We start from the raw sequence: 55,133 nt of genomic DNA, 5'->3' as shown, positions 1-55,133 counted from the left end.
CTGATGGCGGCGGGATGATACAGAACCCAAGCATTGGATCCAAGCTTCAAGGTGCAGTTGTTGGTTGCACGTGTGCAACAACTAGTTGCCGTTGTAGGAAATGTCCCGCACTTCTGAAATTTGAGCGCCTGTTTTCAATTTTCGGGCAGATGGTTGAAAAGCGGACCGGTGGCGACGATAGTCTTGAACTCTGCCTACGCACCATCAACAGGAGTTTTCCATGCTCGGCGTCACCGACTACGGCGCGTTCGTCATCGCCTTCATCATCGTCCTGGCCATCCCCGGGCCAGGCAACTTCGCCCTGATCACCGCCACCGGCAAGGGCGGGATCAAGGCAGGCATGGCCGCGACCTGTGGGGTTATCCTGGGTGACCAGGTGCTGCTGTGGCTGGCGGTGGCTGGTGTTGCCACCCTGCTGGCGGCCTACCCTGCCGCCTTCCACGTGGTGCAATGGGCCGGTGCTGCGTACCTGGCCTACCTGGGCCTGCGCATGCTGCTGAGCAAACCCGGTGGCGCGCCGCGGGCCAGCCGTATGGACAACGGCCAGTACCTGCGCCAGACCATGATGATCACCCTGCTCAACCCCAAGGCGATCATGTTCTACATGGCATTTTTCCCGTTGTTCGTCGACCCGGTGAAGCATCAGGGGCTGGTGACTTTCAGCTTCCTCGCGGCGACGGTGGCGGTGGTGACCTTCCTGTACGGGTTGATTGCGGTGGTGCTGACGCACCAGTTGGCCGAACGCATGCGCGCCAATCCGCGAGTTGCCAATATGTTCGAGCGGTTGGCGGGGGCTTGCCTGCTGGGGTTCGGCATCAAGCTGGCGGCAATGCGCTGAAGGCCCTGGGGGGGGCGCGGTGCGCCCCTTTCGCGACACAAGGCCGCTCCTACAAGCGATCGCACCAGGCTGGACCTGTGCGCAATCCCCTGTAGGAGCGGCCTTGTGTCGCAATGGGCCGCAAAGCGGCCCCCAGTCCTACAGCTGAAACTCAGAATTATCCCCTTCCCTGTAGGCCATTTCCCAAACATACTGCCAACCCGCTCAAACTGTTGCGACGGATTGGGTCGCGCTCTAGTCTCGGCTTGTCGTTGTCAACTCAACGACCGGCTTTGACAGGCCGACAACTTCTCCGTGCACGTACCCCCGTTATGGCGGCAGTACGTGGGGCACCTCGTGTGCGCCGAGTCTCCGGAGTCCTCGGTCTGTCAACCCGCGTACCGCTGCCACCCTCTTGTTTGACAGCAAGTCCGTAGCAGCTCGACTGACTCTGGAGCTAACTATGCGCAAGATGGTCCCCGATCCACCCCACTCCCTCGATTCCACCCAGGCTCTGCAAGACACCCTGGTCCAGTCCTCAGAGTACGTACTCTGCGCCCTGTTCGTGGCCCGCCAATCCATTCAACTCAAACCCACGGCCCCGAGTTCGATCGTGATGCAGGCCGTGATCCATGAAATGGAAGCGGTACAGGGCCTGGTCGAGTCGGCATTGATGCAATTGCAGATGCAGGCCCATTTACCGGCTGAGCCACGAACTTTGCACTAGCAGGCCTGGCCTCTTCGCGGGCACGCCCGCTCCCACAGGGGTAATCATTGCCCTCAAGCACTGCACAGTACCTGTGGGAGCGGGCGCGCCCGCGAAGAGGCCGGCACAGACACCCAAGATTCCAGGGAGAAAAACAATGCCCACCGACGACACAAAGCAACCCACCACAGTCGGCAAGACCTGCTTCTACCAAGGCGAAAACAACACCCACCCGCTGTTCCGCATCGAGCCCGGCATTCCCTGCCAGGACGCCCGCGAACAGGCATCCGAACTGATGGGCTACGTCCGCGACCTGATCATCACCGGTTTGATGGATGGCGACCAGAAGCTGATCTGGGCCTCGCATTACCTGAGTGCGATGGCCAAGGCGCTGCTGGATGATGCTGAACTGGGGATGATGAAAAAATAAGGCACAACGAAAAAGCCCCTGGAAACTTTCGTTCCCAGGGGCTTCATCTTGTATGGCGGAGAGATAGGGATTTGAACCCTAGGTACTGTTGCCAGTACAACGGATTTCGAATCCGTCCCGTTCGACCACTCCGGCATCTCTCCAATGCCGCGCATCATACCAGCGTTCTTTTAAAACGCAAACCTTTTTTTTAAAAAAATCGCGTGGTATCAGGCGCTTGCGTGAACGTGCCGCTTACAGCGGCACGCCCAGGCGCTTGGCAACTTCTTCGTAGGCTTCGATCACGTCGCCCAGGCCCTGGCGGAAGCGGTCCTTGTCCATCTTCTTGCGGGTCTCTTTGTCCCACAGGCGGCAGCCGTCCGGGCTGAACTCGTCGCCCAGCACGATCTGGCCGTGGAATACGCCGAATTCCAGCTTGAAGTCGACCAGCAGCAGGCCGGCGTCATCGAACAGCTTGCTCAGCACTTCGTTGACCTTCAGCGACAGCTTTTTCATTTCGGCCAGCTGCTCGGCGGTGCCCCAGCCGAACGCGACAACGTGAGATTCGTTGATGAAGGGGTCGCCCTTCTCGTCGTTCTTCAGGAACAGCTCGAAGGTGGACGGCTCCAGCTTGATGCCCTCCTCCACGCCCAGGCGCTTGACCAGGCTGCCGGCGGCGTAGTTGCGCACCACGCACTCGACCGGAATCATGTCCAGCTTCTTCACCAGGCACTCGTTGTCGCCCAGCAGCTTGTCGAACTGGGTCGGCACGCCGGCTTCTTCCAGTTTCTGCATGATGAAGGCGTTGAACTTGTTGTTCACCATGCCTTTGCGGTCGAGCTGTTCGATACGCTTGCCGTCGAACGCCGAAGTGTCGTTACGGAACAGCAGGATCAAGCGGTCGGCGTCGTCGGTCTTGTAAACCGATTTGGCCTTGCCGCGGTAGAGTTCGTCGCGTTTTTCCATGATTGGGCTCCGCTTGCTTGAGGTGTTGGGCTAGGCGATTTCGCGCCAGTCGAGCCCGTGTTCCTGATTCGCCACCTGGAGCCAGTCCGGGTCGCACCCAAGGGTGTCGACGAAGCACTGGCGAGCCAACTGTGGCAGGTTGTTCTTGCTGCTGAGGTGGGCCAGCACCAGGTGTTGCAAGTTGCTCCAGCCCAACTCGTGCACCAGGCGCGCGGCCTGGTGATTGTTCAAATGCCCTTGCATGCCACCCACCCGCTGCTTCAGGAAGGCCGGGTAGTGACCGCGTGCCAGCAGGTCGCGGCAGTGGTTGGCCTCGATCAACAGTGCATCCAGGCCCTGATAACGCTCCAGCAGCAGCGCGTCGTACGAGCCAAGGTCGGTCAGCATGCCGAAGCGCCGCTGGCCGTCGCTGACCACGTACTGCAGCGGCTCGTAGGCGTCGTGCTCGACCCGCGCCGCGGTCACTTCCAGGCTGCCGATACGCAGGCTTTCGCCACAAGCGAGAAAACCGGCCACCTCCACCGGCTTGCGCATGCCGCGCAAGGTCCCCTGGCTGAGGTAGACCGGTACATTGTAGCGCCGTGACAGCAAGCCGACCCCATGTACGTGGTCGGCATGTTCGTGGGTAACCAGTACCGCACTGAGCTGGGCCGCCGATACGCCGAGCAGCGCCAGGCGCCGCTCGGTCTCGCGCAGGGAAAACCCGCAATCGACCAGGATGAACGTGTCACCACTGGCGATCAGCGTGCCGTTTCCCTGGCTGCCGCTTCCGAGTACCGCGAAGCGCACTTAGCCCAGGTGGTCCTGAATGGCGCTCAGCACGCGGCGGGCGACATCGGCCGGGGCCACGGTGTTGATGTTCTTCTCGACCGTGACCTGCACGCTCTCACCTACCTTGCTCAGACGAACCTGGTAGCGTTCGGCACGGGCTTCACGCTCTTCCTTGGTCGGCTCGCTGCCGAACATGCGGCCAAAGAAGCCAGGCTGGTTCTGCTTGTCTTCAGGCTTTTCAGACAGGTTGATGTAGTACAGGCCCAGGCTGCGGTTGATGTCCTCGACACGCCACTCGCCACCCTGCTCCAGGGCACGGCCCACGCTGGACCAGGCGCGGTCCAGGTCGGCGCCCAGGTACAGCACCGGGTTGCCGCTGCCGTCTTCGCTCAGGCTGACGCGGCTTGGCGCGTCGAAATCGCGCGCGGCCAGCAGCGATACCGAACCGCCCTTCTCGGCGCTGCGGTTCATGCTGGCAAGCATTTCGTCGACCAGCAGGGCATCGGCACCGGTGTTGCTGGAGGTGGACGGGAAATCGGGTTCGGCAGTGCTGCCAGCCGGGCGCTCGACGCTGACCACATACACCTCGGAGGTGTTGCGCTGCACACCAGGCTCCATGCGCACACGCACGCGCACTTCGCTGTCAGCGCTGCTCGCAGTGCTGGCCAGGCGCTGGCCGAGCGAAGCCGAAAGTTCGTCGAAACGCTGCCAGGTGGTGTTGAATTCGCCGGTCTGCGGGCGCTCTTCGGCGATGCGGAAGCCGTTGTCTTCGAAGAACTGGCGAGCCACAGGCCATACTTCGGCCGGCGAATGCTGGGCCAGCACCCAACGGCTGCTGCCGCTGCGCTGCAGGCTGTAGTCGGTAACCTGGGCGGCGCCACCGGTCATCGGTTGCGGGCGCGGCACCTCGAACTCGCCGGTGGCGCTGTCGTCGGCGACGTTGCGCGGGATCGGTAGCAGCGGGTCAAGGCGCTTGACGTTGCTGGCGTCCGGCGGCAGCTGCATCGGCGCAGTCGGGCGCGCCTGCAGGTAATCGCTGCCGCGGTCGCGGAAATAGCCATCCTCGCCCCACAGCCAGCCACACCCACTGGTGCTGGAGATGATCAGGGCAAGGGCGGAAAGACCAGCCAGTCGCTTCATGCGGTGTACTTCCTCTTAAACCAGTACGCCGGACTGGCGCAAGGCAGTACGGACTTTTTCGTGGCAGCCTTCGCTCAGCCAGGTCAGCGGCAGGCGAATGCCTTTTTGCATCAGGCCCATCTCGACGAGCGCCCATTTCACCGGGATCGGGTTGGCTTCGCAGAACAGGTCCTTGTGCAGCGGCATGAGTTTTTCGTTGATTGCGCGGGCCTTCTCGGCATTGCCCTCAAGGGCGGCCTCGCACAGGTCGGCCATTTCGCGCGGGGCGACGTTGGCGGTGACGGAGATGTTGCCTTTGCCGCCCATCAGGATCAGCTCGACGGCGGTCGGGTCATCGCCGGACAGGACGATGAAGTCCTTGTCGACGCCATCCAGGATGGCCTTGGCACGGGCCAGGTCGCCGGTGGCTTCCTTGATGCCGATGATGTTCTTGACCTTCGACAGGCGGATCACGGTATCGGCCTGCATGTCGCAGGAGGTGCGGCCGGGTACGTTGTAGAGAATCTGCGGGATGTCGACGGCTTCGGCGATGTGCTTGAAGTGCTGGTACAGGCCTTCTTGCGTCGGCTTGTTGTAGTACGGTACCACCAGCAGGCAGGCGTCGGCGCCGGCATTCTTGGCGTTCTGGGTCAGGTGCACGGCTTCAGCAGTGGCGTTGGCACCGGTGCCGGCGATGACCGGGATCGGTTTGTTGCTGCGCTTGACGCGCTCGACCACGTGCTTGATGACCAGGATGTGTTCTTCGACATCCAACGTGGCGGACTCACCGGTTGTGCCGACAGCGACAATCGCGTGGGTGCCGTTTTCCAGGTGGAAGTCTACAAGTTTGTCGAGGCTGCCCCAGTCCACACGCCCTTGTGCATCCATGGGTGTGACCAATGCCACCATACTGCCCGCAATCATGTAACTGCTCCTGCCGGAAAAAGAGAGCGGTAATGGTACTGGGGGCATCGGCCTTGCACAAGCGAAGCAGGCGGGCGGAGCATTCCCCTCGGCGCCTTATTTCGCTACCCTTGATGCTTTGATCGGTGCAGCGCGGCCCGCCGGGCCGTCGACCTTGCTCCCCGCCAGCGTCCACGACCTCGCATGCGAGCCCCGGGCCCTGCCGACAGGAGGCTTTCGCCCGTCCTGTGCCGACCGCTCATCGCTTTAGGAATGCTGCATGTCCACCCCCACCGTCCGCGAACAATTCCTTGTCATCAGTGCCCTGGGCCCCAACCCCATGGAGCTGGCCAACGTCCTCAGCCGCGCTGCCTTCGAAAACCGCTGCGCGGTGGTCACCTCGCGCCTGAGCCGCCACGGCGAGACCAGCGCCCTGGTACTGCAGGTAGGCGGTAGCTGGGACGCCCTGGCGCGCCTCGAAGCCATGCTGCCTGGCCTGGGCAAGAAGCACGGCCTGACCCTGGACGTGGTGCGCAGCGCCGACCAGGAAGTGCGCCCGCAGGCCCTGCCCTACGTGGCCTACGTCAGCGCCGCCTACCGGCCGGACATCATCAACGAGCTGTGCCAGTTCTTCCTCGACCACCGCGTCGAGCTGGAAGCCATGACCTGCGATACCTACCTGGCGCCGCAGACCGGCAGCAGCATGCTCAATGCCCAGTTCACCGTGATTCTGCCGGCCGGCACCCAGATCAGCTGGCTGCGTGACCAGTTCCTGGACTTTGCCGATGCCCTGAACCTCGATGCGCTGATCGAGCCATGGCGTCCACAGAACCCAATGTAAGGAAACCGAACATGGCTGTAGCACTCGACCAACCCGTTGCCGACTTCCAGGCCCAGGCTACCAGCGGGCAGACCGTCAGCCTGGCCGAGCTCAAGGGCCGGCAGGTGGTGGTGTATTTCTACCCGAAGGACAGCACCCCGGGCTGCACCACCGAAGGCCAGGGCTTCCGTGACCAGCACGATGCCTTTGCCGCGGCCAACACCGTGGTGTTCGGCGTGTCGCGCGATGGCATCAAGTCGCACGAAAACTTCAAGGCCAAGCAAGGCTTCCCGTTCGAGCTGATCAGCGACAAGGACGAAGCCCTGTGTCAGCTGTTCGACGTGATCAAGCTGAAGAAGCTGTATGGCAAGGAATACATGGGCGTTGACCGCAGCACCTTCCTGATCGACAAGGACGGTGTACTGCGCCAGGAATGGCGCGGGGTGAAGGTGCCCGGGCATGTGGATGCAGTACTGGCTGCTGCCCAGGCCCTGAACAAGGCTTGAGATCGTTGGGGGGGCGCTTTGCGCCCCTTTCGCGACACAAGGCCGCTCCTACAGGAAATCGCGTATCCCTGCAGGAGCGGCCTTGTGTCGCGATGGGCGGCAAAGCAGCCCCAAAATTACAGCATCGGTGACACACTAGGCTCCTGCCGCGGCCAGGCATCCAGCACAGCCTTGATCAGCGTCGCCAGCGGGATGGCAAAGAAGATCCCCCAAAACCCCCACAACCCGCCAAACAGCAACACCGCGCAGATGATCGCCACCGGGTGCAGGCTCACCGCCTCGGAGAACAGCAGCGGCACCAGCACGTTGCCGTCCAGCGCCTGGATGATCGCGTACACCGTCATCAGGTAGATGAACTGGTCACCCCAGCCCCACTGGAACAGTGCGATCAACGTCACCGGCACGGTCACCACCACCGCGCCCACGTAAGGCACCACCACCGACAGCCCTACCAGCAGCGCCAGCAACGCGGCGTAGTTGAGCCCCAGGCTGATGAAGGCGATATAGGTGGCGATGCCGCAGATCAGGATCTCGATGCCCTTGCCGCGGATGTAGTTGGCGATCTGCCGGTTCATCTCGCTGCCAACCCGGTTCAGCAGGCTGCGCTGGCGTGGCAGGTAGCCGCTGACCCAACGGCCGATCAGTTCGCGGTCCTTGAGAAAGAAAAATACCAGGATCGGCACCAGTACCAGGTAGATCATGGCGTTGACCAGCAACGGCAGGCTCGATAGCGAGAAGGTGAGCGCCCACTGGCCGAACTTGCCGATCTCCCCGCGCACCGACTCGATGGCATGCAGCACCTGCTCGTCCGACACCAGGTGCGGGTAGCGCTCGGGCAACAGCAACAACAGCGACTGCCACTTGCCGAGCATGCCCGGCAGTTCGTTGAACAGGGTGATCAGCTGGTGCCACAGCAGCGGCACCAGCACCAGCATGAACACCGCCAGCGCGCCCATGAACAGGGCGAACACCAGCATCACCGCCAATCGGGAGGGTACCCGCAAGCGCTCCAGGGCATTGACCAACCCTTGCATCAGAAACGCCAGCACCATGCCCGCCAGCACCGGCGCAAGCATGCCACCCAGGGTGAGTACCGCGGTAAAAGCAAGGAACAGCAGGACCGCCAGCACCACCGCTTCCTCATCGGAGAAGTAGCGCTGCATCCAGTCGCGAAGCACTTTGAACATTGACGATCCTTGGAAAGACTCAGGCCTTGCGCAGCCAGTAAGTGTAGGTGCCGGCCTCGGCCGTTTCCCGCAGCAGGGTATGACCTGCCAACTGGGCGAAAGTGCGGAAGTCACGCTGGGAGCCGGCGTCGGTGGCGATTACCTTGAGCACCGCGCCGCTGGCCAGGCGGTTGAGCTCCATCTTGGCCTTCAGCAGCGGTAAAGGGCAATTCAGCCCGCTGGCGTCCAGTTCGGCGTCACAAGTCAGGGTTTCACTCATTGCGGGGCTCTCCAACGGTATTGCCAGGCGGTATCTGGATTTGGCCGGCTAGGATAGCGCCACTGGTCGCCAACGTGTGAGCCCGCTACAGTAGGTATCTTTGACCGACGCGAGCTTCATGCATGAATCTACTGCGCCCTACCCTGCTGACGCTGGCCTGCCTGTTGGCCCTTCCCGGCCATGCTGACGACCTGCCATCACTGGGCGACGCCAGTTCCGCGATCGTCTCGCCACAGCAGGAGCACCAGCTCGGCCGTGCCTGGCTGAGCCTGCTGCGCGGCCAGGTCAACCAGCTCAACGACCCGCAGCTGAAGGACTACGTCGAAACCAGCGTGTACCGCCTGGCCGAAACCAGCCAACTGCAGGACCGCCGCCTGGAATTCATCCTCATCGATAGCCGCGAGCTCAATGCCTTTGCCGCCCCGGGCGGTATCGTGGGGGTCAACGGCGGGCTGTTCCTCAACGCCCAGACCGAAGGCGAGTACGCCTCGGTACTGGCCCACGAACTGGCGCACTTGTCGCAGCGCCACTTCGCCCGCGGCGTCGAGGCCCAGCAGCGCATGCAGCTACCGATGATGGCGGCGCTGCTGGCCGGTATCGTGCTGGCGGCCGGTGGCGGCGGTGATGCCGGTATCGGTGTGATCGCCGGTACCCAGGCGGCAGCGATCCAGGAACAGCGGCGCTTCTCCCGGCAGAACGAACAGGAAGCCGACCGCATCGGCATCCAGAACCTGGAAAAGGCCGGCTACGACCCGCGCAACATGCCGACCATGTTCGAGCGCCTGGCCCGGCAGTACCGTTACGATGCAAAGCCGCCGGAATTCCTGCTGACCCACCCGGTAACCGAGTCGCGTATCGCCGACACCCGCAACCGCGCCGAGCAGGCTCCCAAGGGCGGCGTCGAGGACAGCATGCGCTACCAGCTGATCCGTGCCCGGGTGGCGCTGACCTACGAAGGCACCCCTGGGCTGGCGGCCAAACGCTTCCGCGCCCAGCTGGACGAAGACCCCAAGCTGGACGCCGCGCGTTACGGCCTGGCCCTGGCGCAGATCAAGGGCGGCCAGCTGAACGAGGCGCGCGAACTGCTCAAGCCGCTGCTGGCCAAGGCGCCCAACGACATTACCTACAACCTGGCGCAGATCGATCTGGACATCACCAACAACCGCCTGGCCGACGCGCAGCAGCGCGCCGAACGCATGCAGGGGTTGTACCCGGGCAACTACCCGCTGAAGCAGGTGCGTGCCGATCTGCTGGTGAAGCTGAACAAGCCCGCCGAGGCGGAAAAGGTGCTGAACGAACTGGTGAAGAGCCGGCCGGATGACCCGGACGTGTGGTACGACATGGCCGAAGTGCGGGGCCTTTCGGGCAATACCATTGGTTTGCACCGGGCGCGTGCCGAGTACTTCACACTGGTGGGCGATTTTGACCAGGCCATCCAGCAGCTGGATTACGCCAAGCGCCGTGCGGGCGGGAACTTCCCGCTGGCAGCACAGATTGACCAGCGCCAGCGCGAGGTCATGGAGCAGCAGCGCATGGTTCAGGAAATGATGGGGCGTTGAAGGCCCTTTCGCGGCTAAACCCGCTCCCACAGGGACCGCACCGCCCGTGAGCGCTGCGCTGTACCTGTGGGAGCGGGTTTACCCGCGAAGAAAGCGACGCGGTACAGCGTCAGGCGTTACCGGACAACTTCAGGCGCGCCGCCTGGGTAAAGTCCAGCATCCGGTTCAGCGGCTTGATCGCTTTCGGCACCAGCGCCGGGTCGACAAAAATCTCGTTAGACCCATTACGAAGGCAATCCAGCACACGCTCCAGGGTGTTCATCGCCATCCACGGGCAGTGCGCGCAGCTGCGGCATGCCGCGCCGTTACCGGCGGTCGGGGCTTCGACGAACTCCTTGTCCGGGCACAGCTGCTGCATCTTGTAGAAGATGCCGCGGTCGGTGGCGACGATGAAGGTCTTGTTCGGCAGGGTCTGGGCAGCCTTGATCAGCTGGCTGGTGGAACCCACCGCGTCGGCCAGTTCGATCACCGCTTCCGGCGACTCGGGGTGCACCAGAATCGCCGCATCCGGGTACAGCGCCTTCATGTCGGCCAACTGGCGCGACTTGAACTCTTCGTGAACGATGCAGGCACCGTCCCACAGCAGCATGTCGGCACCGGTTTGCTTCTGGATGTAACGCCCCAGGTGCTGGTCCGGGCCCCAGATGATGGTCTCGCCGTTGTCCATCAGGCTTTCGACGATTTCCAGCGCGCAGCTCGAGGTCACCACCCAGTCGGCACGGGCCTTCACGGCAGCGGAAGTGTTGGCGTAGACCACCACGGTACGTTCGGGATGCTGGTCGCAGAAGGCCGAAAACTCTTCTACCGGGCAACCCAGGTCGAGCGAGCAGGTAGCCTCCAGGGTCGGCATCAGCACGCGCTTTTCCGGGGTGAGGATTTTCGCCGTCTCGCCCATGAAGCGCACACCGGCGACGATCACGGTTTCGGCCGGGTGGTTCTTGCCGAAGCGGGCCATTTCCAGCGAGTCGGACACGCAGCCGCCGGTTTCTTCGGCCAGCGCCTGGATGACCGGGTCGCAGTAATAGTGGGCGACCAGCACGGCGTTCTGGGCCTTGAGCTCGGCAGCGATGGCCGCACGGTATTCGGCCTCCTGCTCGGCTGTCAGCGGGTTGGGCTGCTTGGCGTCGAGGTGGGCCTGAACCAACAGGCGTTCGGAAATCTGGGTCATGATCGCTGGACCTGCAGGCGCGTGCGCGCGTCGAATCGAGTGTATCACCCGGCCCTGACAGATCGGCTAAGGGTGCCGGACGGCACGAAGGCCGCCACGGCCCTCTGCGGGCGCGGATTATTATCGGAGGCCGAAGGCTACAGACAATCCAGCGAATTCTAAAGTGGTTTTTGTGTTGCCTGTGCTGGCCTCTTCGCGGGCACGCCCGCTCCCACCGTTACAGCGCTGCCCTCAGGGGCAAGGAGTAACCTGTGGAAGCGGACGCGCCCGCGAAAAGGCCGGAACAGGAGAAACGTCAGCCCTGCGGCGACAGGGCCGCCAGGTGCGAGGCCATGAGCATCGCGAACTCTTCCACGGTCATCTTCTTGCCGTTGAAGTCGACCATGCCATCGGCATAGTGCAGGCTGCTTACCACATCGTTGCCCTGCACGGTGGCCATGCCACTCTGCAGCGCCATCATGCCGACCATTTCCCCGGCCTGGCTCGATTGCATGGCAATGGCTTGGGCGTCGGTCTGGCCATCCAGCAGTGCCTGCAAGGTTGCCAGGTCGCCGATCATAGGCTTGGACAACGACAGCTTGCTCTTCACCTCGGTGATCAGTTGCTTGCTCAATTGATCAGGCGGCAGGTCGAAGCTGGCCGGGGCGGCGAAGCCCATCGACAGGTCAAAGCGGCTTTCGCCATTGGCGGTCCTGAACGACAGGTTTTCCACTGCCACCCGGGGCTTGGCAGCCAGCAACTTCTGCAGCTCGCCCTGGAACCTGGCCTTCTCATCATCGTCCATCTGGATTTCCGGTACCGGCTGGCCAGCGGCAGCTGCGGCCTCGAATTCCGGCAGGTGCGCCTGGTACCACGTCGACAGCGCCTGTAGCGCCGGCGCGTTGACCGACGTGATGCTCACTGCCATCTGCGCCTTGCCCACCGCACGGCCATCCCAGGTGATATCCCCGACCTTGTACTCCACGCGGCCACCCACGGTATCCGGGCCCTCAAGGGCTTGCAGGGCGTTCTGCTCCAGCCCCTTGACCACCAGCACCTGCTGTTTCGGCCCCAGAGTGACCTTGGTTTCGGCCAGCGCCAGGTCGACATTGCCTACATAGATGGCCTCGTGCGCGGTGGCCGCCAGCTGGCCGCCGACCTTAAGGCCGTTGAGCTCGAAAGTGGCAGGCGGCTGGTCATCGCGTACCAGTTTCATCACGAACCGATCGGCCTGGCCGTGGAAGCTCGAGGCCTTGCCTTCCTGGTCACCACTGACTTGCAGTTGCATGCCCGAGAAGTCGAGGCTGTTGCCGTCCGCTTCGTCGAGCTTGACTGGCGCCAGCTGGACCTGGCTGACAACATTGCCATCGTAGCCCAGGCTGGTCTGGGCACTGACCGGGGCCTGCTCGCCCGCTGCGGCAAACCACGGTGCGGTGGCGTCGTCCTTCTGCAGCGTGCTGTTGCTGACTGCCAGCACCGGCATCAGCTTAAGCGCCTTTACCCGCGACCAGGGGAACGGGCCGTGCTCGATCTGGTCGGTAACGCCCACGTCGAAATTCACAACTTCGCCTTCGCCCAGGTTGATATCGCGGGCCTTGAGCCGGTACTGGGCGGTACTGCTGAAGAAATGCTGCTCCAGCGACACCCGTTCGATGCTCATGCTGCCACCGGTACTCACCAGGGCCTTCTTGAGTTCTGCGTTGCTGCGGACCAGGGCGTTGTCCAGCTCCGCAGGCAGCTGCTTGCCGGTGTACCAGGCGCCAGCGGTGGTTACGACGGCAATGGCGATAGCCAGGCCGGAAAGGATGCCAACTGATTTCTTCATGAATAGAACCGATTGCTGTCCATATGGGCTTCGTAGGCGGCCAAGGGCCACACAGGACGCCAAGAGTACCACTGCAGCCCAGCCCTGGCGCTGGCCAGTCTCGAGAAATCCCGTTTTTGGGAAACGCCTGACATACCTTCCAAGTGCGACCGGCCTTCGTTAATTTTTGCGAACACCAAAATTGATCATAACCGCAAAAAAACGCGCAAAAACCGAACAAAACCCCACTTTAATCGATAAATATTTCAATCCAGCAACATCTTGTCATGTTTAACTTGACACCAAGCTACCCATCGTTTTTTATTTTCACCACTTTGCGCGCTCCCCCGCGTCCCCGCTGCTCCAACAATAAAGGTGAACAACATGGAGCCCACCCGCTCGCCCTTGCCGCATGCGCAGTACACCGTGCCCGCCGTTTACGCCCAGCCGCAGGAGCCATGCCAGCATGCAGCCTGATCACAGCGCTTCCGGCAACGGCCAACTCCGTAAAACCCTGCGCCTCTGGCACGTGATCATCATCGGCCTGGCCTACCTGACCCCGATGACCGTGTTCGACACCTTCGGCATCGTTTCCGGGATTACTGCCGGCCACGTACCCAGCGCCTACATCCTGGCGCTGGCCGGGATCCTGTTCACCGCCGTGAGCTACGGCACCCTGGTAAGGCGCTTCCCACAGTCGGGCTCGGCCTATACCTACACCCAGCGCGCGATCAACCCGCACGTCGGCTTCCTGGTCGGCTGGTCGTCGTTGCTCGACTACCTGCTGTTGCCAATGGTCAACGCCTTGCTGGCCAAGCTGTACCTTTCGGCCATGTTCCCGGAAGTACCGGAGTGGATGTGGGTAGCCGGCTTCGTCACCCTGATCAGCCTGATCAACATGCGCAGCGTGAACCTGGTGGCGCACTTCAACCTGCTGTTCGTGGCCGTGCAGGTGGCGATCATCGCCGTGTTCATCTACCTGTGCGTGCGTGGCCTGGACCAGGGTGAAGGGCTGGGTACCGCCTGGAGCCTGCTGCCGTTCGCCGACGACAAGACCCAGCTCAGCGCCCTGGCCGCCGGTGCGACCATCCTGTGCTTCTCGTTCCTCGGCTTCGACGCGGTCACCTGCCTGTCCGAAGAAACCCGCGACCCGGGCAAGACCATCCCTCGCGCGATCTTCCTCACCGCCCTGATTGGCGGCCTGGTGTTCATCACCGTGTCGTACTTCATCCAGGCTTACTTCCCGACCATGTCCCGCTTCCACGACCAGGAAGCGGCACTGCCGGAAATCGCCCTGTACGTCGGCGGCAAGCTGTTCCAGTCGATCTTCATCGCCTGCACCGTGATCAACACCATCGCCTCGGGCCTGGCCTCACAGACCAGCGTGTCGCGCCTGCTGTACGTGATGGGCCGCGATAACGTGATCCCGGCCAGCCTGTTCGCCCGGCTGCACTCGCGCTACAAGACGCCGGTGCTGAACATCGCGGTGGTGGGCCTGATTTCGCTGTCGGCGATCTTCTTCGACCTGGTCACCGCCACCTCGATCATCAACTTCGGTGCGCTGGTCGCGTTCAGCTTCGTCAACCTGTCGGTGATCAACCACTGCTACCTGCGCGAAGGCAAGCGCCAGGGCCTGGCCAACCAGCTGACGTACCTGGTGGCGCCCACCATCGGCTTCTGCATAATCGTCTCGCTGTGGCTGGACCTGAACGCCCACTCGCTGCTGTTCGGTGGTGTCTGGGCACTGCTCGGCCTGCTGTACCTGGCCTGGCTGACCAAAGCCTTCAGGGACTCCCCACCCAACTACATCGCTGAATGACCCATGCTGTCGACAACGCCCGCGCCTGATCGCGGGCGTTGCATTTGATCGAAAAGGAAAGCCCTCATGCCGCTGCGTCGCCTCTCCATCCAGTGGAAGATCACCCTGCTCGCCGGCCTGTGCCTGCTGGCCATCGTCGCCCTGCTGGTAACCACGTCGCTGGCCCAGGCGCGGCGCAGCGCAGCATTGGTCAACCAGGCCAACACCGAAATGCTCGACAGCAGCGCACGCCTGCGCCTGCAGGCCCATGCCGAAACCCAGGCCCTGCGCATCCAGCGCTATTTCATGGACGCCTACCAGTACGGCAATGGCTTTGCCCGCCTGGTGCAGGTGCTCAAGGCCCGTGGCGGCAACGACCTGCGCGCCGAACTGACGCGCCAGGCCCGCGCCAGCCTGGCCGGCAACCCGGATGTGATCGGCCTTTACCTGGTGTTCCAGCCCAACGCCCTGGACCCGGACAGCCAGTACCTCGGCCAGGATGCCATGGGCAGCAATGAGCGCGGGCGCTTCTCGCTGTACTGGTCACAACCCCGCCCCGGCACCCTGGAGCTTGAAGCCATGCCGGAATCGATGCTCGGTGACGCCAGCATCGGCAGCAACGGTGTGGCGAAGAACCGCTGGCTGACCTGTCCGCAGGACACCGCCAGAACCTGCATGCTCGAGCCATACCTCGACGAAGTGAATGGCCGCGAGGTGCTGATGACCAGCATCGCCCTGCCGCTGCTGGAGCACGGCAAGGTGGTCGGCGTGGTCGGCCTGGACATCGGCCTGGCCAACCTGCAGCAGCTCAGCCTGGACGGCCGCCGGGAACTGTTCGACGGCCAGGGCCAGGTCAGTATCGCCAGCGCGGCTGGCCTGCTGGCCGGCAACAGCCGCGACGACAGCAAACTCGGCGAGCCCATGGACAAGGCGGTAGCCGACGGCCTGCTGCGTGTTGCCCACCCGTTCACGCCAATCCCTGATGCCGCACCTTGGCAGGTATTGCTGGAACTGCCGGAAAGCGTGCTGCAGGCGCCTGCGGTCGCCCTCAACCAGCGCCTGGATGCGCACAACCACAGCGCCAACCTCACCAGCCTGCTGGTTGGCCTGGGCGCGGCGGTAGTCGGTTTGCTGCTTGTATGGCTGACCGCGCGCGGCGTGACCCGGCCAATCCTGGCCGTGGCCGCGCGCCTGGAAGACATCGCCAGCGGCGAAGGCGACCTGACCCGCCGCCTGGACTACGCCCGCCAGGACGAACTGGGCCAGCTTACCGGTTGGTTCAACCGCTTTCTCGACAAGCTGCAGCCGGTCATAGCCCAGGTCAAAGGCTCGCTGCAGGAAGCCCGAGGCACCGCCGACCAGTCGGCAGCCATCGCCAGCCAGACCAGCAGCGGCATGCAGCAACAGCACCGCGAAATCGAACAGGTGGCCACAGCCGCCAATGAAATGAGCGCCACCGCTCTTGATGTCGCCCATAACGCTTCGCAGGCGGCCCAGGCCGCACGCGCTGCCGACCAGGCCAGCCGCGAGGGCCTGCAACTGATCGACAGCACCCGCCAGGGCATCGACCGCCTGGCCGCCGGCATGAACAGCGCCATGGACGAAGCACGCGCACTGGAAGGCCGCAGTGGGCAGATCGGTTCGGTGCTGGAAGTGATCCGCACCATTGCCGAGCAAACCAACCTGCTGGCGCTCAACGCGGCCATCGAAGCCGCCCGTGCAGGCGAAGCCGGGCGTGGTTTTGCCGTGGTGGCCGATGAAGTGCGCGGTCTGGCCCAGCGTACCCAGGTGTCGGTGGAGGAAATTCGCCAGGTCATCGAAGGCTTGCAGCAAGGCACCCAGGATGTGGTGGGCGCCATGCACGAAGGCCAGCGCCAGGCCCAGGACAGCGCTGCGCGGATGGAACAGGCGCTGCCGGCGCTACAACGTATTGGCGAGGCAGTGGCGGTGATCAGCGACATGAACCTGCAGATTGCCTCGGCGGCTGAAGAGCAGAGCGCGGTGGCCGAGGAAGTAAACCGCAATGTTGCCGGCATTCGCGATGTGACCGAATCGCTGGCAGGCCAGGCCGATGAATCAGCGCGGATCAGCCAGGCCCTGAACCGGCTGGCCAACCAGCAGCAGGCGCTGATGGAGCAGTTCCGCGTCTAACCTGTCAGGGCCGTTGCGCCTTCTTCGCGGGTGAACCCGGCCCCACAGGGTTTTGCGCCGATCTCGAAGGCGACGCCAGCCTGTGGGAGCGCGTTCACCCGCGAAGAGGCCCTGACAGGCAATTCAGCATCACCGTTTCTTCTAGAGCACAATTTATGCAAAACCCAACCAGATCCACCTTCTTCGACATCACCAGCGAACAGGGCCTGTTACGCACCTCGATCGCCGTCACCCTGTTCATTGCCATCATCGGCATCGCCTTCGGCCTGGCCTCCGGCTCGTTCTCCATCGTGTTCGACGGCGTCTATTCGCTGGTCGATGCCAGCATGAGCGGGCTGTCGCTGGTAGTGGTCAGGCTGATTACCGCGCACACCACCAGCGTGCAGATGTCACGCAAGTTGCGAGAGCGCTTCACCATGGGCTTCTGGCACCTGGAGCCGATGGTGCTGGCGCTCAACGGCATCCTCCTCAGCGGCGTGGCCATCTATGCGCTGATCAACGCCGTCAGCAGCCTGCTGCAAGGCGGGCGTCACCTTGAGTTCGGCATCGCAATGGTCTACGCGGTGCTGACCGTGATCGCCTGCGTGACCATCGCGATTGTCGAGGCCCGCGCCAACCGCAAGCTGGGCTCGGATTTCGTGCGCATGGACGTCAAGGGCTGGGTGATGTCGGCCAGCATCACCGCCGCGCTGCTGATCGCTTTCTGCTTTGGCTATGCAGTGCAGGGTACATCGCTGGAGTGGGTGTCGCCGTATATCGACCCGGCGGTGCTGGCGCTGGTCTGCCTGGTGATCGTGCCATTGCCGATGTCGGTGGTGCGCCAGGCCCTTTCGGAAATTTTCCTGGTGACCCCTGGCGACCTCAAGCTGCACGTGGATGAAGTCGCCAAGGCCTTCGTTGCCCGCCACGGGCTGCAGTCATACCGCGCCTATGTGGCCAAGGTCGGGCGCTCGCGGGAGATCGAACTGTATTTCATCGTGCCGAAGGCCATGGCCGCGAAAACCATCGATGAATGGGATGCGTGGCGCAACGAGATCGGTGATGCCGTGGGCGGTGAAGGGCCGGACCGTTGGCTGACGGTGGTGTTTACAGGGGATCCGGAGTGGGCTGAATAAGGCAACTGGAGTCTGCACAGCCCCTGTAGGAGCGGCCTTGCGCAGCCCCATCGCGACGCAAGGCCGCTCCTACAGGCGATCGAGCAAACCGAGCAATAAAACTCGGCCAACGGAAAACGAAAAAGCCCGCCACCGTTGCCGGTAGCGGACTTTGACGTACTGCATATGGTGGGTCGTGTAGGATTCGAACCTACGACCAATTGGTTAAAAGCCAACTGCTCTACCAACTGAGCTAACGACCCGTTGGATGGCGCGTATAATACTGATTTCTAACGGGAAATCAACACCCCATCAAACTTTTTTCAAAAGTATCGCGTCGGGTCTTCGACTCCGGCGGCCTTGAAGCCGTCGGCACGCAGGCGGCAGCTGTCACATTTGCCGCAGGCACGGCCGTCATCATCGGCCTGGTAGCAGGAAACGGTCAGGCTGTAATCCACGCCGCGAGCCATACCGGCCTGCACGATCTGCGCCTTGCTCATGTTCTGCAGCGGTGCCTGTATACGGAAGCCCTGCCCTTCGACACCGGCCTTGGTCGCAAGATTGGCCATGCGCTCGAAGGCTTCGACGAACTCGGGGCGGCAATCGGGGTAGCCGGAGTAATCCACGGCATTCACACCAATGAAGATGTCACGGGCTTCAAGCACCTCTGCCCAGCCCAGGGCCAGGGACAGGAATACGGTGTTGCGCGCCGGTACGTAGGTGACCGGGATGCCTTCACCCGGGGTTTCCGGCACGTCGATGCTGCTGTCGGTCAATGCCGAGCCGCCGATGCCATCCAGGTTCAGGCCAATCACCTTGTGTTCGACCACACCCAGGTTGCGGGCTACGCGGGCTGCGGCGTTCAGTTCCGCGCGGTGGCGCTGGCCGTAGTCGAAACTCATGGTGTAGCAGCTGTAGCCTTCGGCCTTGGCCATGGCGACCACGGTGGCCGAGTCCAGGCCGCCGGACAACAGGATTACTGCGCGTTTTTCGGTCATCTGTGCTTGCTCCTCAATCAACGTCCGGGTTCGTCGTTCCACAGCAGCTTGTGCAGCTGCAGCTGGAAGCGTACGGGCAGGTTGTCGGCGACGATCCAGTCCGCCAGCTCGCTGGCGTTCACCTGGTGGTGGCTGGGCGAGAACAACACCTCGCCGGCACGCTCTGCCAGGTTGTACTGGATCAGCTTGGAGACCGCCCAGTCGTAGTCCTCGCGGGAACAGATAACGAACTTGACCTGGTCGTTGCGGGTCAGCTGTTCGATGTTCTCGTAGCGGTTACGGTGCGACTCTTCGGAGCCAGGGGTCTTCAAGTCGACCACGCGGCTGACGCGGGTGTCGGTGCCGGCAATATCCAGCGCACCGCTGGTTTCCAGCGACACCTCGTAACCGGCGTCACACAGGCGCTGCAACAGCGGCAAGGCGTTGGGCTGGGCCAGTGGCTCGCCACCGGTGACACAGACGTAGCGCGGCTTGAAGCCGGCGACCTGCTCAAGGATCGAATCGAGGGTGCGAACGGTACCGCCACTGAAGGCATAGGCACTGTCACAGTACTGGCAGCGCAGGGGGCAACCGGTGAGGCGCACGAAAACCGTGGGCAACCCAGCCGTTCGCGTTTCACCCTGCAAGGAGTAAAAGACTTCGGTGATGCGTAATGTGTCTTGCATGCTCGCCACGGGCGTGACAGCTAAACAGGCTGTCCGCCTCCGTCAGGCACTGTCGCGGACTCGACATAGCGTTATCCGCAGCAGCGTGTTTACGAAAAAAGGGCAGTGATTCTAACGAAAAAACCCGCGACAGGCGCGGGTTTCTTTCAAACGGTACGGCTTAGAGCTTCTGCAGGTCTCGCTGGGCCAGTTGCGCGGCCGAGGTGCCAGGGTACTGGGTAATGACCTGCTGCAGGATACCCTTGACCTTGTCGGTGTGGCCCATGCGGCGCTCGACGTCGGCCAGCTTGTACAGCGAGTCCGGCACCTTGCTGTGCTTCGGATACTTCTGACTGACCTGGGCGAACGCCTGGCTGGCAGCAGGCAGGTCGCCCTTGGCCAGGTTAACTTCACCCAACCAGTACTGGGCATTGCCGGCGTACTGGCTGTTGGGGTACTTGCGCAGGAAGGCGCTGAACGCCTGGCTGGCCTTGTCGAAGTCTTTCTGCTTGATCAGGTCGAAAGCGGCATCGTAGTAGAGCTTTTCTTTCGCCGGATCACCGGGCTCGCTACTGGCGGCCGGTTGTTGCGCAGCAGCACCTGCTGCTGCATCGGGGGCGGCACTGGAGGCACCACCACCGGAGGAATTGTCAGGGGTCGCGGCAGGCGCGGCGCCACTGTTGATGCGACGGTCCAGGTCCTGGTAACGCTCCAGGTTTTCCTGCTTCATGCGCGACACATCGTTCTGCAGCTCTTCGATGATGCCTTGCTGGCGGGAAAGCTGATCCTGCATCTGTTGCAGCTGCATGAACAGCTGGCCCTGTGCAGAGGCAGGGGCCGAAGCCCCTGACCCGGCATAGGCGCCGCTCGTGCCATAACCCGCAGGCGGATAACTGCCTGCGTTGTCATCAACTACAGGGACCTCAGCCCAGGCCGCGAGCGGCAGGCTGAGTGCGAGGACGGTTACTACACGGCGGCACATACGCATGAGAACTTACTTACGCAGTTCTACGCGACGGTTCTGAGCCCAGGACTGCTCGTCGTTGCCAGTGGCAACCGGACGCTCTTCACCGTAGGAGACCAGTTCCAGCTGAGCAGGGGAAACGCCCTGCAGAACCAGGTAGCGCTGAACGGCCTTGGCACGACGCTCACCCAGAGCCATGTTGTACTCGCGGGTGCCGCGCTCGTCGGTGTTGCCTTCCAGAACAACGCGGTTGCCGTTGGCTTTCAGGTCCTTGGCGTGAACGTCCAGAGCGCGCATGGCTTCTGGCTTCAGGTCCGAGCTGTCGTATTCGAAGTAGAAGGTGGTGATTGCGCGCAGGGCAGCTTCTTCGCTCAGGGAGCCGTCAACAGCGCCAGTGTTGGCACCGTAGCCAGCGTTCGGATCTACAGCAGCGCCTTCGCCTGCGTTGTCACCGCCCTTCGAGGAGCAACCTACAGCTACGGCCATGGCCAGAGCCAGCGCAGCAAATTTACCAAACTTCAGCATTTCCATCGTGAAACTCCTAATGAAACCCCAGTGTGTTAAGCAAAAGTATTACGCCGCAATCAGTTCAGGTAAGGGGACCAGGACGGTTCTCTGACTTCGCCTTGAGCGGTAGGAAGTGGGAGCCTCACGCGGCCATTAAGCGACACGAGCATCAAGACTCCCCGGCCCTGCTGGCGGGTGGCGTAGATTAGCATGGTGCCGTTTGGCGCAACAGTGGGTGACTCATCAAGACTCGTTTCCGAGAGAATCTTTACACTTCCACGCTGCAAATCCTGGGCTGCAACTTTGAAGTTGGTGAAGCCCTGCTGGCGATGGATCATCACCAGGGTCTTTTCGTCCGCCGACAGTTTCGGGTTGGCGTTGTAGTTACCCACGAAAGTTACACGCTCGGCACCACCGCCACTGACCGACTGCTTGTAGATCTGTGGCTTGCCGCCGCGGTCGGAGGTGAAGTACAGGGTGTTGCCATCCTTGCCCCAGAACGGCTCGGTGTTGATGCCCGGGCCGGCAGTGACACGGCTGATCTGGCGCGAAGCCACGTTCATAACGTAGATGTCCGGGTTGCCGTCCTTCGACAGCACGAACGCCAGGCGCGTGCCGTCCGGCGACCAGGCTGGCGCACCGTTCAGGCCTTCGAAGTTGGTGACCTGCTCGCGGCGACCGGTATCGATATGCTGGACGAAGATGCGCGGGCGCTTCTGCTCGAACGAAACATAGGCGATGCGCTTGCCATCCGGAGCAAAGCGCGGCGACAGGATGGGCTCGCGCGATTGCAGCAGGGTAACCGCACGTGCACCGTCGTAGTCCGAACGCTGCAGGGTATAGCGGGTGTTGTTGGTGGAGAAGCGCTCGGCCGTCACGTACAGCATGCGGGTGGAGAACGCCCCCTTGATGCCGGTGAGCTTCTCGAACGACTGGTCGGCGATGTAGTGCGCCATGTCGCGCAGCTGGTCGACGCTGCCCGCGACGCTACCGGTCAGCACTTGCTGCTCGGTGGCGACGTTGAACAGTGCGTACTGCACCTGCAGGCGACCGCCGGACGGCACGATGCTGCCGACCATCACGTACTGTGCGCCCAGCGCTTTCCAGTCACGGAAGATCACTTCGCTGGCCTGCGACGGCTGGCTGATCATGTTCTGCCGCGGAATCGGCGAGTAGTAGCCGGAGTTGCGCAGGTCGTTGCCGATGATGTCGGCCATGTCTTCCGGCAGCACGCTGCCGCCCTGCAGACCGAACGGCACTACCGCGATGGGCGTGGCCCGGTCGCTGCCGCTGGTGACCAGGATGTTCTTTTCCTCTGCCACGGCCATGCCTGCCACGCAGCACAGCATGACCAGCAGTCCTCTCAGACGTTTAATCACAACGCTAGATCCTCAGGTGTAAATGTCATCTTGAACGAACGATATTGGTTGAAATCGCTCGGCTTCATACCCTGCATCTCGGTCAGTCGACCGATGTTCTTCACTGCTGCCACCGCCGAGCTGTCGTACGGGCCGTCACCACTGGACCGGGCCACGCTGACGCTGGTGATGGTACCGTCCGGCAACATGTTGATCTGCAGGACCACCGTCATGCCCTTGCGCGCGGAAGGCGGACGTGCCCAGCCCTCGGCCGCGCGCATGCGGATCAGGTCGTCGAAGTCGCCGGCCACCTGGTCGCCCTGCTCGTCGGCCAGCGCCTGCTGCCGTTCGGTGGTATCGGACAACAGCTCGGCCAGGGCCTGGGCTTTCTTGTCTTCCGCCGCCTTGCGGGCCGCTTCCTGTGCCTTTTTCTTCTGGGCATCTGCAGCGGCCTTTTTCTTGGCCTCTTCAGCTGCCTTCTTCTTCGCTTCCTCGGCCGCCGCTTTCTTCTTGGCGTCCTCGGCTGCTTTCTTCTTGGCCTCTTCGGCCGCCTTTTTCTTGGCGTCCTCGGCGGCTTTTTTCTTCGCCTCTTCAGCGGCCTCTTTCTTGGCCTCTTCCTCGGCTTTTTTCTTTTCTTCCTCGGCCTTCTTCTTGGCGATGTCGGCCTGCTGCTTCTCGGCAGCCTTCTTCGCCTCTTCGGCCTTCTTGGCTTCTGCTGCTTTCTTGGCCTCTGCGGCTTCGGCAGCTGCCTCGGCTTTCTTGGCTTCGGCGGCCTCGCGAGCCTCTTCGGCCTTTTGAGCGGCGTCGGCTTTCTTTTGTTCCGCGGCCTTCACGGCCTCCTGCTCGACCTTCTTCTGTTCCAGCTGCTCGACCTCGGTCTGGCGCGAAGCGGTTTTCTTCGCTTCCCCGGCAATCTTCTGATTGGTCTGGGTGGTCGCCTGGCTCTTGGACTTGAGCTGGTACAGGGTAGCCTGGACGATCGGCTTGGATGGCGGCAGCTCAGGCGTCATGGCAAAACTGACGAACAGCAGGGCGAACACCAGCACATGCAGGCCGATGGCCCAGATACTGGGCCAGAAGTAGCTTTCCGAGGCGGATGGCTCTCGCTGTTGCATCAGGGCGCCTCGGTAATCAGGCCAACGTTACCGACACCGGCCTTCTGCAACCCGCCCATGGCACCCATGACCGCGCCATAGTCGACAGCCTTGTCGCCACGAATGAACACCTGGGTCTGCTTGCCCTGGTCACGGCCGGCGGCAATGATCTTGGTCACCGCGTCGGTCATGGCAGGCAAGGTCATGGCCTTGTCCATCTGCTTGTCGGTATCGACTTCGCTGCCAAGGTTCCAGTAGTAGGTCTTGTCGGCCTTGATGGAGATGGTGAGGATCTGGACGTTGTTGTCCTGCGGCAAGGCTTCACTGGATACCTTGGGCAGGTCTACCTTCACGCCCTGGTTGAGCATGGGCGCCGTCACCATGAAGATGACCAGCAGTACCAGCATCACGTCGATGTAGGGCACCACGTTCATCTCGGCGACGGGCTTGCGTTTGTGGCGAACTCGGGCCATGGGCTTCTACCTGATTACTCTTCGCTGGTGTGCACTTTGCGGTGCAGGATCGCCTGGAACTCGTCGGCGAAGGTGTAGTAACGGCCGATCAGCACTTCGCTGCGGGCAGAGAAGCGGTTGTAGGCGATAACCGCCGGGATTGCCGCGAACAGGCCGATGGCGGTGGCGATCAGCGCTTCGGCGATACCCGGGGCAACCGTGGCCAGGGTGGCCTGCTGGGCGCTGGCCAGGCCGCGGAAGGAGTTCATGATGCCCCATACGGTACCGAACAGGCCGATGTACGGGCTGGTCGAACCGACGGTGGCCAGGAATGGCAGGCTCTGCTCGAGCTTTTCTTCCTCGCGCGAGATGGCTACGCGCATGGCACGGGCAACACCCTCCATGACCGCGTCCGGGTCGACGCCCGGCTGCTGGCGCAGGCGCGAGAATTCCTTGAAGCCGGCACGGAAGACCTGCTCGACACCGGAATCCGGGTCTGGGTTGCTGCCTGCCTGGCGGTACAGCTTGGACAGGTCGATGCCCGACCAGAAGCGCTCCTCGAAGGCATCCAGCGCACGACGACCGGCGCGCAGCATGGTGCTGCGCTGGAAGATCATGACCCATGAGGTGACCGAGGCGGCCACCAGGGTCAGCATTACCAGCTGTACCAACACGCTGGCATTGCTGACCAGACTCCACATGGAGGTATGGTCGACGACGTTAGCTTCCACGCTTATTCTCCTGCATTCGATTGAGTACCCGAGCCGTCCGCCGCAAAGGCGTCACGCAGCTCCGGGGGTATGGCTCGGGGTTTGAAAGTGTCGGCGCGCACGGCGGCCACCAGGAACTGCCCTTCGCAGAGCAGCGTTTCATCTTTTTCCCGCCAGACCTGCTGCACGAAGCGCAGGCTGGCGCGATTGAGTTCAAGTACTTGCGCGGTGACCCGCAGCTCGTCGTCCAGCCGCGCCGGCGCGTGATAACGCGCTTCGCTGGAGTGGACCACGAACAGCAGGTTGTCTTCAGCCAGCTGCGCCTGTGAAAAACCCAGGTGCCGCAGCCGCTCGGTACGCGCGCGCTCCATGAATTTCAGGTAATTGACGTAATACACCACGCCACCGGCATCGGTATCTTCGTAATAGACGCGACAACGGTGTGCGAAAGGTTCCAGGCCATTTTGCGCGCGCATACTCTAGTGCTTACTCCTCAGCTTGCCAATCCGCTGTGGCAACTGTTTTTTCTTCATTAATGTCTTATTGCCAGCGCACCCTCGGCATGCCAGCGGTAGGACCACGAAAAGCCGTTTTCGATCTGTCACTCATCGCCCGTTTCGGAAAAATCCCCACCCTCCCCCAGGCGCCCGGGTACGTTCAGGCCAAAGTGCAGGTAGGCATGCCGGGTAACCACGCGGCCGCGCGGCGTGCGCATGATGTAGCCTTGCTGGATCAGGTACGGTTCGAGCACGTCCTCGATGGTGTGGCGCTCTTCACTGATGGCCGCGGCCAGGTTGTCGACGCCGACCGGGCCACCGTCGAACTTCTCGATCATGGTCAGCAGCAGGCGGCGGTCGGAGTGGTCGAAACCGCGCTCGTCGACGTCCAGCAGGTTGAGCGCCATGTCGGCCACGGCCTTGGTGATCTGCCCCTTGCCGCGCACTTCGGCGTAGTCGCGCACGCGGCGCAGCAGGCGGTTGGCGATACGTGGCGTGCCACGAGCCCGGCGGGCGATCTCGTAGGCCCCCTGGTCTTCGATGGCCAGGCCGAGGATGCCGGCCGAACGGCTGACGATGGTGGCCAGGTCCTTGTCGCTGTAGAACTCCAGGCGCTGGACGATACCGAAACGGTCCCGCAGCGGGTTGGTGAGCATGCCGGCACGGGTGGTGGCTCCAACCAGGGTGAACGGCGGCAGGTCGAGCTTGATCGAACGGGCCGCTGGCCCCTCGCCGATCATGATGTCGAGCTGGAAGTCCTCCATCGCCGGGTACAGCACCTCCTCGACGACCGGTGACAACCGGTGGATCTCGTCGATGAACAGCACATCGTGCGGTTCGAGGTTGGTCAGCATGGCAGCGAGGTCACCCGGGCGCTCGAGAATCGGCCCCGAAGTACTCTTGACCGACACGCCCATTTCCTGGGCGATGATGTTGGCCAGGGTAGTCTTGCCCAGGCCGGGTGGGCCGAAGATCAACGTGTGGTCGAGCGACTCGCTGCGGCCACGGGCGGCCTGGATGAACAGCGCCATCTGCTCGCGCACCACCGGCTGGCCGATGTACTCGTCCAGCCGCAGCGGGCGGATCGCACGGTCCTGGACTTCTTCACGGTCGCGGCCACTGGCGGCGATCAAACGGTCGGCTTCGATCACTTGGTAATCATCCCTTTCAGGCTGCGGCGGATCAGTTCCTCACTGCTCAGGCCGGCCTTGTCCTTGATCGCGGCGATCGCCTTGCTGGCTTCCTGCGGCTTGTAGCCCAGCGAAACCAGGGCGCTGACGGCATCGGCTTCGGCTGTGGATGCACTGGCGACCGGCAGCGGCCCATCAGAGACCAGGGTGAACATGGCCGGGGAAGTTTCCCAAGCCTTGAAGCGATCCTTGAGCTCGACCAGCAGGCGTTCGGCGGTTTTTTTGCCGACACCAGGCACGCGCACCAGGGCCGAGGTGTCCTGGGCCTGCACGCAGCGCACCAGTTCGTCCACTTCCAGCCCGGACATCAACGCCAGGGCCAGCTTCGGCCCTACGCCATTCAGGCGGATGAGCTCGCGGAACAGCTCGCGCTCGCGCTTTTCGGCAAAACCGTAGAGCAGGTGAGCATCCTCGCGCACCACCAGGTGGGTGTGCACGGTGACGGGTTCGCCCACCTTGGGCAGACGGTACAGCGTGGTCATGGGAACTTCCAGTTCATAACCCACGCCGTTGACGTCGATAATCAGGTGCGGCGGCTGTTTTTCCGCCAGGGTGCCGCGCAAACGTCCAATCACGTTCCGATCCTTCCTCTCGGGGAGCCGGTCAAAGACCGCTCAACCCTATCAGCAAATGCAGCGGGTGAACGCATCACCCGAACAAAATGTGTATCAGCGCATGAAGCGCCTACAGACGCAAGCGCCCGCCGCGTCGCCGTGCCGTGGCCAGGCCATGCGGCACCAGGCTGGAGCGGGTATGCGCGTGGCACAGGGCGATGGCCAGGGCGTCGGAGGCGTCGATCTGCGGTTTCTGCGTCAGTTTCAGCAGGTGCATGACCATCATCATCACCTGCTCCTTGTTGGCCCCACCAGTACCGGCTACCGCCTGCTTGACCTGGGTGGCGCTGTATTCGGCGATTTCCAGGCCGGCTTCGGCGGCGGCGACGATGGCCGCACCACGGGCCTGGCCGAGCTTGAGCGCCGAATCGGCGTTACGGGCCATGAATACCCGCTCGATGCCCATGGTGACCGGGCCGTGCTGGGCGATGATTTCACCCACGCCACGAAAAACGATCTGCAAACGTTCGTGCAGCTCGCCGCTGCCGGTGCGAATGCAGCCCGACGCCACGTACTCGCAACCACGGGCGGTCTGGCGTACCACGCCATAGCCGGTGATGCGCGAGCCGGGGTCGATACCAAGAATCAGAGTCATAGTGCCTGTCGAAAAGTTGATGCATCTCTGCAAACTGTACCGGCCCTTTCGCGGGTAAACCCGCTCCCACAGGTACTGCACCGACTCTGAATGTGGTGCAGTACCTGTGGGAGCGGGTTTACCCGCGAAAGGGCCGGTACAGGCGCTGACAAACTTGAAGAACTGGCCTGGATCGCCAGGATACCTTAGCCGAGGTTTTCCATGATCTCGTCGGAAATCTGGGCATTGGAGTAGACGTTCTGCACGTCATCGAGGTCTTCGAGCATGTCGATCAGCTTGAGCACCTTTTCGGCACCCTCCTGGTCGAGTTCGGCGCTGGTGGTCGGCTGCATGACGATTTCCGCGTCAGCGGCCTTGAAGCCCGCCTCTTCCAGCGCATTGCGCACGGCATAGAAGCTGTTGAACGAGGTGAACACGTCGAACGAGCCGTCGTCGTTGGCCACCACGTCATCGGCATCGGCTTCCATCGCCGCTTCCATCAGCGCATCTTCTTCAACGCCCGGGGCAAAGCTGATCTGCCCCTTGCGCTCGAACAGGTAGGCCACCGAACCGTCGGTACCCAGGTTGCCACCACACTTGGTGAAGGCATGACGCACGGCAGCGGCGGTACGGTTGCGGTTGTCGGTCATGGCCTCGACCATGATCGCCACGCCACCCGGGCCGTAACCTTCGTAGCTGAGCTCTTCGACGTTGTCGCTTTCGTTGGTGCCGGCACCACGGGCCACGGCACGATCGATGATGTCGCGGCTCATGTTGGCGCCCAGTGCCTTGTCCAGCGCCAGGCGCAGGCGCGGGTTGGATGCCGGGTCAGCACCACCCTGCTTGGCAGCGACCGTCAGTTCGCGGATCCACTTGGTGAAGATCTTGCCTCTCTTGGCATCCTGGCGCTCTTTGCGGTGCTTGATGTTCGCCCACTTGGAATGACCAGCCATAACGACTCCGAATCCTTTGAATCACAAACAGCCCCGCCCCAGTAAGGGGCGGGGCGGGAAATTGCCTGCGCCGAAACGCAAAGGCGCATCCATGTGGATGCGCCCGGGGACTGCTTACTCGACCTTGGTCTGTTCGCGCAGTCGGATGTGCAGCTCGCGCAGGGCCTTGGCGTCGACCATGCCAGGGGCCTGGGTCATGACGCAAGCAGCGCTCTGGGTTTTCGGGAAGGCGATCACTTCACGGATCGACTGGGCGCCAGTCATCAGCATGACCAGGCGGTCCAGGCCGAAGGCCAGGCCACCGTGAGGTGGCGCACCGAACTTAAGGGCGTCGAGCAGGAAGCCGAACTTCTCTTCTTGTTCTGCCGCCTCGATGCCCAGCAGGCGGAACACGGCCTGCTGCATCTCTTTACGGTGGATACGGATCGAACCGCCACCCAGTTCGGTACCGTTCAGGACCATGTCGTAGGCACGGGACAGAGCCACGGCCGGGTTGGCCTCGAGCTCTTCCGGGGTGCACTTCGGGGCGGTGAACGGATGGTGCAGCGCGGTGAAGCTGCCATCCTCGTTCTCTTCGAACATCGGGAAGTCGACCACCCACATCGGTGCCCATTCGCAGGTCAGCAGCTCGAAGTCGTGACCCAGGCGGATACGCAGCGCGCCCAGGGCTTCGCTGACCACCTTGAACTTGTCGGCACCGAAGAACACGATGTCGCCGTCAACGGCGCCAACGCGGTCGAGGATGGTGTTGAGGTTGGCCTCGGGGATGTTCTTGACGATCGGCGACTGCAGGCCTTCGACGCCCTTGGCGCGCTCGTTGACCTTGATGTAGGCCAGGCCCTTGGCACCGTAGATGCCGACGAACTTGGTGTACTCGTCAATCTTGCTGCGCGGCATGCTGGCGCCGCCTGGCAGGCGCAGGGCGGTGACGCGGCACTTGGGATCGTTGGCCGGGCCGGCGAACACCTTGAAGTCGACATCCTTGAGCTGGTCGGCGACGTCGACCAGTTCCAGCGGAATACGCAGGTCCGGCTTGTCGGAGCCGTAGCGGCGCATGGCCTCTTCGAAGGTCATGTGCGGGAATTCGCCGAATTCCAGGTCCAGCACTTCCTTGAACAGCTTGCGGATCATGCTTTCGGTCAGGCCCATGATCTCGCTTTCATCGAGGAAGCTGGTCTCGATGTCGATCTGGGTGAATTCCGGCTGGCGGTCGGCACGCAGGTCTTCGTCACGGAAGCACTTGGCGATCTGGTAGTAGCGGTCGAAGCCGGCGACCATCAGCAACTGCTTGAACAGCTGCGGCGACTGCGGCAGGGCGAAGAAGCTGCCGGCGTGGGTACGGCTAGGCACCAGGTAGTCACGCGCGCCTTCCGGGGTGGCACGAGTCAGGATCGGCGTCTCGACGTCGAGGAAGCCGTTCTCGTCGAGGAAGCGACGGATACTGCTGGTGATGCGCGAACGCAGGCGCAGCTTGTCGGCCATTTCCGGGCGACGCAGGTCGATGAAACGGTAACGCAGGCGGGTTTCCTCGCCGACGTCGGAGTATTCGTTCAGCGGGAACGGCGGGGTTTCCGCTTCGTTGAGCACGTTCAGCTGGTAGCCGAGGATCTCGATGGCGCCGGAAGCCATGTTGGCATTCACCGCACCTTCAGGGCGCTTGCGGACCTTGCCGGTGATCTGCACGACGTATTCGCTGCGCACGCGGTCGGCAGCGGCGAAGGTTTCGGCGCGATCCGGGTCGAACACGACCTGGGCCATGCCTTCGCGGTCACGGATGTCGAGGAAGATCACCCCGCCGTGGTCGCGGCGACGATGGACCCAGCCGCAAAGGGTGACTTCCTGGCCGTCCAGGCTCTCGTTCAGTTGGCCGCAATAATGGCTGCGCATCATGATGGTGGTTTCGCTTCTCGTGATTCGTGTATTCGGTGGAGGCCTTGGCCGCCCGGAGAGGGCTAATACTGCAAGACCCGGTCACAGCATTCAACTCAGTCGGCCTTGTCGCCGCCTGCCAGATTCTTTTTCGCCCCGGTCTTGAAGTCGGTTTCGTACCAACCGTTACCGCTCAGGCGGAAGCCGGGCACCGACAACAGCTTCTTCAGCGCCGGCGCCTGGCAGGCCGGGCAATCGGTCAGCGGCGCGGCGCTGATCTTCTGCAGCACTTCCATGCGGTGCTCGCAGGATGCACATTGATAGTCATAAAGGGGCATGGGTGTCTCTCGTCAACCACAACGCTGGCTGCCGGGGCAGCAAAAAGCGGGATTATATATGGTTAGCAAGCACTGCGCAGCCCGCCAGGCGATCAGCGCACACTTGGCGGGTCCAGCAGCCACGCGACGCAGATCACCCTGATCAGCCCGCTGAAGTTGCGCACCCCACCCTGGCGCAGGTGTACCTCGCGGTCGACGTAGGACAGCACCGCGCTGACCGAGCAGCGGTTGGCCGCGGCGATGCGCTCCAGGATACCCCAGTAGACGGCCTCCAGCCGCAGGCAGGTGGAAAAACCGTTGAGCCGCACCGAGCGTGACACCGGCTGGGTCTGCAACATGTCGAAATCCGCCTTGAACGGGTCGATGCACTGTTTACCTGGCCAACGCCCCTGGCCAGCCACACGTTTGCTTGCTTGCATCATGCGCCACACTTCCTCGTCACAGGTACCAGGTGGCCTATGAAGCGCTGATGGGCGAGCTTAAAGCAGTGGCAAAATCTTCCTGCACAAAATTGCGCAGGACCTGTAGGAGCAGCCCATCGCGACACAAGGCCGCTCCTACGGGCCGGTACAGCGCAGGGTATCTACTTGCCGTCGAGCAGCACCCGCAGCATCCAGGCGGTTTTTTCGTGCACTTGCATGCGCTGCGTGAGCAGGTCGGCGGTCGGCTCGTCACTGACCTTGTCCACCACAGGGAAGATGCTGCGCGCGGTACGCACCACGGCTTCCTGGCCCTGGACCAGCTGGCAGATCATCTCGTCGGCAGGCGGCACCCCTTCTTCCTCCTTGATCGAGGAGTGCCGCGCATAGAATGCGTAGGCCCCCGGTGCCGGGAAGCCCAGGGCGCGGATGCGCTCGGCGATCGAGTCGACCGCCAGTGCCAGTTCGTTGTACTGCTCTTCGAACATCAGGTGCAGGGTGCGGAACGACGGACCGGTGACGTTCCAGTGGAAGTTATGGGTTTTCAGATACAGCACGTAGGTATCCGACAACAGGCGGGACAGCCCATCGACGATGGACTTGCGATCTTCTTCACTGATACCGATATCGATTGCCATGAAGTTCCCCTTTCCATAAGGCTTGAGACCCAAGCGGGTGCCGACCACTTTAGCAACACTTGGCACACGCCGCATGTGACATGGCGCAACACATCGCCCGTCGCGGCCTGCGGTTTGAGTAGCCTGCGGCTTTACTGTTAAATAGGCAGGGTGCCACCCGTGCGGCTTGTCATTGCCGGGTGCATAGGCTGGCTACCGCGTGTTCGCGCTCTACACCTCATGCGCACCGTGCTGCCAGCTCTTCCTGTGATCGGCCTTATCAACTGTGAGCCAACCCCATGTTCAAGATCGTCCATCTGGTGACGGGCGTGGCAGCCTTGCTGCTATCGCTCATACCCAGCCTGAAAACCGATGCTTCACCCTTCCTGCAACAACCCGACGCGGTGTACCTGAGCCTGCTCGGCCTGCTCAACCTGGTGCTGGCCCCGGTCGTGCCACTGTACTACCGCGGCGCGCGGCAGCAGTTGCAGCATTTGGCCTGCGCCCTGCTGGTAGTGGCGGTGGTGCTGCAGACCCTGACATTGCTGGCCCGCCCGGAAATGGGCAACCTGGCCGCACTGGTCTGCGCGGCGCTGGCCGTGGCCGTGCACCTGGCCGTGGGCTTCGCCCGCAGCCCGCGCAAGGCCCGCGCCAGCCAACATGCTGCGCAGGATACCGGCAATCGTGATACCGGTACCGTGAAGTGGTTCAACACATCCAAGGGCTTCGGCTTCATCTCCCGCGACTCGGGCGATGATATCTTCGTGCACTTTCGCGCCATTCGCGGCGAAGGCCACCGCATCCTGGTGGAAGGCCAGCGCGTGGAGTTTTCCGTTATGCACCGCGACAAAGGCCTGCAGGCCGAGGATGTGGTTGCGGTAACCCGCCGCTGATCTGACTGCAGAAGCCATCCCCTGCAGGAGCGGGCATTCCCGCTCCTGCAGGGTTTCAGGTATCAATAATGAGGCGGTGGCGCCTCGTCCCCTTCGCTGCCGTACTGGCCAACCATCTCTTCGTAACGCTTGATCAGCTCGGCCATCTGCAACTGCAGCCGCTCGATCACCCGCCCTTGCTCGACCACCACGTCATTCAGCGCCTGGATGGTGTCATCCTGGAACGCCTGGCGGGTTTCCAGTTCGACCACTCGCGATTCAAGCGACATGTCAGGCCTCCTGATAGCCGGCGAGCTGCAGCCCGCGCAAGCGCTGGCGAATGGCTTGCACCTGATCGTCGGTGTAGGCCACTGCCGGGCACTTGCCCCACACCGGTGCCGGCCAGGCCGCGTCGTCGCGCTGGCGCACGATCACGTGCATGTGCAACTGGCTGACCACATTGCCCAAGGTGGCCACGTTCATCTTGTCGGCGCTGTAGCTGGCTTTCAGCGCTTCGGCCAGGTTGGTGGCTTCCTGCCACAACTGCTGCTGCTCCGCAGCATCGAGCTCGAACAGTTCGCTGATGCCGGCGCGCTTGGGCACCAGGATGAACCATGGGTAGTTGGCATCCTTGCTCAGTAGCAACTGGCACAACGCAAATTCCCCCAGCACCAGCGAATCCTGCTGCAAACGCGAATCGAGGACGAACACGGCAAATCTCCTTCAGGCAGAACCAACCCGCGTCACGCGGAAAACAGACCTGCAAGGATACCGTGCACGCTCCCGGTAACACAGCGCTACTTTTCGCACCAAAATGAGGCTGCCGGCACACCTCGCACCACACTTGCCACCCCACAGGTGACGCTGCATGAACAAGTTGCGGTAACACATTGACTTTCATGACAGCTTTTCAAATTTTAATGATTCTTGACTGTAATACCCTGCCAGGCGGCTCTCGCCCCGTGTTTACGGCACTTTCCGACCCCCGGTAGCAGGTTTTGTGAAAATTTCATGAAGCGTTGCGAATTTTGAGCACGCTTGTTGCATTCCTTTCACGCCAAGTCGGCACGACATCTGCATCGGCAGGTGTACGCGACAAATAACAACAGCGGCATTGGTTACCAGGGAGTTTCCGCAACCGGAATCGGTAGTTACAGCTTCGTTACGGTGAAAGAAACAGCGCTGGAGTTGTACGGCCCTTAAACCGGGGCGTGATTTGCGACATGGAAATACCTAAAAGCGACATGGTGAAAAAGTTCCGAAAAGGATGTTTATACCCATATCGCCAACAACAGTCTGCGTGCTATACATTTTCGCCGACATAACAAGAAAGAGCTGCCCCATATAACTAGAAAACTTGGACGCAGCGGTACTCTTCCTAAAAACCAAAGGAGCAAATCACGATGCGCGTGATGAAGTGGAGCATGATCGCCCTGGCCGTTGCGGCAGGGACCTCGCAGTTGGCAGTGGCCTCTTCCCAGGACGAGTCCAAAGGTTTCATCGAAGACAGCAAGCTGAACGTCAAGACCCGCATGCTGTACTTCAGCCGTGACTTCCGTAACAACGAAGGCGGCCAGAGCCGTCGCGAAGAAACCGGCCTGGGCTTCCTCGGCACCTTCGAGTCCGGCTTCACCCAGGGCACCGTGGGTGTGGGTGTCGATGCCATCGGCATGCTCGGCCTGAAACTGGACAGCGGCAAGGGCCGCGCCGGTACCGGCCTGTTCCCGACCGGCTCCGACGGCCGTTCGCAGGATGACTACTCCAAGGGCGGTGGTGCGGTTAAGTTCCGTATCTCCGACACCGTGCTGAAAGTGGGTGACCAGTTCACCGCACTGCCGGTCTTCGCTACCGACGACAGCCGCCTGCTGCCAGAAATCGCTCAGGGCACCCTGATCACCAGCAACGAGATCGAGGGCCTGACCCTGCATGCTGGTCACTTCACCAGCCTGACCGCCCAGGAGCAGACCAACCGCGACAGCTTCGGCCTGAAGGAAGCCAACGTGGTCGGTGGTACCTACGCCTTCACCGACAACCTCAGCACCAGCCTGTACTACTCGAAGGTCGAAGACTACTGGCGCAAGTACTACGCCAACGTCAACTGGGCTCTGCCGATCTCGGACAAACAAGGCCTGGTGTTCGACTTCAACATCTATGACACCAAGAGCGAAGGCTCGGCCGAGTACCGCGCGTTCGACGGCGACAAGCTGGACAACCGCGCGTTCAGCCTGTCGGGCGCTTACAACATCGGCGCGCACACCTTCACCCTGGCCTACCAGAAAGTCACCGGCGACGGCGACTATGGCTATGGCATCGACGGTGGCGGCACCATCTTCCTGGCCAACTCCGTGGCCCGTTCCGACTTCAACGCCGAAGACGAGAAATCCTGGCAGGCTCGCTACGACCTGAACTTCGCCGAATACGGCATCCCGGGCCTGACCTTCATGACCCGTTATGTACGCGGTACCGACGCCAACGTCGCCGGCACCAGCAACGGCAAGGAATGGGAACGCGACGTCGATATCAAGTACGTACTGCAGAGCGGCCCGGCGAAAGACCTGAGCTTCCGCGTACGTCAGGCCACCTACCGCTCTTCCGATGGCGTTTACTACGATTCCCCATCGATCGACGAACTGCGCCTGATCGTGGAGTACCCGCTGAGCATCCTGTAAGCCTGGCTTGCAGTGCCCCGCACCTGAGAAAGCCCGGCGATCACGCCGGGCTTTTTCTTGGCTGACAAGTGTCACGCCCTGGGGCATCCTGTACGCCTTCGTTTCGCCCCCGTACAATGCGGGGTCATTTCAATGTCTTAGGCAATCGACACGGCTCACCATGCGCACCAGTCAATATTTGCTCGCCACCCAGAAAGAAACCCCTGCCGACGCAGTGGTCATCAGCCATCAGCTCATGCTGCGTGCCGGCATGATCCGCAAACTGGCCTCCGGCCTGTACACCTGGCTGCCGATGGGCTTGCGGGTGATGCGCAAGGTCGAGGCCGTGGTGCGTGAGGAAATGAACGCCGCCGGCGCCCTGGAAGTGCTGATGCCCAGCATCCAGCCCGCCGAGCTGTGGCAGGAATCCGGCCGCTGGGAACAGTACGGCCCCGAGCTGCTGCGCCTGAAGGACCGCCACCAGCGCGACTTCTGCGTTGGCCCGACCCACGAAGAAGTCATCACCGACCTGGCCCGCAACGAGCTGTCCAGCTATAAACAGCTGCCGCTCAACATGTACCAGATCCAGACCAAGTTCCGTGACGAGATCCGCCCGCGCTTCGGCCTGATGCGCGGCCGCGAGTTCATCATGAAGGACGCCTACTCGTTCCATGCCGACCAGGCTTCCCTGCAGGAAACCTACGACCGCATGCACCAGGCGTACAGCAACGTGTTCACCCGCCTGGGCCTGGACTTCCGCCCAGTGCAAGCCGACACCGGTTCCATCGGTGGCAGCTATTCGCACGAATTCCACGTACTGGCCGAGTCCGGCGAAGACGACGTGATCTTCAGCGACAGCTCCGACTACGCCGCCAACATCGAGAAGGCCGAGGCCATCCCGCGTGAAACCGTGCGCCCGGCTCCTACCGAGGAGCTGCGCCTGGTCGACACGCCGAACGCCAAGACCATCGCCCAACTGGTGGAAAACTTCGGCCTGCCGATCGAGAAAACCGTCAAGACCCTGATCGTGCGCGGTGCCGAGGAAGGCAAGCTGGTCGCCCTGATCGTACGGGGCGACCACGAACTGAACGAAATCAAGGCGGCCAAGCTGGAACAGGTTGCCGACCCGCTGGTCATGGCTACCGATGCCGAACTGCGCGAGGCCATCGGTGCCGGCGCCGGCTCGCTCGGCCCGCTGAACCTGCCGCTGGAAATCGTCATTGACCGCTCGGTTGCCCTGATGAGCGACTTCGGCATTGGCGCCAACATCGACGACAAGCACTACTTCGGCGTGAACTGGGAGCGCGACCTGCCGGTTCCACAGGTCGCCGACCTGCGAAACGTGGTCGAAGGCGACCCGAGCCCGGACGGCCAGGGCACCCTGGTGATCAAGCGCGGTATCGAAGTGGGCCACATCTTCCAGCTCGGCACCAAGTACAGCGAGGCACTGAAGTGCCAGGTACTGGGCGAGAACGGCAAACCGGTAACCCTTTCCATGGGCTGCTACGGCATCGGTGTGTCCCGCGTGGTCGCCGCTGCCATCGAGCAGAGCTATGACGACAAGGGCATCATCTGGAACGACGCCCTGGCCCCGTTCCAGATCGCCCTGGTACCGCTGCGCTACGAAACCGAGGTGGTTCGCGAGGCGACCGACAAGCTGTACGCCGAACTGACTGCTGCCGGTTACGAAGTGCTGCTGGACGACCGTGACAAGAAGACCAGCCCAGGCATCAAGTTTGCCGACATGGAGCTGATCGGCATCCCGCACCGCATCGTTGTCAGCGATCGCGGCCTGGCCGAAGGCAACCTGGAGTACAAGCACCGCACCGAGCAGGATGCCCAGGCGTTGCCGCTCAATGAAGTGCTGACCTTCCTGCAGGCCCGCGTTCGCCGCTGATAACCAATGCACGAGTGATCATGTTCAAGCGAAGTACCTTTCCCCTGGGGGGCGCCGCACTGTGCGGCGCCCTGCTCGTCAGCGGCTGCGCCAACCAGATGTCCCAGCGCAGCGACCATGAGGAGCGCGTCGAGCGCAAACTGCTCGAGCACACCCTGCAGATCGATGTCGGCGAGCCGAAGGTGATGGAGCTTCCGCAACGACGTGTGCGCGTGCATGAGCAGAAACGCTTCGAAGTCACCGAGTACGAAGTCACCCGCAGCTATGACCGCTACACGCCTTACCAACCCTGGCGGGAGATCTACGAGATCCCGCTGGGTGCGGTGGCCGTGGTGGCGGGCGTGGGTGCCAACGTGGTCAATGTCTTCGCCCTGGGCAACCTGCCGGAAAGCATCACCCACGACTGGCTCAGCTACGGCGTGGACGGGCTCAACCCGTTCATGAACGTGCCGTCCAACGGCCGTGCCCAGCAGAACCTGGCCGGGATCAGCGAAGTGCAGAAAGGCAAGCGCGAGGAATCTACCAGCGTGCCCTGGAGCGAGCGCCTGGTCGAGGTCAAGGCCGGCAAGATGACTCACGAGCTGACCACCGACAGGAACGGCGTGCTGCGCCTGAACCTGCTCGACAGCCCGTTCTCCGAGCAGAACCTCAACCACATCGGTACCCTGCATCTGCAGGTGCTGGACGAGGACAACGCGGTACGTGGCAATGCCAGCCTGCTGGTCAGTGCCACCCTGCGCAGCAAGCTGCTCGAAGCCCATGAACTGATATTCGATGACCTCGAAGATGACGATGTCGGCCAATGGGTACACCGGGTCAAGCGCTTGTCCGAACTGGGCCTGGAAGAGGAAGCCAGTGAAATGGAACAGAGCCTGATCGAACTGACGCGCAACGACCCGGAGTTGCAGCAGGAGTTTCTGCAGTCGCTGACCAAGGCCACTGGCCGGCTGGTGGCCGACCCAGGCGCGCAGTAACACGTTGGGGCTGCTTTGCGGCCCCTTTCATTTAGGCGGGAACAGCTCCAGCTGCTCATGCGCCCCGCGCAAGTCGCGCAACCTCACGCCTACACCCAGCAAGCGCACCGGCTTGCCACCACGGGCAAACGCCTGCCCCAGCAATTGTCGATAACTCTCCAGGTCCCTGCCCGCCCCCGCCTGCTCCATGGTGGTCTGGCTGAAGTCATGGAACTTGACCTTGACGAAGGGTTTTTCCGGCCGGTAACTGCTGTCCATGCGGGCGATACGCTCGTTGAGGCTTTCCAGCAGCTCGGGCAGCCGTGCCAGGCAACTGGCCAGGTCCGGCAGGTCGGTGTCGTAGGTGTTTTCCACGCTGACCGACTGCCGGCGGCTATCATTGTGCACAGCACGCTCATCGATACCCCGCGCCAGCCCCCACAAACGCTCGCCAAAGCTGCCGAACTCGCGCACCAGCGCCAGGCGCGACCATTCGCGCAGGTCCAGGCAGGTCTCGATACCCAACCGCGCCAGCTTGTCTGCCGTTACCTTGCCCACCCCATGCAACCTGGCTACCGGAAGGGCGGCGACGAATGCCTCCACGTCGCCCGGGGTAATCACGAACAGGCCATTGGGCTTGCGCCAGTCACTGGCGATCTTGGCCAGGAACTTGTTCGGCGCCACACCGGCCGAGACAGTGATATGCAGGGTGCGTGCGACCCGGCGACGGATATCCTCGGCAATGCGCGTGGCGCTGCCCGAGTACCACTGGCTGTCGCTCACATCCAGGTAGGCCTCGTCCAGCGACAGTGGCTCGATCAGCTCGGTGTAGTCGCGGAAGATCGTGTGGATTTCCCGCGAGGCCTCACGGTAGGCCTCGAAGCGCGGCTTGACGATAAGCAGGTCCGGGCACAGCTTCAGCGCGTGCCGCGACGACATGGCCGAACGCACGCCATAGGCACGCGCTTCATAGTTGCAGGTGGCGATCACCCCACGGTGGTCGGCCGAGCCCCCCACCGCCATGGGCCGCCCGGCCAGGCGCGGGTCGTCGCGCATCTCGATCGCGGCATAAAAGCAATCGCAGTCGACGTGGATGATCTTGCGCAAGGACATGAATGACCGTCAGCACTGTAAATTCATACAGATAGTATCGCATGCGCCTTCGGGGTATGCAGCCTGTGCGCGGCACTGGTCGATAATCGGCCTGAAAGCCCCGTCGCGCCTGAGCTGCGCGCCATATTCAAACGCTAAGAGTTTGAACAGGAAAGGTTTTTTCAGAAAAAAGCTTGACACTCACGGGTAAATCCGTAGAATTCGATCTCACAGGCGCGGGATGGAGCAGCCTGGTAGCTCGTCGGGCTCATAACCCGAAGGTCGTCGGTTCAAATCCGGCTCCCGCAACCAGATTCGAGAAAAGGCCACTGTTCACACAGTGGCCTTTTTCTTTTGCATCAAATAATGCGCTGAAAGAAATTTCAAAAAAATCAACGACTAGCGCTTGACATCCATTCTGGAAACTGTAGAATTCGCCCCACTGACGCGGGATGGAGCAGCCTGGTAGCTCGTCGGGCTCATAACCCGAAGGTCGTCGGTTCAAATCCGGCTCCCGCAACCATATTCGTCAGAACGAACCCCGCCTGTGTAACAGCAGCGCGGGGTTTGTTGCTTTTCCCCTCCCGACTTTCGTCGTCCCCATTTCTCCGCCTTCAAGCCAACCTACAGGCTTGAAAGGTCGCTCCCAGGATGAACTATCTTTAACCCTGCCAAGTGGCTGAAAACGCTTGAGGCCGGAGTAACATTGGATACGTTCACCTAAGGGACTTTCACTTGGCCACACTTTTCCCTCACCTCGCGCTGCTAGGCCGGGGCAATCCATGACTTCCCACAACCCCGAACCACCGGTGCCGCTTGCCTCGGCGCTGCCCGGTGCTGTGCAACGCCTGCCCTTGCTGGAACGCTTGAGCCGCTACCGCCAGCCGATCGGCCTGGTAGTGACCCTGGTGTTGTTCACCATGGCCTTGATCGCCTGCCGCCACCTGTTGAGTGAATTGGACATCTATGCCTTGCACGATGCCATGCTCAGCGTACCGACCCAGTCGTTACTTGGCGCCTTGCTGGCTACCGTGCTCGGTTTCGTTGTCCTGCTGGGCTACGAGTGGTCGGCCAGCCGCTATGCCGGCGTGAAGCTGCCGGTGAGCAGCCTGGTGCTGGGCGGCTTCAGCGCCTTTGCCATCGGCAACGCCATCGGCCTGTCGATGCTTTCGGGCGGTTCGGTGCGCTACCGCCTGTATGCACGCCAGGGGGTTGGCGCAGGTGAAGTTGCACGGATGACCGTTTTTGCCAGCCTTTCACTGGGCTGCGCGCTGCCGCCCCTGGCCGCCTTGGCGACCTTGAGCGACCTGCCGGCGGCGTCTGCCGCACTGGGTTTGGCGCCTGGCTTGCTGGCGGGTGCCTCAATAGCCGTGCTGCTGGCATGCAGCGTGCTGGTGTTCGGGTTGTACCGCCGGCGCTTGGCTGAGCAACCACTGGCCAACAGCCTGCTGGTACAACTGGGCCGCCGCACGCTTCGCCTGCCGGGCGCACGCCTGGCCGCCCTGCAATTGCTGATCACCGCACTGGATGTCGCCGCTGCCGCCACCGTGCTGTATCTGCTGCTGCCCGAAGCACCACCGTTCGGTGCCTTTGTCCTGGTGTACCTGCTGGCCTTGGCTGCAGGTGTGCTCAGCCACGTACCGGGCGGCGTCGGGGTATTCGAAGCGATCCTGCTGGCGGCTTTTGCCGACCAACTCGGCGCGGCACCACTGGCAGCGGCCCTGCTGCTGTATCGGCTGATCTACGTGGTGCTGCCGCTGCTGCTGGCCTGCGTGCTGCTGCTGGCCAACGAGGCCCGACGGCTGCTGTTCGCGCAACAGGCAATCAAGGCCGCTTCCGGGCTGGCCGCGCCGATCCTGTCTATCCTGGTGTTCCTGTCCGGGGTGGTGCTGCTGTTCTCCGGGGCCACGCCCGAGATCGACACCCGCCTGGAGCACATGGGTTTCCTGGTGCCGCACCGCCTTATCGATGCCTCGCATTTCGGCGCCAGCCTGATCGGCGTGCTTTGCCTGCTGCTGGCCCAGGGCCTGCGCCGGCGCCTGTCCGCCGCCTGGCTGCTGACCACCGTGCTGTTGCTGGTCGGCGCCCTGCTGTCGCTGCTCAAGGGCTTCGATTGGGAAGAGGCCTGCCTGCTGACTTTCACTGCCGCCCTGCTCGCTCTGTTCCGCCGTTCCTTCTACCGCCCCAGCCGTTTGCTCGAGTTGCCGTTCTCGCCGGTGTTTCTGGTGGCCAGCGCCTGTGTGGTCGGCGCATCGGTGTGGTTGTTGCTGTTCGCCTACCAGGATGTGCCCTACAGCCATCAGCTGTGGTGGCAGTTCACCCTCGACGCCGATGCCCCGCGCGGCCTGCGCGCCGCCATGGGCAGCGCAGTGCTGCTGGCGGCTGTGGCCCTGACTTGGCTGCTGCGCACCGCACCACCGGTGATCCACCTGCCAGACGAAGAAGAGTTGCTGCGTGCCAACCGTATTCTGCTGGCCTCCGACCAGCCCGATGGCGGCCTGGCCCTGACCGGCGACAAGGCGCTGCTGTTCCACCCTCGCGACAACGCATTCCTGATGTACGCCCGTCGCGGTCGCAGCCTGGTAGCCCTGTACGACCCGATCGGCCCGGCCCAGGAGCGTGCCGAGATGATCTGGCAGTTCCGCGACCTGTGCGACCTGCACCATGCCCGCCCGGTGTTCTATCAGGTGCGGGCCGAGAACCTGCCGTTCTACATGGACATCGGCCTGACCGCACTGAAGCTGGGCGAAGAAGCCCGGGTCGACTTGCGCCGCTTCGACCTCGAAGCCAAGGGCAAGGAAATGAAGGACCTGCGCTACACCTGGAACCGCGGCGGCCGTGACGGCCTGAGCCTGGAAATTCACGAACCCGGGCATGCCCCGCTGGCAGAGCTGAAGGAAATCTCCGACGCCTGGCTTGGCGGCAAGAATGTGCGCGAGAAAGGCTTCTCGCTGGGGCGCTTCAGCCCTGAATATCTGCAGCACTTCCGCATTGCCCTGATCCGCTTCCAGGGCCGCCCGGTGGCTTTCGCCAACCTGCTGGAAACCCATGGCAACGAACTGGCCAGCCTCGACCTGATGCGTGCACACCCCGAGGCGCCGAAGCTGACCATGGAGTTCATGATGATCGGCCTGATCCTGCACTACAAAAGCCATGACTATGCCCGCTTCAGCCTGGGCATGGTGCCGCTTTCCGGCCTGCAGCCGCGGCGTGGCGCGCCCTTGACTCAGCGCCTTGGCTCGATGGTGTTCCGCCGTGGCGAGCAGTTGTACAACTTCCAGGGGCTTCGACGCTTCAAGGACAAGTTCCAACCGGACTGGGAACCCCGCTACATGGCCGTGCCGGCCGGGCTCGACCCGCTGGTGGCACTGGCCGACACCGCCGCCCTGATCGCAGGCGGCCTGACTGGATTGGTGAAACGTTGATGACCCGACGCTTTTGGCTGTACCTGGTGGTGCCCCTGCTTTTATCCGCCCTGGGAGGCGCGCTGGCGTTCTGGCTATGGACGCGCCCGGCACCCGAGGCGCACCTGGAACAACTGAACATCAATGACAACCACATCACCCGTGTGACCCCTGGGGTACACCCCAAGGTTCGAGTGGCCATCGGTGTACCCCAGGACCAGGCGCTGACCGACAGGCAACTGCTGGACCTGGCCCAGGCTGGCGAAGCGCAACTGGTGCAGGTGATCCTGCCGCCCAACGACTGCAGCAAGCAACAACAGGCCATGGACCAGGCCATGGGCCAGTTGCCAGAGAAACCGACCCTGGTCGCCGGTATCGGCCCTGGTGCCGCCCAGGCCTGGCGCTGGCTGGCCAGCCAGAACAACGACAAGGCGCGGGCAATTTCCGTGGACTTCAGCCTGGAACAACCCGGCTGCCAGGCAGCGCTGCCGAAGTCGGCCGCCCACGGCCACTGGAACGTCGCCTGGAACGACAACCCGGATGACGCCAGCGCCGCCTTCGTACGCGACCAGGCCAATGCCGAAACCAGTATCAGCGACTATGACATCCACCTGCCACAAGTGCTCAAGGCCCAGCTGACCCAGGCCCTGGTCGGCCACGACGGCAACGCCCTCGCCATCCCGGTGGTCGAGGTACCAGCCGGGCAGACCACCGACACGGTCACCCTGTTCCTTTCCGGTGACGGCGGCTGGCGGGACCTGGACCGTGACGTGGCCGGCGAAATGGCCAAGCTTGGCTACCCGGTGGTCGGCATTGATACGCTGCGCTACTACTGGCAGCACAAGACCCCGGAACAAAGCGCCGCCGACCTGTCCGAGCTGATGCAGCACTACCGGCAGAAGTGGGGCACCAAGCGCTTCGTGCTGACCGGCTATTCATTCGGTGCCGACGTGCTGCCGGCGATCTACAACCGCCTGCCGGCCGAGGACCAGCAACGTATCGACGCGGTGATGCTGCTGGCCTTTGCCCGCAGCGGCAGCTTCGAGATCGAAGTCGAAGGCTGGCTGGGCAAGGAAGGCCAGGAAGCGCCAACCGGGCCGGAAATGGCCAGGCTGCCTGCTTCCAAGGTGGTGTGCGTGTATGGTGTGGAAGAAACCGACGAGAGCGGTTGCACCGACAAGACTGCGGTGGGTGAACGCCTGAAGCTGCCGGGGGGGCACCACTTCGACGAAAACTACCCGGCACTGGCCAAGCGCTTGATTGGCGAGATCGAGACGCGCCAGGGCAAGTCGAGTGTGGCGGCACAGAACTGATAGCCTTGGGTAAACCCGCTCCTACAGGCTACGCGATCGATGTAGGAGCGGCCTTGGCGCAGGTTCAAATCTCGACCTGGGTCCCCAGCTCGATTACCCGGTTCAGCGGCAGGTTGAAGAAGCGCAAATTGCCGTTGGCATTCTTCAGCAGAAACGCGAACAGGTTGCCCCGCCAGCGCGACATGCCCTCCAGCCGTGAGGCGATCACGGTCTCGCGGCTGAGGAAGAAGGTGGTGCGCATCGGGCTGAAGTCCAGGTCTTCCAGGTGGCACAGCTTCAACGCCGCCGGCACGTCCGGTTCGTCCATGAAGCCGAAGTGCAGCAACACGCGGAAGAACCCGTCGCCATAGGCCTCCACTTCAAAGCGTTCCTGCTCCGGTACCCGTGGCCGGTCCTCGCTGACCACCGTCAACAGCACCACCTGGCTGTGCAGCACCTGGTTATGCAGCATGTTGTGCAACAGCGCATGGGGCACCGCATCGGAGCGCGCCGTCAGAAACACCGCAGTGCCTTCGACCCGGTGCGGCGGCTGAATGCGGATACTGCTGATGAACAGCTGCAGCGGCAGCGCGCCTTCGTCGATGCGCTCCATCAGGATCTGCTTGCCGCGCTTCCAGGTGCTCATCAACAGGAACAGCACAGCGCCGGCCAAGACCGGGAAGGCCCCGCCCTGGATGATCTTCGGCACGTTGGCGGCAAAGAACAGCCCATCCACAAACAGGAAACCCAGCAGGATCGGCACCGCCAGCACCGGTGGCCACTTCCACAGCAGCAACATCACCGCAGAGACCAGGAGGGTGGTCATCAGCATGGTACCGGTCACCGCCACGCCGTAGGCTGCCGCCAGGGCGCCGGACGACCCGAAGCCGATCACCAGCAGCACCACGCCAACCATCAGCGCCCAGTTCACCGCACCGATGTAGATCTGCCCCTGCTCGTCGCTTGAGGTGTGCTGGATCTGCATGCGTGGTATGTAGCCCAGCTGGATGGCCTGGCGGGTCAGGGAGAAGGCCCCCGAGATCACCGCCTGCGAGGCGATCACTGTGGCCATGGTGGCCAACGCGACCAACGGCAGCAGTGCCCAGCCCGGCGCCAGCAGGTAGAAGGGGTTACGTGCCGCCTCCGGGTTCTGCAGCAGTATCGCGCCCTGGCCAAAGTAGTTGAGCACCAGCGCCGGCAGCACCAGAAGGAACCAGGCGCGGGCGATCGGCTTGCGGCCAAAGTGGCCCATGTCGGCGTAAAGCGCCTCGGCACCGGTCAGCGCCAGCACCACCGCGCCGAGGATGGCCACACCCATGCCGGGGTGAACCACGAAGAAGTTCACCGCCCAGATCGGGTTGAATGCCTTGAGTACCTCCGGGCTCTGCGAGATGCCATGCACACCCAGCACGCCCAGCGCCACGAACCAGGTGACCATGATCGGGCCGAACAGCTTGCCGATCTTCTCGGTGCCGTGCTTCTGCACCAGGAACAGCGCCACCAGCACCACCAGCGAAATCGGCACCACCCAGTGGTCGATACCTTCGAAGGCCAGCCCCATGCCCTCAACCGCCGACAGCACCGACACCGCCGGGGTGATCATGCTGTCGCCATAGAACAGCGAAGCGCCGATCAACCCGCACACCACCATCAGCGTACGCAACCTCGGATAGGCCGCCGTCGCCCGCCGCGCCAGTGCAGTCAGTGCCATGGTGCCGCCCTCGCCCTGGTTGTCGGCGCGCAGGATGAACATCACGTACTTGAACGACACCACCCACAACAACGACCACAGGATCAGCGACAGGATCCCCAGCACGCCGTCATGGTTGACCGGTACTCCGTACCCGCCGCTGAAGACCTCCTTGAGGGTATACAACGGGCTGGTGCCGATATCGCCATAAACCACCCCGACCGCCGCCACGAGCAGGCTCACCGACCGCGTCGCGCCCTGCTTCCCCTCGTGCCCGCCCTCGGCGTGACTGCTTGCCTGAACCATCAACCACTCCCGCAGACGGCCTTGCACGGCCAGTAGAATTCCCCATGCGCCGGATGATACTGATACCCCCGACGCAATGGCGCGAAGCATAGCGCAGCGTTCGTCGCATTTCTGCTGGTCAAGCGACCCTGCGCTCGCTAGAATTGCGCACTTTTTGATCAGAGGCGCCAAAAGCGCCCGTCAAGATCGCCCCCGATTCCGGTCGGGCGACCTGCATTCAATACCGAGGTTAGTCATGTCCACCACGCCCGCCACCCCCAAGGTAGGTTTCGTAAGCCTGGGTTGCCCAAAAGCCCTGGTCGATTCCGAGCGCATCCTGACCCAGCTGCGCATGGAAGGCTATGAAGTCGTGCCCACCTACGAGGACGCCGACGTGGTGGTGGTCAACACCTGCGGCTTCATCGACAGCGCCAAGGCCGAGTCGCTGGAAGTGATCGGCGAAGCGATCAAGGAAAACGGCAAGGTCATCGTCACCGGCTGCATGGGTGTCGAGGAAGGCAGCATTCGTGACGTGCACCCGAGCGTGCTGTCGGTGACCGGCCCGCAGCAGTACGAGCAGGTGGTCAATGCCGTGCACGAAGTAGTGCCGCCACGCCAGGACCACAACCCGCTGATCGACCTGGTGCCGCCGCAAGGCGTCAAGCTGACCCCGCGCCACTATGCGTACCTGAAGATTTCCGAAGGCTGCAACCACAGCTGCAGCTTCTGCATCATCCCGTCGATGCGCGGCAAGCTGGTCAGCCGCCCGGTCGGCGAAGTGCTGAGCGAGGCCGAGCGCCTGGTCAAGGCCGGGGTCAAGGAAATCCTGGTGATTTCCCAGGACACCAGCGCCTACGGCGTCGACGTCAAGTACAAGACCGACTTCTGGAACGGCCGCCCGGTCAAGACCCGCATGCTCGAGCTGTGCGAAGCCCTGAGCAGCCTGGGTGCCTGGGTACGCCTGCACTACGTGTACCCGTACCCGAACGTCGACGACGTGATCCCGCTGATGGCCGCCGGCAAGATCCTGCCGTACCTGGACATCCCGTTCCAGCACGCCAGCCCGAAAGTGCTCAAGGCCATGAAGCGCCCGGCCTTCGAAGACCGCACCCTGGCACGTATCAAGAACTGGCGCGAGCAGTGCCCGGAGCTGGTGATTCGCTCCACCTTCATCGTCGGCTTCCCGGGCGAGACCGAAGAAGACTTCCAGTACCTGCTGGACTGGCTGACCGAAGCCCAGCTGGACCGCGTGGGCTGCTTCCAGTACTCGCCGGTGGAAGGCGCCCCAGCCAACGACCTGGGCCTGGAAGAAGTGCCGGACGACGTCAAGCAGGATCGCTGGGACCGCTTCATGGCCCACCAGCAGGCCATAAGCGCCGCCCGCCTGCAGCTGCGCATCGGCAAGGAAATCGACGTGCTGATCGATGAAGTGGAAGAGCAAGGTTCGGTTGGCCGCAGCTTCTTCGATGCCCCGGAAATCGACGGCAGCGTGTTCATCGATGGCGACCAAGGCTTCAAGCCGGGTGACAAGGTGCGTTGCCGCGTGGTGGATGCCGACGAATACGACATGTGGGCTGAACCCATCTAAGGCAGCTGCATACTGAAAAGCCCCTGCCCCGCCACTCCCCACAAGGAACTGCCGGGCCAGGGGCTTTTTCGTCAGAACGCGTGAAAAAGCATCAGGCCGCCTTCTGCATCCGGGCTGGCATCCGAGAAGCCTTTGACTGCATAGAGTTGCACTTTCCACTGCTGGTTGAGCTTGTGTGTCAGGAACAGGGTAAGTTCCTTGATCTGCGCGCCCGTCGAGACGACCTTCTGCCGCCAGTCATAGGAGGCACCCGCGGAAGTGCCTGCAGCCACGGGCATGGCGAAGCCGAGACTGGCAAATATCGGGTCGTCGAAATCGCTGTCGGGCGGATCGCCGAACTTCTTCCAGCCCAGGGTCGCGAAGCCGGTCACCGGGCCAAGGGCCTTGGCGATGTCTACCTGGCCGGTGTAGTCGTATTCACCGGTGCCCAGGCACTGGTCTTCATCGGCAGTGGGGAATTTGACCTTGCCGATCAGGTCCAGCATCAGGCCGCCGTCACTGCCATCGAGCAGGGCATAACCGGCGCTGGCAACCGTGTCCCCCAGCCCGCTTTCCACATCCCGGCAGCCACCGGGCAAGGGGTCACCATTCGGGCCCACTTCAGGGTTGGTGATGCGCAGCCAGGGCACTGTGACCTTGTAGGTCATTGGGCCGGTTTCATACTTGCCGACCACGGGGATGTACCAGATTTCCGAGGTTGTACCCGTGCCATAGTCGCCACTTGAATAGTCCATGCCTATTGCGGCGCTGAAGGTATCGCCCAGCACCGACGCGCTGGCGCAACACAGCAAACAGGCAAAAAGAGGGAGCGTGGGTTTCATCTGCACCTCGATATCCCCGGACGGGAAAGGTGATGGCACCTACCCAGCCTAGTTGCCTAATGCCCGGATCGCTCTGGATGCTCCACTTTTTCGACTTTCTCTACTGTCTCAGGCCTTTCGACCTTCTCGACTTTTTCTACTTTTTCGATTTTCTCAGGCTTTTCGATCTTCTCAACCTTTTCGGGCCTCTCGGTTTTCTCGATCTTCTCGACCTTCTCGACCTTCTCGACCTTCTCGACCTTTTCGACCTTTTCGGGCTTCTCGGCTTTCTCGATCTTCTCGACTTTGTCTACTTTCTCTACCTTTTCAAGCTTCTCTGCTTTTTCAATCTTTTCCACCTTTTCAAGCTCGACCTTCTCTACCCGGTCAGAGCTTCCACTATTGCTGCTCTCGGGTTGCTCCACGGTGTCGACATGCTCCGACTTTCCGGACTTGTCCACGCTTTCAGCACTGTCCCGACCACTGGAATCGTCAACACCGCCGTGTCCGCTGTGATCATCGCTGCTTTCGATGCGATCACTGGTCGCATCGCGGCCGCCATGCCCGCTATCGCCGGAACCCTCAGCGTCACGGGTACCGTGTTCGCTGCCACGCCCCGAACGCCCTCTGTCCGGGTTGTCGGCACGGTCGTCGTGGAACTCCACGCGGGTTGCCCGCAGCTCGTGCTTGCCACTGAACACCCCGCTCACCCGCACACGTTGATCGAGCGCCAATGCCGCGGGCTGCTTGCCGACGATCACGGTGCCCTGCCCCAGCGTCACCTTGATACCTGCCACCACCAGTTGCTGAGCGTGGCTGCGCTGCACCAGCCCCTCGATCACCGCCGTCTGCACACGGCCAGCAAAAGGCAGGCTCGGGTCTGGGCGGGTTTGCGCCACTTCCAGCTGGCGTCCGGTCCACTGCCCACGTACCAGCACTTCCCGTGCGGGTGCCACACGGGTCCCCAGCTTCAGCCCCTGTAGGCTGCCGGCACGGTCAACCGCACCGATGGCACTGGCTTCCCTGAGCCCCGGCGCCCGTTCGATACGGCTGGCTACCACTTCGCCCCTGGCATCGCGCAGGCCACTGACCCTGACCGGCTCGCCCGGGCGCAACCCTTCAGCCACCCGCGCCCCGGCAGCAAGCCGCACAGGTTGGCCCATGACCCGCAGAGGGGCCGAAGCATTGGGCAGTGCCGTCAGCGGCCCTTCGTAAACGTTGAGGATCGAGATGCGCCCTGCTTGCAGGCCGCGTTTGCCGGCAAATGCCTCCACCGCGACAACCTGGCCGATTGCCAGGTGAGCGCTACTGGCAGGCGCACCGTTTTCACTCACCGGCACGTCCTTGCCAAAGTGCACTTCCAGGCCATTGACGCAGATCGAGGCGAACCCGGTGATGGTGCCGACAATGCCGGTGCCACCGGTACCGCCCGGGCGCAGGATCGGTGCACCGGTACCGCCTGCCCCGCCGTGATCGATGAAGGTGCCGTCGACACCGTCGGCGACCGCGCCGGTCCCGCCCGTGCCGCCGGGACGCTGCGGCAGCGGCGCACCGGTGCCACCCACTCCGCCGTTTTCGCTGCGTACGCCGGTACCACCGACACCGCCCGTCCTGGCCCCGGTACCACCAATACCGCCTGGGAACTGCAAGCCCGCCGCCCCCGCCATACCCACTTCGTCACGGCTGACACATACCGGTGCTGCGGCCACTTCAGCAGGCGCCACCAGGTTCAACCCGAAACCCAGGACCAGTGTGACGACACTGAGGCAGCGCGCGAGGGAAGTCATGGGTCTGGAGTCTTCGACAAATCGGGGTCGGTAGTTTCAGTGTAGAAATAAAGCCCGACCGTGATGCGCTGACGTTCCTCGGCGCTGGGCACATCGGCATCTTCCAGCTCTGCTGCGAGCCGGCTGAAGGCAAGCAGCATCTGCATGCCGTCCTTGTCCACCGTTGCACGCAAATGGTCGACGCTGGCCGGGCTCAAGGCGTCATAGTGCACACTGCGCTCAAAGAACGGCTGGCCGTCCCCACTCAGGTTGTGCACTGCTGCGCAGGCATGATCATGCAGGTTGTGGCCAAAGTACGCGGCCTTTTCGTCGAAGCCTTTCTGCGGCACGAATGCCTGGGCCTGCAGGTGAACACAGTCCTGGTCGTCGAGCCGGACGATACCCAGGCGCAACCACTCATCCAGCACAACCCGCCCGCGGATGTCGGTGCTGATCTTCGCCACCAGAGCATCGAAGGAACAATCGCCGCCAACGCTCGCCAGGCGCGGCAGCGGCAGCGCCTGACCAGGCGCCGAGCAGAACGGCTTGCCGGTGGTCCACATATTGACCAACTGTGCACCTAACGTGATGTTTTCCGGCAGCGCTGCGAGCGATGTGCCCCCTTCGCTGCGCAAACGCCGGACATCCTTGCGATGCACGCCTGTGAGCAGGCTGATGCGGCTGTCGGTCGGTACCGTACCGTCCAGGCGAAACTCGCGGTGGGCCACATCGACGAACACTTCCTTGAGCAGGTCGGCGAACATCGTGTAGGTGACCCCTTTGCGCAGCATCAGGCGCACCAGAGGACGCATGACACGCCGCAGTGCGCTTAACATCGAAGGGGGGATGGTAGGCGATTGCATTGAGCGCATTCCTTGACAGATGAACCCAGTATACGACGCGGGAAAAGATCCCACACCAACTGTGACCATATCCCGGACGAGATGAGGGATAGTCGTCGGCGCTCATTGCATTCGCGTTGAGTGGGGCTGCCGTTCAGCGCCAGTCAGCTCCTGCTGTTGTCATCACCCGGTTCGCCTGCGGCATGCTCACCGCGGTCATCACCCGGTTCGCCACCCAGATGATCGCCACGATCATCACCAGATTCACCACCAACGTGATTGCCGTGGTCATCGCCAGTCTCACCGCCAACATGATTGCCATGATCGTCCCCGGCCTCACCGCCAACGTGATTGCCATGATCGTCACCGGGCTCGCCGCCAACGTGATTGCCGTGATCGTCCCCAGGCTCACCGCCAACGTGATTGCCATGATCATCACCCGCCTCAGCGTGGTTGCCGCTGCGCCCAGAGTTCGAGGAGCCGTCATGGCCGCGCCCACTGTTGCCGGCATGGCCATCTCCATCTCCGCCAGCGCCGTGGCCACCGCCTTCACCGCCATGGCCACCACCGCTACCACCGTGACCACCGCCGCCACCGCCATGGCCACCACCGCCGCCACCGTGACCACCGCCACCGCCATGACCACCGCCGCCGCCACCGTGACCACCACCGCCACCATGGCCTCCGCCACCGCCTCCGTGACCACCTCCGCCGCCACCATCCTTGGCATAGGCGCTGGAACCACTGGATATCGAGTCTGGGATCAGAACAATGGAAGTCGATAGCACGCCAGCAACGGCAACCGCCAATAGCGCCTTTTTGAACAGCACAAGGATTTGCATATTTCGTCTCCAGGTCGTCGCCATGAGAAACGCCAGATCGAACCGGAATCTTGTGTTCGGTTCCTGCTTTTTCCTCTGTGGGAATTTTTCCCACGACAAAGTAATAGACTGCGGCCCCCCGACGTTCAAGCAGCGCCCGGAGAAGCCGACCGGCGGTTGCCCTGCTATGTTTGCCTTACCGTCATGGAGGAACACCGGCATGCCTTCGGTACTGACGCTGCAAACCCCGCGCTTTAGTGATTACGGCGAACTGGTACAGGTGTGGGAGGACTCGGTACGCGCCACCCACGACTTCCTGCCGGATTGCTACATCGTCTTGCTGCGCGACCAGGTGCTGCGTCGCTACCTTGATGCAGTGATGTTGATCTGCTGCAAGGACCGCCAGCGCATCTGCGGCTTCGCCGGGGTCGCCAACGGGCGCGTGGACATGCTGTTCGTCGCACCGGATTACCGTGGCAAAGGGGTCGGCAAGCGCCTGCTGCACTATGCGATCGACGAACTCAATGCCGAGCGCCTGGACGTCAATGAACAGAACCAACAAGCCTTGGGCTTCTATCTGCATGAGGGCTTCGAGGTGATCGGCCGTTCGGAAACCGACGGCCTGGGGCAACCCTACCCGCTGCTGCACCTGCGCCTGCGCAAAACGGCGTAAATGGAACAGATTCCCAGCCCCTCTGCCGCGCGGGCAGGTACAATGCAGGTCTTTCCCTGCCTTTGCGAATCGCCGTCATGTCCGAACCCGTCCGCCTGTCCAAACGCCTTATCGAGCAGCTTGGCTGCTCCCGCCGCGAGGCCGAGTTGTACATTGAAGGCGGCTGGGTCACGGTCGATGGCGTGGTGGTCGAGCAACCGCAGTTCAAGGTCGAGCAGCAGCGCGTCGAACTGCTACCTGGTGCCCGTGCCGAAACGCTGGAACCGGTAACCCTGCTGCTGAACCAGCCGGCCAGCCTGGACAGCGAAACCGCCCGCGCAAGCATGAACATGGGCAGCCTCAGCGAAGCCCACCGCGAAGGTGTTCGCGCACTGCACGGGCATTTTGCCCGGCAGGCTTGCGTGGCGCCGCTGGAGCGCGGTGCCAGCGGCCTGCAGGTATTCACCCAGGACTGGCGGGTAACCCGCAAGATCGACGCCGACCTGCGCCGCCTGGAACAGGAATTCATCGTTGAAGTACGCGGCGAGACCACGCCCCAGGCGCTGGAACGCCTGGCGCGCGGTGCCACCCGCAATGACCGCGAGCTGCCCAAAGCCAAGGCCAGCTGGCAGAACGAGACCCACCTGCGCATGGCCCTGAAAAATCCGCAGCCAGGGCAGATCGCCGAGCTGTGCGCCTATCTGCGCCTGGAGCTGGTGGGCATGCGCCGCATTCGCCTGGGTGGCGTGTCGATGGGCAAGTTGCCCCTGGGCCAGTGGCGCTACCTGGCCGCTACCGAACGTTTCTAAGCAATACGCCGCGCCGCAGGTGCGGCACCTGAACAGGATTCTGCAACAATGAACCACAACGACGTCCTGCGCAGCCTGCGCTACATGCTCAAGGTGAATGACGCCAAGATGGCCGAAATCATCGGGCTATCCGGCCTCGACGTGCATCCCCTGGTGCTGGCCACCTACCTGAAGAAGGAAGACGAGGAAGGCTTCGTGCGTTGCCCTGAACGGGTCATGGCGCACTTTCTCGACGGCCTGGTGATCCACCGTCGCGGCAAGGATGACAGCCGCCCGCCGCAGCCGATCGAGCTGCCGGTGACCAACAACCTCATCCTCAAGAAGCTGCGGGTAGCCTTCGAGCTCAAGGAAGACGACCTGCATGCGATCCTCAAGTCGGTCAACTTCCCGGTCAGCAAGCCCGAGCTCAGCGCGCTGTTCCGCAAGGCCGGCCATGACAACTACCGCCCGTGCGGCGACCAGCTGCTGCGCAACTTCCTCAAGGGCCTGACCCTGCGCGTGCGCGGCTGATTGGCCATGCAGCATACGGTTACCCCGGTCGGCATCATCCGCTCCTGTTTCAAGGAGAAGTTCGCCATCCCGCGCCAGCCGCAACTGGCGCCCGCTGCACGCGGCGTGCTCGAGCTGCTGCCGCCGTTCGACCAGGGCGATGCGGTCGAGGGGCTGGAGCAGGTCAGCCATGTCTGGCTGCTGTTCCTGTTCCACCAGGCACTGGAAGACAAACCCCGCCTGAAGGTGCGGCCACCACGCCTGGGGGGCAACAAGAGCATGGGGGTGTTCGCCACCCGCGCCACTCACCGGCCCAATGGCATCGGCCAGTCGGTGGTACGCCTGGAAGGCGTCGAGCCAGGGCGCCTGCTGTTGTCTGGCATCGACCTGCTCGACGGTACGCCGGTGCTGGACATCAAGCCGTATGTGCCGTACGCCGACAGCATCGCTGGCGCCAGCAACCAGATGGCCAACCAAGCACCCGCCGCGATCGCCGTGCAGTGGGGCGACAACGCCCTGCCCCAGGCCCGCGAACATGCACTGCGCCTGGGTGAACCGCTGGTCGAACTGATCGAGCAATGCCTGGCGCAGGACCCACGGCCTGCCTACCAGGTGCCACCGGCCGAGCGGGTGTATGGGGTGAAGTTCTGGGATGTACAGGTGCGCTGGCACTACCCGCAACCGGAGGTTATCCGGGTGCTGGAGGTGGTGAATGATTGAGGATCACAGGCCCGGCGCTATCGCCGGGCCTGAACGCACAACAATCACCCACAAAAAAGGCGACCCTCAGGTCGCCTTTTTCGTTTTACCGCAACGCTATCAGCGAGCCGGGCCTTCAGCCACGCCCAGGTCGTCGGTCGGACGGGTATCGACCAGCGGCGCACCACCGGAGGCCAGCTCCGATGCCAGCTTGTCGTTGTCCATTTCCTTCACCCACTTGGCTACAACCACGGTGGCAACGGCGTTGCCAACCAGGTTGGTCAGGGCGCGGGCTTCGGACATGAAGCGGTCGATGCCAAGGATCAGCGCCAGGCCGGCAACCGGCAGGTGGCCAACGGCCGACAAGGTGGCAGCCAGGACGATGAAGCCCGAACCGGTAACACCGGCAGCGCCCTTGGAAGCCACCAGCAGCACCAGCAGCAAGGTGATCTGGTGAGTGATGTCCATGGTGGTGTCGGTGGCTTGTGCGATGAACACCGCAGCCATGGTCAGGTAGATCGAGGTGCCGTCGAGGTTGAACGAGTAACCGGTCGGGATGACCAGGCCAACCACCGACTTCTTAGCACCCAGGCGCTCCATCTTGGCCAGCATGCGTGGCAAGGCCGACTCAGAGGAGGAAGTGCCCAGCACGATCAGCAGTTCTTCACGGATGTAGCGGATCAGCTTGAGGACACTGAAGCCGTGGGCGCGGCAGATACC

54 protein-coding genes, 4 tRNA genes and 1 pseudogene (1 of these 59 only partly in view) are annotated in these 55,133 nt (G+C 62.7%); 23 read left to right on the top strand and 36 right to left on the bottom strand.

The genetic code is table 11. The features are described 5' to 3' along the window. Positions 1 to 220 precede the first annotated feature (220 nt). The 3 genes from CAF92_RS12430 (at position 221) to CAF92_RS12420 (ending at position 1,953) form a co-directional block, all read left to right on the top strand. Positions 221 to 838: a LysE family transporter gene (locus CAF92_RS12430; RefSeq protein ID WP_085601001.1), complete on the top strand. Its 618-nt coding sequence runs from the start codon at positions 221 to 223 to the stop codon at positions 836 to 838. Between the two features lie 442 nt (positions 839 to 1,280). Then, positions 1,281 to 1,544 (top strand): hypothetical protein, encoded by a 264-nt coding sequence (locus tag CAF92_RS12425; RefSeq protein WP_085601000.1) that lies wholly within the window; start codon positions 1,281 to 1,283, stop codon positions 1,542 to 1,544. 136 nt (positions 1,545 to 1,680) lie between these two features. After that, entirely contained in the window at positions 1,681 to 1,953 is a 273-nt protein-coding gene (locus CAF92_RS12420) for a DUF3077 domain-containing protein (protein ID WP_025340252.1), read from the top strand. 53 nt (positions 1,954 to 2,006) lie between these two features. Here the strand turns inward: CAF92_RS12420 and CAF92_RS12415 are convergent. The 5 genes from CAF92_RS12415 to dapA all read right to left on the bottom strand — a co-directional run bounded on the left by CAF92_RS12415 (position 2,007) and on the right by dapA (position 5,712). After that, positions 2,007 to 2,096: transfer RNA gene (locus CAF92_RS12415), tRNA-Ser, on the bottom strand. Positions 2,097 to 2,187: 91 nt separating this feature from the next. Continuing rightward, positions 2,188 to 2,898 carry a phosphoribosylaminoimidazolesuccinocarboxamide synthase gene (gene purC / locus CAF92_RS12410; RefSeq protein ID WP_004375217.1) on the bottom strand — a complete coding sequence of 237 codons (711 nt, stop codon included), beginning with the start codon at positions 2,896 to 2,898 and terminating at the stop codon, positions 2,188 to 2,190. 30 nt (positions 2,899 to 2,928) lie between these two features. Beyond that, complete coding sequence (locus CAF92_RS12405; RefSeq protein ID WP_046616493.1) at positions 2,929 to 3,687, bottom strand: MBL fold metallo-hydrolase; 759 nt, start codon at positions 3,685 to 3,687, stop codon at positions 2,929 to 2,931. Further along, positions 3,688 to 4,809 (bottom strand): outer membrane protein assembly factor BamC, encoded by a 1,122-nt coding sequence (gene bamC, locus CAF92_RS12400; RefSeq protein WP_004375223.1) that lies wholly within the window; start codon positions 4,807 to 4,809, stop codon positions 3,688 to 3,690. Positions 4,810 to 4,824: 15 nt separating this feature from the next. Beyond that, entirely contained in the window at positions 4,825 to 5,712 is an 888-nt protein-coding gene (dapA, locus tag CAF92_RS12395; protein WP_046616494.1) for a 4-hydroxy-tetrahydrodipicolinate synthase, read from the bottom strand. 259 nt (positions 5,713 to 5,971) lie between these two features. On the opposite strand from dapA, the gene CAF92_RS12390 reads away from it, so the two are divergent. Both CAF92_RS12390 and CAF92_RS12385 read left to right on the top strand, forming a co-directional pair. Next, on the top strand, positions 5,972 to 6,532 hold the full coding sequence (locus tag CAF92_RS12390; protein ID WP_013973793.1) for a glycine cleavage system protein R: 561 nt from the start codon (positions 5,972 to 5,974) through the stop codon (positions 6,530 to 6,532). A gap of 11 nt (positions 6,533 to 6,543) precedes the next feature. Further along, positions 6,544 to 7,017: a peroxiredoxin gene (locus CAF92_RS12385; protein ID WP_013973794.1), complete on the top strand. Its 474-nt coding sequence runs from the start codon at positions 6,544 to 6,546 to the stop codon at positions 7,015 to 7,017. Positions 7,018 to 7,133: 116 nt separating this feature from the next. Here the strand turns inward: CAF92_RS12385 and CAF92_RS12380 are convergent, their stop codons facing one another. Both CAF92_RS12380 and CAF92_RS12375 read right to left on the bottom strand, forming a co-directional pair. Further along, a complete protein-coding gene (locus tag CAF92_RS12380; protein ID WP_085600999.1) occupies positions 7,134 to 8,204 on the bottom strand; it encodes an AI-2E family transporter in 1,071 nt (356 codons plus the stop codon). 19 nt (positions 8,205 to 8,223) lie between these two features. Next, positions 8,224 to 8,463, bottom strand: coding sequence for a sulfurtransferase TusA family protein (locus CAF92_RS12375; protein WP_004375233.1), 240 nt, complete (start codon positions 8,461 to 8,463; stop codon positions 8,224 to 8,226). A gap of 122 nt (positions 8,464 to 8,585) precedes the next feature. Between CAF92_RS12375 and CAF92_RS12370 the strand changes: the two genes are divergently transcribed. Next, positions 8,586 to 10,022, top strand: coding sequence for a M48 family metalloprotease (locus CAF92_RS12370; RefSeq protein ID WP_085600998.1), 1,437 nt, complete (start codon positions 8,586 to 8,588; stop codon positions 10,020 to 10,022). Between the two features lie 109 nt (positions 10,023 to 10,131). Here the strand turns inward: CAF92_RS12370 and nadA are convergent, their stop codons facing one another. Together nadA and CAF92_RS12360 are read right to left on the bottom strand one after the other, a co-directional pair. Beyond that, positions 10,132 to 11,190 (bottom strand): quinolinate synthase NadA, encoded by a 1,059-nt coding sequence (nadA, locus tag CAF92_RS12365; protein WP_019472564.1) that lies wholly within the window; start codon positions 11,188 to 11,190, stop codon positions 10,132 to 10,134. Positions 11,191 to 11,485: 295 nt separating this feature from the next. Next, positions 11,486 to 12,994, bottom strand: coding sequence for a YdgA family protein (locus CAF92_RS12360; protein ID WP_085600997.1), 1,509 nt, complete (start codon positions 12,992 to 12,994; stop codon positions 11,486 to 11,488). Positions 12,995 to 13,439: 445 nt separating this feature from the next. Here CAF92_RS12360 and CAF92_RS12355 point away from each other — a divergent pair, with 445 nt between their 5' ends. The 4 genes and pseudogenes from CAF92_RS12355 to CAF92_RS12345 all read left to right on the top strand — a co-directional run bounded on the left by CAF92_RS12355 (position 13,440) and on the right by CAF92_RS12345 (position 18,037). Then, complete coding sequence (locus CAF92_RS12355) at positions 13,440 to 14,792, top strand: APC family permease (protein ID WP_085600996.1); 1,353 nt, start codon at positions 13,440 to 13,442, stop codon at positions 14,790 to 14,792. 66 nt (positions 14,793 to 14,858) lie between these two features. After that, positions 14,859 to 16,064 (top strand): annotated as a pseudogene (locus CAF92_RS27865) (HAMP domain-containing protein); the annotation flags it as partial. Between the two features lie 102 nt (positions 16,065 to 16,166). After that, positions 16,167 to 16,922, top strand: a complete 756-nt coding sequence (locus CAF92_RS27860) for a methyl-accepting chemotaxis protein (RefSeq protein WP_371916241.1) — start codon at positions 16,167 to 16,169, stop codon at positions 16,920 to 16,922. Positions 16,923 to 17,077: 155 nt separating this feature from the next. Then, complete coding sequence (locus tag CAF92_RS12345; protein ID WP_085600994.1) at positions 17,078 to 18,037, top strand: cation diffusion facilitator family transporter; 960 nt, start codon at positions 17,078 to 17,080, stop codon at positions 18,035 to 18,037. Between the two features lie 166 nt (positions 18,038 to 18,203). Here the strand turns inward: CAF92_RS12345 and CAF92_RS12340 are convergent. The 18 genes from CAF92_RS12340 to CAF92_RS12255 all read right to left on the bottom strand — a co-directional run bounded on the left by CAF92_RS12340 (position 18,204) and on the right by CAF92_RS12255 (position 31,835). Further along, positions 18,204 to 18,279: transfer RNA gene (locus CAF92_RS12340), tRNA-Lys, on the bottom strand. Positions 18,280 to 18,339: 60 nt separating this feature from the next. Next, positions 18,340 to 19,014, bottom strand: coding sequence for a 7-cyano-7-deazaguanine synthase QueC (queC, locus tag CAF92_RS12335; protein WP_046617155.1), 675 nt, complete (start codon positions 19,012 to 19,014; stop codon positions 18,340 to 18,342). Between the two features lie 17 nt (positions 19,015 to 19,031). After that, entirely contained in the window at positions 19,032 to 19,679 is a 648-nt protein-coding gene (gene queE, locus CAF92_RS12330; RefSeq protein WP_015271468.1) for a 7-carboxy-7-deazaguanine synthase QueE, read from the bottom strand. Positions 19,680 to 19,839: 160 nt separating this feature from the next. Further along, on the bottom strand, positions 19,840 to 20,646 hold the full coding sequence (ybgF, locus tag CAF92_RS12325) for a tol-pal system protein YbgF (RefSeq protein ID WP_085600993.1): 807 nt from the start codon (positions 20,644 to 20,646) through the stop codon (positions 19,840 to 19,842). 6 nt (positions 20,647 to 20,652) lie between these two features. Then, on the bottom strand, positions 20,653 to 21,153 hold the full coding sequence (gene pal, locus CAF92_RS12320; RefSeq protein ID WP_003254755.1) for a peptidoglycan-associated lipoprotein Pal: 501 nt from the start codon (positions 21,151 to 21,153) through the stop codon (positions 20,653 to 20,655). Positions 21,154 to 21,206: 53 nt separating this feature from the next. Next, positions 21,207 to 22,478, bottom strand: a complete 1,272-nt coding sequence (gene tolB / locus CAF92_RS12315) for a Tol-Pal system beta propeller repeat protein TolB (RefSeq protein WP_046617157.1) — start codon at positions 22,476 to 22,478, stop codon at positions 21,207 to 21,209. A 26-nt stretch (positions 22,479 to 22,504) separates the two neighbouring features. Next, complete coding sequence (gene tolA, locus CAF92_RS12310) at positions 22,505 to 23,602, bottom strand: cell envelope integrity protein TolA (protein ID WP_046617158.1); 1,098 nt, start codon at positions 23,600 to 23,602, stop codon at positions 22,505 to 22,507. Next, positions 23,602 to 24,054 (bottom strand): protein TolR, encoded by a 453-nt coding sequence (gene tolR, locus CAF92_RS12305; protein ID WP_003254760.1) that lies wholly within the window; start codon positions 24,052 to 24,054, stop codon positions 23,602 to 23,604. Before tolR ends, tolA begins: the two co-directional genes overlap by 1 nt. Positions 24,055 to 24,068: 14 nt before the next feature. Continuing rightward, a complete protein-coding gene (gene tolQ / locus CAF92_RS12300; protein WP_015271471.1) occupies positions 24,069 to 24,764 on the bottom strand; it encodes a protein TolQ in 696 nt (231 codons plus the stop codon). A gap of 2 nt (positions 24,765 to 24,766) precedes the next feature. Beyond that, positions 24,767 to 25,219 (bottom strand): tol-pal system-associated acyl-CoA thioesterase, encoded by a 453-nt coding sequence (gene ybgC / locus CAF92_RS12295; protein WP_015271472.1) that lies wholly within the window; start codon positions 25,217 to 25,219, stop codon positions 24,767 to 24,769. 125 nt (positions 25,220 to 25,344) lie between these two features. Further along, entirely contained in the window at positions 25,345 to 26,391 is a 1,047-nt protein-coding gene (ruvB, locus tag CAF92_RS12290; protein ID WP_004375289.1) for a Holliday junction branch migration DNA helicase RuvB, read from the bottom strand. Continuing rightward, the gene (ruvA, locus tag CAF92_RS12285; RefSeq protein ID WP_015271473.1) at positions 26,388 to 27,005 is read right to left on the bottom strand and encodes a Holliday junction branch migration protein RuvA; all 618 of its coding nucleotides are present in this window, start codon (positions 27,003 to 27,005) and stop codon (positions 26,388 to 26,390) included. Before ruvA ends, ruvB begins: the two co-directional genes overlap by 4 nt. Before the next feature lie 109 nt (positions 27,006 to 27,114). Continuing rightward, the gene (ruvC, locus tag CAF92_RS12280) at positions 27,115 to 27,639 is read right to left on the bottom strand and encodes a crossover junction endodeoxyribonuclease RuvC (RefSeq protein WP_004375291.1); all 525 of its coding nucleotides are present in this window, start codon (positions 27,637 to 27,639) and stop codon (positions 27,115 to 27,117) included. Between the two features lie 185 nt (positions 27,640 to 27,824). Beyond that, entirely contained in the window at positions 27,825 to 28,571 is a 747-nt protein-coding gene (locus tag CAF92_RS12275; RefSeq protein WP_046616204.1) for a YebC/PmpR family DNA-binding transcriptional regulator, read from the bottom strand. A 114-nt stretch (positions 28,572 to 28,685) separates the two neighbouring features. Beyond that, on the bottom strand, positions 28,686 to 30,461 hold the full coding sequence (gene aspS, locus CAF92_RS12270; RefSeq protein ID WP_025340263.1) for an aspartate--tRNA ligase: 1,776 nt from the start codon (positions 30,459 to 30,461) through the stop codon (positions 28,686 to 28,688). 95 nt (positions 30,462 to 30,556) lie between these two features. Further along, positions 30,557 to 30,778, bottom strand: coding sequence for an FmdB family zinc ribbon protein (locus tag CAF92_RS12265; RefSeq protein ID WP_003254776.1), 222 nt, complete (start codon positions 30,776 to 30,778; stop codon positions 30,557 to 30,559). A gap of 92 nt (positions 30,779 to 30,870) precedes the next feature. Then, the gene (locus CAF92_RS12260) at positions 30,871 to 31,200 is read right to left on the bottom strand and encodes a ribbon-helix-helix domain-containing protein (RefSeq protein ID WP_024087590.1); all 330 of its coding nucleotides are present in this window, start codon (positions 31,198 to 31,200) and stop codon (positions 30,871 to 30,873) included. 161 nt (positions 31,201 to 31,361) lie between these two features. Beyond that, positions 31,362 to 31,835 (bottom strand): Dps family protein, encoded by a 474-nt coding sequence (locus CAF92_RS12255; protein WP_085600992.1) that lies wholly within the window; start codon positions 31,833 to 31,835, stop codon positions 31,362 to 31,364. A gap of 278 nt (positions 31,836 to 32,113) precedes the next feature. Between CAF92_RS12255 and CAF92_RS27745 the strand changes: the two genes are divergently transcribed. After that, entirely contained in the window at positions 32,114 to 32,707 is a 594-nt protein-coding gene (locus tag CAF92_RS27745) for a cold-shock protein (RefSeq protein ID WP_085600991.1), read from the top strand. 62 nt (positions 32,708 to 32,769) lie between these two features. On the opposite strand, the gene CAF92_RS12245 is transcribed toward CAF92_RS27745, so the two are convergent. After that, positions 32,770 to 32,976 carry a SlyX family protein gene (locus CAF92_RS12245; protein WP_025340266.1) on the bottom strand — a complete coding sequence of 69 codons (207 nt, stop codon included), beginning with the start codon at positions 32,974 to 32,976 and terminating at the stop codon, positions 32,770 to 32,772. Between the two features lies 1 nt (position 32,977). Then, positions 32,978 to 33,397: an HIT domain-containing protein gene (locus CAF92_RS12240; protein WP_085600990.1), complete on the bottom strand. Its 420-nt coding sequence runs from the start codon at positions 33,395 to 33,397 to the stop codon at positions 32,978 to 32,980. A gap of 692 nt (positions 33,398 to 34,089) precedes the next feature. Here CAF92_RS12240 and CAF92_RS12235 point away from each other — a divergent pair. From CAF92_RS12235 to CAF92_RS12225, 3 genes are all read left to right on the top strand, one after another. Continuing rightward, entirely contained in the window at positions 34,090 to 35,355 is a 1,266-nt protein-coding gene (locus tag CAF92_RS12235; protein WP_046616208.1) for an OprD family porin, read from the top strand. A 160-nt stretch (positions 35,356 to 35,515) separates the two neighbouring features. Beyond that, entirely contained in the window at positions 35,516 to 37,231 is a 1,716-nt protein-coding gene (locus CAF92_RS12230; RefSeq protein WP_046616209.1) for a proline--tRNA ligase, read from the top strand. A 20-nt stretch (positions 37,232 to 37,251) separates the two neighbouring features. Further along, entirely contained in the window at positions 37,252 to 38,205 is a 954-nt protein-coding gene (locus tag CAF92_RS12225) for a lipoprotein (RefSeq protein ID WP_046616210.1), read from the top strand. Positions 38,206 to 38,232: 27 nt separating this feature from the next. On the opposite strand, the gene dinB is transcribed toward CAF92_RS12225, so the two are convergent. Continuing rightward, positions 38,233 to 39,291, bottom strand: a complete 1,059-nt coding sequence (gene dinB / locus CAF92_RS12220) for a DNA polymerase IV (RefSeq protein ID WP_178081787.1) — start codon at positions 39,289 to 39,291, stop codon at positions 38,233 to 38,235. Positions 39,292 to 39,511: 220 nt separating this feature from the next. Here dinB and CAF92_RS12210 point away from each other — a divergent pair. From CAF92_RS12210 to CAF92_RS12195, 4 genes are all read left to right on the top strand, one after another. Next, positions 39,512 to 39,588: transfer RNA gene (locus tag CAF92_RS12210), tRNA-Met, on the top strand. Between the two features lie 134 nt (positions 39,589 to 39,722). Then, positions 39,723 to 39,799: transfer RNA gene (locus CAF92_RS12205), tRNA-Met, on the top strand. Between the two features lie 259 nt (positions 39,800 to 40,058). Continuing rightward, positions 40,059 to 42,701, top strand: coding sequence for a bifunctional lysylphosphatidylglycerol flippase/synthetase MprF (gene mprF, locus CAF92_RS12200; RefSeq protein WP_085600988.1), 2,643 nt, complete (start codon positions 40,059 to 40,061; stop codon positions 42,699 to 42,701). Continuing rightward, a complete protein-coding gene (locus tag CAF92_RS12195; RefSeq protein WP_085600987.1) occupies positions 42,701 to 43,993 on the top strand; it encodes a virulence factor family protein in 1,293 nt (430 codons plus the stop codon). The genes mprF and CAF92_RS12195 overlap by 1 nt, the downstream gene beginning before the upstream one ends. 64 nt (positions 43,994 to 44,057) lie before the next feature. Here the strand turns inward: CAF92_RS12195 and CAF92_RS12190 are convergent, their stop codons facing one another. After that, positions 44,058 to 45,968, bottom strand: a complete 1,911-nt coding sequence (locus tag CAF92_RS12190; protein ID WP_085600986.1) for a potassium transporter Kup — start codon at positions 45,966 to 45,968, stop codon at positions 44,058 to 44,060. Between the two features lie 235 nt (positions 45,969 to 46,203). Between CAF92_RS12190 and rimO the strand changes: the two genes are divergently transcribed. Then, entirely contained in the window at positions 46,204 to 47,535 is a 1,332-nt protein-coding gene (gene rimO / locus CAF92_RS12185) for a 30S ribosomal protein S12 methylthiotransferase RimO (RefSeq protein WP_085600985.1), read from the top strand. A 71-nt stretch (positions 47,536 to 47,606) separates the two neighbouring features. Here the strand turns inward: rimO and CAF92_RS12180 are convergent, their stop codons facing one another. From CAF92_RS12180 to CAF92_RS27660, 4 genes are all read right to left on the bottom strand, one after another. Beyond that, positions 47,607 to 48,356 (bottom strand): hypothetical protein, encoded by a 750-nt coding sequence (locus tag CAF92_RS12180; RefSeq protein ID WP_085600984.1) that lies wholly within the window; start codon positions 48,354 to 48,356, stop codon positions 47,607 to 47,609. 56 nt (positions 48,357 to 48,412) lie between these two features. Continuing rightward, entirely contained in the window at positions 48,413 to 50,122 is a 1,710-nt protein-coding gene (locus CAF92_RS12175; RefSeq protein ID WP_085600983.1) for a DUF5666 domain-containing protein, read from the bottom strand. After that, positions 50,119 to 50,964 (bottom strand): DUF6502 family protein, encoded by an 846-nt coding sequence (locus CAF92_RS12170; RefSeq protein ID WP_085600982.1) that lies wholly within the window; start codon positions 50,962 to 50,964, stop codon positions 50,119 to 50,121. Before CAF92_RS12170 ends, CAF92_RS12175 begins: the two co-directional genes overlap by 4 nt. Before the next feature lie 143 nt (positions 50,965 to 51,107). After that, a complete protein-coding gene (locus tag CAF92_RS27660; RefSeq protein ID WP_256573737.1) occupies positions 51,108 to 51,785 on the bottom strand; it encodes a hypothetical protein in 678 nt (225 codons plus the stop codon). A gap of 199 nt (positions 51,786 to 51,984) precedes the next feature. On the opposite strand from CAF92_RS27660, the gene CAF92_RS12155 reads away from it, so the two are divergent. The 4 genes from CAF92_RS12155 to tsaA all read left to right on the top strand — a co-directional run bounded on the left by CAF92_RS12155 (position 51,985) and on the right by tsaA (position 54,434). Then, positions 51,985 to 52,437, top strand: a complete 453-nt coding sequence (locus CAF92_RS12155; RefSeq protein ID WP_085600979.1) for a GNAT family N-acetyltransferase — start codon at positions 51,985 to 51,987, stop codon at positions 52,435 to 52,437. Between the two features lie 77 nt (positions 52,438 to 52,514). Beyond that, positions 52,515 to 53,225, top strand: a complete 711-nt coding sequence (locus CAF92_RS12150; protein WP_046616220.1) for an rRNA pseudouridine synthase — start codon at positions 52,515 to 52,517, stop codon at positions 53,223 to 53,225. A 48-nt stretch (positions 53,226 to 53,273) separates the two neighbouring features. Then, entirely contained in the window at positions 53,274 to 53,735 is a 462-nt protein-coding gene (locus tag CAF92_RS12145; RefSeq protein ID WP_013973832.1) for a DUF1456 family protein, read from the top strand. 6 nt (positions 53,736 to 53,741) lie between these two features. Beyond that, positions 53,742 to 54,434 carry a tRNA (N6-threonylcarbamoyladenosine(37)-N6)-methyltransferase TrmO gene (tsaA, locus tag CAF92_RS12140; RefSeq protein ID WP_085600978.1) on the top strand — a complete coding sequence of 231 codons (693 nt, stop codon included), beginning with the start codon at positions 53,742 to 53,744 and terminating at the stop codon, positions 54,432 to 54,434. Positions 54,435 to 54,533: 99 nt separating this feature from the next. On the opposite strand, the gene CAF92_RS12135 is transcribed toward tsaA, so the two are convergent. Then, positions 54,534 to 55,133: the 3' end of a dicarboxylate/amino acid:cation symporter gene (locus CAF92_RS12135; RefSeq protein ID WP_019098118.1), read on the bottom strand. 723 nt of this gene lie beyond the right edge of the window; the window shows 600 of its 1,323 coding nt (coding positions 724–1,323); the start codon falls outside the window, past its right edge; the stop codon is at positions 54,534 to 54,536.

The organism is Pseudomonas sp. B10(2017), assembly GCF_002113295.1.
In the GTDB taxonomy this organism is placed as follows: domain Bacteria; phylum Pseudomonadota; class Gammaproteobacteria; order Pseudomonadales; family Pseudomonadaceae; genus Aquipseudomonas; species Aquipseudomonas pudica.
This window is presented reverse-complemented; position numbering and strand designations above follow the sequence as displayed.

Bases quoted from the DNA above. Each gene is read 5' to 3' on its own strand.
- tolR (WP_003254760.1), bottom strand. From the start codon at position 24,054: ATGGCCCGAGTTCGCCACAAACGCAAGCCCGTCGCCGAGATGAACGTG.
- CAF92_RS27660 (WP_256573737.1), bottom strand. From the start codon at position 51,785: ATGCAAATCCTTGTGCTGTTCAAAAAGGCGCTATTGGCGGTTGCCGTT.
- tolA (WP_046617158.1), bottom strand. From the start codon at position 23,602: ATGCAACAGCGAGAGCCATCCGCCTCGGAAAGCTACTTCTGGCCCAGT.
- CAF92_RS12225 (WP_046616210.1), top strand. From the start codon at position 37,252: ATGTTCAAGCGAAGTACCTTTCCCCTGGGGGGCGCCGCACTGTGCGGC.
- CAF92_RS12345 (WP_085600994.1), top strand. From the start codon at position 17,078: ATGCAAAACCCAACCAGATCCACCTTCTTCGACATCACCAGCGAACAG.
- CAF92_RS12355 (WP_085600996.1), top strand. From the start codon at position 13,440: ATGCAGCCTGATCACAGCGCTTCCGGCAACGGCCAACTCCGTAAAACC.
- mprF (WP_085600988.1), top strand. From the start codon at position 40,059: ATGACTTCCCACAACCCCGAACCACCGGTGCCGCTTGCCTCGGCGCTG.
- pal (WP_003254755.1), bottom strand. From the start codon at position 21,153: ATGGAAATGCTGAAGTTTGGTAAATTTGCTGCGCTGGCTCTGGCCATG.
- CAF92_RS12370 (WP_085600998.1), top strand. From the start codon at position 8,586: ATGAATCTACTGCGCCCTACCCTGCTGACGCTGGCCTGCCTGTTGGCC.
- CAF92_RS12265 (WP_003254776.1), bottom strand. From the start codon at position 30,778: ATGCCCCTTTATGACTATCAATGTGCATCCTGCGAGCACCGCATGGAA.
- CAF92_RS12420 (WP_025340252.1), top strand. From the start codon at position 1,681: ATGCCCACCGACGACACAAAGCAACCCACCACAGTCGGCAAGACCTGC.
- CAF92_RS12195 (WP_085600987.1), top strand. From the start codon at position 42,701: ATGACCCGACGCTTTTGGCTGTACCTGGTGGTGCCCCTGCTTTTATCC.
- rimO (WP_085600985.1), top strand. From the start codon at position 46,204: ATGTCCACCACGCCCGCCACCCCCAAGGTAGGTTTCGTAAGCCTGGGT.
- CAF92_RS12145 (WP_013973832.1), top strand. From the start codon at position 53,274: ATGAACCACAACGACGTCCTGCGCAGCCTGCGCTACATGCTCAAGGTG.
- CAF92_RS12380 (WP_085600999.1), bottom strand. From the start codon at position 8,204: ATGTTCAAAGTGCTTCGCGACTGGATGCAGCGCTACTTCTCCGATGAG.
- bamC (WP_004375223.1), bottom strand. From the start codon at position 4,809: ATGAAGCGACTGGCTGGTCTTTCCGCCCTTGCCCTGATCATCTCCAGC.
- CAF92_RS12245 (WP_025340266.1), bottom strand. From the start codon at position 32,976: ATGTCGCTTGAATCGCGAGTGGTCGAACTGGAAACCCGCCAGGCGTTC.
- aspS (WP_025340263.1), bottom strand. From the start codon at position 30,461: ATGATGCGCAGCCATTATTGCGGCCAACTGAACGAGAGCCTGGACGGC.
- CAF92_RS12275 (WP_046616204.1), bottom strand. From the start codon at position 28,571: ATGGCTGGTCATTCCAAGTGGGCGAACATCAAGCACCGCAAAGAGCGC.
- queC (WP_046617155.1), bottom strand. From the start codon at position 19,014: ATGACCGAAAAACGCGCAGTAATCCTGTTGTCCGGCGGCCTGGACTCG.
- CAF92_RS12255 (WP_085600992.1), bottom strand. From the start codon at position 31,835: ATGGCAATCGATATCGGTATCAGTGAAGAAGATCGCAAGTCCATCGTC.
- CAF92_RS12375 (WP_004375233.1), bottom strand. From the start codon at position 8,463: ATGAGTGAAACCCTGACTTGTGACGCCGAACTGGACGCCAGCGGGCTG.
- CAF92_RS12390 (WP_013973793.1), top strand. From the start codon at position 5,972: ATGTCCACCCCCACCGTCCGCGAACAATTCCTTGTCATCAGTGCCCTG.
- CAF92_RS12175 (WP_085600983.1), bottom strand. From the start codon at position 50,122: ATGACTTCCCTCGCGCGCTGCCTCAGTGTCGTCACACTGGTCCTGGGT.
- CAF92_RS12260 (WP_024087590.1), bottom strand. From the start codon at position 31,200: ATGATGCAAGCAAGCAAACGTGTGGCTGGCCAGGGGCGTTGGCCAGGT.
- ybgC (WP_015271472.1), bottom strand. From the start codon at position 25,219: ATGCGCGCGCAAAATGGCCTGGAACCTTTCGCACACCGTTGTCGCGTC.
- CAF92_RS12385 (WP_013973794.1), top strand. From the start codon at position 6,544: ATGGCTGTAGCACTCGACCAACCCGTTGCCGACTTCCAGGCCCAGGCT.
- purC (WP_004375217.1), bottom strand. From the start codon at position 2,898: ATGGAAAAACGCGACGAACTCTACCGCGGCAAGGCCAAATCGGTTTAC.
- CAF92_RS12235 (WP_046616208.1), top strand. From the start codon at position 34,090: ATGCGCGTGATGAAGTGGAGCATGATCGCCCTGGCCGTTGCGGCAGGG.
- CAF92_RS12155 (WP_085600979.1), top strand. From the start codon at position 51,985: ATGCCTTCGGTACTGACGCTGCAAACCCCGCGCTTTAGTGATTACGGC.
- CAF92_RS12430 (WP_085601001.1), top strand. From the start codon at position 221: ATGCTCGGCGTCACCGACTACGGCGCGTTCGTCATCGCCTTCATCATC.
- ybgF (WP_085600993.1), bottom strand. From the start codon at position 20,646: ATGCGTATGTGCCGCCGTGTAGTAACCGTCCTCGCACTCAGCCTGCCG.
- tsaA (WP_085600978.1), top strand. From the start codon at position 53,742: ATGCAGCATACGGTTACCCCGGTCGGCATCATCCGCTCCTGTTTCAAG.
- ruvC (WP_004375291.1), bottom strand. From the start codon at position 27,639: ATGACTCTGATTCTTGGTATCGACCCCGGCTCGCGCATCACCGGCTAT.
- CAF92_RS12170 (WP_085600982.1), bottom strand. From the start codon at position 50,964: ATGCAATCGCCTACCATCCCCCCTTCGATGTTAAGCGCACTGCGGCGT.
- CAF92_RS27745 (WP_085600991.1), top strand. From the start codon at position 32,114: ATGTTCAAGATCGTCCATCTGGTGACGGGCGTGGCAGCCTTGCTGCTA.
- CAF92_RS12230 (WP_046616209.1), top strand. From the start codon at position 35,516: ATGCGCACCAGTCAATATTTGCTCGCCACCCAGAAAGAAACCCCTGCC.
- queE (WP_015271468.1), bottom strand. From the start codon at position 19,679: ATGCAAGACACATTACGCATCACCGAAGTCTTTTACTCCTTGCAGGGT.
- CAF92_RS27860 (WP_371916241.1), top strand. From the start codon at position 16,167: ATGCAGCAACAGCACCGCGAAATCGAACAGGTGGCCACAGCCGCCAAT.
- dapA (WP_046616494.1), bottom strand. From the start codon at position 5,712: ATGATTGCGGGCAGTATGGTGGCATTGGTCACACCCATGGATGCACAA.
- CAF92_RS12180 (WP_085600984.1), bottom strand. From the start codon at position 48,356: ATGAAACCCACGCTCCCTCTTTTTGCCTGTTTGCTGTGTTGCGCCAGC.
- CAF92_RS12425 (WP_085601000.1), top strand. From the start codon at position 1,281: ATGCGCAAGATGGTCCCCGATCCACCCCACTCCCTCGATTCCACCCAG.
- tolB (WP_046617157.1), bottom strand. From the start codon at position 22,478: ATGCTGTGCTGCGTGGCAGGCATGGCCGTGGCAGAGGAAAAGAACATC.
- CAF92_RS12190 (WP_085600986.1), bottom strand. From the start codon at position 45,968: ATGGTTCAGGCAAGCAGTCACGCCGAGGGCGGGCACGAGGGGAAGCAG.
- CAF92_RS12150 (WP_046616220.1), top strand. From the start codon at position 52,515: ATGTCCGAACCCGTCCGCCTGTCCAAACGCCTTATCGAGCAGCTTGGC.
- nadA (WP_019472564.1), bottom strand. From the start codon at position 11,190: ATGACCCAGATTTCCGAACGCCTGTTGGTTCAGGCCCACCTCGACGCC.
- CAF92_RS12360 (WP_085600997.1), bottom strand. From the start codon at position 12,994: ATGAAGAAATCAGTTGGCATCCTTTCCGGCCTGGCTATCGCCATTGCC.